This is a genomic window from Niveibacterium sp. (assembly GCF_041909475.1).
Classification (GTDB): Bacteria; Pseudomonadota; Gammaproteobacteria; order Burkholderiales; family Rhodocyclaceae; genus Niveibacterium.
Genome location: NZ_JAYRDJ010000001.1, coordinates 397,926 through 452,880 on the forward strand (window position 1 = coordinate 397,926; position 54,955 = coordinate 452,880).

At 63.0% G+C, this 54,955-nt stretch carries 57 protein-coding genes (1 of these 57 running past the window's edge); 16 read left to right on the forward strand and 41 right to left on the reverse strand.

Features of this window, described 5'->3' with window-relative positions:
* Positions 1-4: 4 nt before the first annotated feature.
* From nuoN to ACE3P0_RS01835, 3 genes are read left to right on the forward strand one after another with little or no spacing between them, the layout of a single operon-like run.
* Complete coding sequence (gene nuoN / locus ACE3P0_RS01825) at positions 5-1,492, forward strand: NADH-quinone oxidoreductase subunit NuoN (RefSeq protein WP_374399215.1); 1,488 nt, start codon at positions 5-7, stop codon at positions 1,490-1,492.
* Positions 1,493-1,517: 25 nt separating this feature from the next.
* Entirely contained in the window at positions 1,518-1,808 is a 291-nt protein-coding gene (locus ACE3P0_RS01830) for a DUF2818 family protein (RefSeq protein WP_374399217.1), read from the forward strand.
* 20 nt (positions 1,809-1,828) lie between these two features.
* The gene (locus ACE3P0_RS01835) at positions 1,829-2,380 is read left to right on the forward strand and encodes an NUDIX domain-containing protein (protein WP_374399219.1); all 552 of its coding nucleotides are present in this window, start codon (positions 1,829-1,831) and stop codon (positions 2,378-2,380) included.
* Positions 2,381-2,508: 128 nt separating this feature from the next.
* On the opposite strand, the gene ACE3P0_RS01840 is transcribed toward ACE3P0_RS01835, so the two are convergent.
* From ACE3P0_RS01840 to ACE3P0_RS01850, 3 genes are all read right to left on the reverse strand, one after another.
* A complete protein-coding gene (locus ACE3P0_RS01840) occupies positions 2,509-5,376 on the reverse strand; it encodes an adenosylcobalamin-dependent ribonucleoside-diphosphate reductase (RefSeq protein ID WP_374399221.1) in 2,868 nt (955 codons plus the stop codon).
* Between the two features lie 445 nt (positions 5,377-5,821).
* Positions 5,822-6,655 carry an HDOD domain-containing protein gene (locus ACE3P0_RS01845; protein WP_374399223.1) on the reverse strand — a complete coding sequence of 278 codons (834 nt, stop codon included), beginning with the start codon at positions 6,653-6,655 and terminating at the stop codon, positions 5,822-5,824.
* Positions 6,656-6,666: 11 nt separating this feature from the next.
* Positions 6,667-7,536: a cation diffusion facilitator family transporter gene (locus ACE3P0_RS01850; RefSeq protein ID WP_374399372.1), complete on the reverse strand. Its 870-nt coding sequence runs from the start codon at positions 7,534-7,536 to the stop codon at positions 6,667-6,669.
* A 24-nt stretch (positions 7,537-7,560) separates the two neighbouring features.
* Here ACE3P0_RS01850 and ACE3P0_RS01855 point away from each other — a divergent pair, with 24 nt between their 5' ends.
* On the forward strand, positions 7,561-7,719 hold the full coding sequence (locus tag ACE3P0_RS01855; RefSeq protein ID WP_374399378.1) for a hypothetical protein: 159 nt from the start codon (positions 7,561-7,563) through the stop codon (positions 7,717-7,719).
* A gap of 111 nt (positions 7,720-7,830) precedes the next feature.
* On the opposite strand, the gene ACE3P0_RS01860 is transcribed toward ACE3P0_RS01855, so the two are convergent.
* Positions 7,831-9,441: a hypothetical protein gene (locus tag ACE3P0_RS01860; RefSeq protein WP_374399224.1), complete on the reverse strand. Its 1,611-nt coding sequence runs from the start codon at positions 9,439-9,441 to the stop codon at positions 7,831-7,833.
* A 52-nt stretch (positions 9,442-9,493) separates the two neighbouring features.
* Between ACE3P0_RS01860 and ACE3P0_RS01865 the strand changes: the two genes are divergently transcribed.
* Positions 9,494-10,333 (forward strand): endonuclease/exonuclease/phosphatase family protein, encoded by an 840-nt coding sequence (locus ACE3P0_RS01865; RefSeq protein WP_374399226.1) that lies wholly within the window; start codon positions 9,494-9,496, stop codon positions 10,331-10,333.
* On the opposite strand, the gene ACE3P0_RS01870 is transcribed toward ACE3P0_RS01865, so the two are convergent.
* Both ACE3P0_RS01870 and ACE3P0_RS01875 read right to left on the reverse strand, forming a co-directional pair.
* Positions 10,306-11,136: a DUF2189 domain-containing protein gene (locus ACE3P0_RS01870; RefSeq protein ID WP_374399228.1), complete on the reverse strand. Its 831-nt coding sequence runs from the start codon at positions 11,134-11,136 to the stop codon at positions 10,306-10,308. The two genes, ACE3P0_RS01865 and ACE3P0_RS01870, sit on opposite strands and share 28 nt — an antisense overlap.
* Positions 11,137-11,328: 192 nt before the next feature.
* Positions 11,329-11,541, reverse strand: coding sequence for a YdcH family protein (locus ACE3P0_RS01875; RefSeq protein WP_374399229.1), 213 nt, complete (start codon positions 11,539-11,541; stop codon positions 11,329-11,331).
* A 282-nt stretch (positions 11,542-11,823) separates the two neighbouring features.
* Here ACE3P0_RS01875 and ACE3P0_RS01880 point away from each other — a divergent pair, with 282 nt between their 5' ends.
* Both ACE3P0_RS01880 and greB read left to right on the forward strand, forming a co-directional pair.
* On the forward strand, positions 11,824-12,060 hold the full coding sequence (locus ACE3P0_RS01880; protein ID WP_374399231.1) for a DUF3567 family protein: 237 nt from the start codon (positions 11,824-11,826) through the stop codon (positions 12,058-12,060).
* Between the two features lie 54 nt (positions 12,061-12,114).
* On the forward strand, positions 12,115-12,666 hold the full coding sequence (gene greB, locus ACE3P0_RS01885; RefSeq protein ID WP_374399233.1) for a transcription elongation factor GreB: 552 nt from the start codon (positions 12,115-12,117) through the stop codon (positions 12,664-12,666).
* Here greB and ACE3P0_RS01890 read toward each other — a convergent pair.
* Positions 12,657-14,483, reverse strand: coding sequence for an ATP-binding protein (locus tag ACE3P0_RS01890; protein WP_374399235.1), 1,827 nt, complete (start codon positions 14,481-14,483; stop codon positions 12,657-12,659). The two genes, greB and ACE3P0_RS01890, sit on opposite strands and share 10 nt — an antisense overlap.
* A gap of 35 nt (positions 14,484-14,518) precedes the next feature.
* Here ACE3P0_RS01890 and htpG point away from each other — a divergent pair, with 35 nt between their 5' ends.
* A complete protein-coding gene (gene htpG / locus ACE3P0_RS01895) occupies positions 14,519-16,438 on the forward strand; it encodes a molecular chaperone HtpG (RefSeq protein ID WP_374399237.1) in 1,920 nt (639 codons plus the stop codon).
* A 71-nt stretch (positions 16,439-16,509) separates the two neighbouring features.
* On the opposite strand, the gene ACE3P0_RS01900 is transcribed toward htpG, so the two are convergent.
* The 5 genes from ACE3P0_RS01900 to ACE3P0_RS01920 form a co-directional block, all read right to left on the reverse strand.
* Positions 16,510-17,418: an amino acid ABC transporter substrate-binding protein gene (locus ACE3P0_RS01900; RefSeq protein ID WP_374399239.1), complete on the reverse strand. Its 909-nt coding sequence runs from the start codon at positions 17,416-17,418 to the stop codon at positions 16,510-16,512.
* 164 nt (positions 17,419-17,582) lie between these two features.
* Positions 17,583-19,205, reverse strand: coding sequence for a mechanosensitive ion channel family protein (locus tag ACE3P0_RS01905; protein WP_374399241.1), 1,623 nt, complete (start codon positions 19,203-19,205; stop codon positions 17,583-17,585).
* Between the two features lie 57 nt (positions 19,206-19,262).
* Positions 19,263-19,523 carry a SemiSWEET transporter gene (locus tag ACE3P0_RS01910; protein WP_374399243.1) on the reverse strand — a complete coding sequence of 87 codons (261 nt, stop codon included), beginning with the start codon at positions 19,521-19,523 and terminating at the stop codon, positions 19,263-19,265.
* 8 nt (positions 19,524-19,531) lie between these two features.
* Positions 19,532-20,710, reverse strand: a complete 1,179-nt coding sequence (locus tag ACE3P0_RS01915; RefSeq protein ID WP_374399244.1) for a VWA domain-containing protein — start codon at positions 20,708-20,710, stop codon at positions 19,532-19,534.
* A gap of 21 nt (positions 20,711-20,731) precedes the next feature.
* Positions 20,732-21,583 (reverse strand): AAA family ATPase, encoded by an 852-nt coding sequence (locus tag ACE3P0_RS01920; protein WP_374399374.1) that lies wholly within the window; start codon positions 21,581-21,583, stop codon positions 20,732-20,734.
* 179 nt (positions 21,584-21,762) lie between these two features.
* Here ACE3P0_RS01920 and ACE3P0_RS01925 point away from each other — a divergent pair, with 179 nt between their 5' ends.
* Together ACE3P0_RS01925 and ACE3P0_RS01930 are read left to right on the forward strand one after the other, a co-directional pair.
* Positions 21,763-22,083, forward strand: a complete 321-nt coding sequence (locus tag ACE3P0_RS01925; RefSeq protein WP_374399246.1) for a cytochrome c — start codon at positions 21,763-21,765, stop codon at positions 22,081-22,083.
* 11 nt (positions 22,084-22,094) lie between these two features.
* Complete coding sequence (locus ACE3P0_RS01930) at positions 22,095-22,412, forward strand: cytochrome c (protein WP_374399248.1); 318 nt, start codon at positions 22,095-22,097, stop codon at positions 22,410-22,412.
* Between the two features lie 69 nt (positions 22,413-22,481).
* Here ACE3P0_RS01930 and ACE3P0_RS01935 read toward each other — a convergent pair whose 3' ends face one another.
* The 9 genes from ACE3P0_RS01935 to ACE3P0_RS01975 form a co-directional block, all read right to left on the reverse strand.
* The gene (locus ACE3P0_RS01935; protein WP_374399250.1) at positions 22,482-22,913 is read right to left on the reverse strand and encodes a DUF1841 family protein; all 432 of its coding nucleotides are present in this window, start codon (positions 22,911-22,913) and stop codon (positions 22,482-22,484) included.
* 45 nt (positions 22,914-22,958) lie between these two features.
* Positions 22,959-23,591 carry an endonuclease III gene (nth, locus tag ACE3P0_RS01940; RefSeq protein ID WP_374399252.1) on the reverse strand — a complete coding sequence of 211 codons (633 nt, stop codon included), beginning with the start codon at positions 23,589-23,591 and terminating at the stop codon, positions 22,959-22,961.
* 15 nt (positions 23,592-23,606) lie between these two features.
* On the reverse strand, positions 23,607-24,290 hold the full coding sequence (locus tag ACE3P0_RS01945) for an electron transport complex subunit E (protein WP_374399254.1): 684 nt from the start codon (positions 24,288-24,290) through the stop codon (positions 23,607-23,609).
* 10 nt (positions 24,291-24,300) lie between these two features.
* Positions 24,301-24,936 carry an RnfABCDGE type electron transport complex subunit G gene (locus ACE3P0_RS01950; RefSeq protein WP_374399256.1) on the reverse strand — a complete coding sequence of 212 codons (636 nt, stop codon included), beginning with the start codon at positions 24,934-24,936 and terminating at the stop codon, positions 24,301-24,303.
* 9 nt (positions 24,937-24,945) lie between these two features.
* Positions 24,946-25,950: an RnfABCDGE type electron transport complex subunit D gene (locus ACE3P0_RS01955; protein ID WP_374399258.1), complete on the reverse strand. Its 1,005-nt coding sequence runs from the start codon at positions 25,948-25,950 to the stop codon at positions 24,946-24,948.
* Between the two features lie 15 nt (positions 25,951-25,965).
* On the reverse strand, positions 25,966-27,660 hold the full coding sequence (rsxC, locus tag ACE3P0_RS01960) for an electron transport complex subunit RsxC (RefSeq protein WP_374399376.1): 1,695 nt from the start codon (positions 27,658-27,660) through the stop codon (positions 25,966-25,968).
* Entirely contained in the window at positions 27,660-28,211 is a 552-nt protein-coding gene (gene rsxB / locus ACE3P0_RS01965; RefSeq protein ID WP_374399259.1) for an electron transport complex subunit RsxB, read from the reverse strand. The genes rsxC and rsxB overlap by 1 nt, the downstream gene beginning before the upstream one ends.
* A 13-nt stretch (positions 28,212-28,224) precedes the next feature.
* The gene (gene rsxA / locus ACE3P0_RS01970; RefSeq protein WP_374399261.1) at positions 28,225-28,809 is read right to left on the reverse strand and encodes an electron transport complex subunit RsxA; all 585 of its coding nucleotides are present in this window, start codon (positions 28,807-28,809) and stop codon (positions 28,225-28,227) included.
* Positions 28,810-28,933: 124 nt separating this feature from the next.
* Complete coding sequence (locus ACE3P0_RS01975; RefSeq protein ID WP_374399263.1) at positions 28,934-29,947, reverse strand: quinone-dependent dihydroorotate dehydrogenase; 1,014 nt, start codon at positions 29,945-29,947, stop codon at positions 28,934-28,936.
* 173 nt (positions 29,948-30,120) lie between these two features.
* Between ACE3P0_RS01975 and ACE3P0_RS01980 the strand changes: the two genes are divergently transcribed.
* On the forward strand, positions 30,121-31,566 hold the full coding sequence (locus ACE3P0_RS01980) for a hypothetical protein (protein WP_374399265.1): 1,446 nt from the start codon (positions 30,121-30,123) through the stop codon (positions 31,564-31,566).
* Between the two features lie 41 nt (positions 31,567-31,607).
* Here the strand turns inward: ACE3P0_RS01980 and ACE3P0_RS01985 are convergent, their stop codons facing one another.
* From ACE3P0_RS01985 to ACE3P0_RS02025, 9 genes are all read right to left on the reverse strand, one after another.
* Positions 31,608-32,507, reverse strand: coding sequence for a cation diffusion facilitator family transporter (locus tag ACE3P0_RS01985; protein ID WP_374399267.1), 900 nt, complete (start codon positions 32,505-32,507; stop codon positions 31,608-31,610).
* A 6-nt stretch (positions 32,508-32,513) separates the two neighbouring features.
* Positions 32,514-33,284: a flagellar brake protein gene (locus ACE3P0_RS01990; RefSeq protein ID WP_374399269.1), complete on the reverse strand. Its 771-nt coding sequence runs from the start codon at positions 33,282-33,284 to the stop codon at positions 32,514-32,516.
* 66 nt (positions 33,285-33,350) lie between these two features.
* Positions 33,351-33,647, reverse strand: a complete 297-nt coding sequence (locus ACE3P0_RS01995; protein ID WP_374399271.1) for an EscU/YscU/HrcU family type III secretion system export apparatus switch protein — start codon at positions 33,645-33,647, stop codon at positions 33,351-33,353.
* Positions 33,631-34,767, reverse strand: a complete 1,137-nt coding sequence (locus ACE3P0_RS02000) for a flagellar hook-length control protein FliK (protein WP_374399273.1) — start codon at positions 34,765-34,767, stop codon at positions 33,631-33,633. The genes ACE3P0_RS01995 and ACE3P0_RS02000 overlap by 17 nt, the downstream gene beginning before the upstream one ends.
* A gap of 31 nt (positions 34,768-34,798) precedes the next feature.
* Complete coding sequence (locus ACE3P0_RS02005; RefSeq protein ID WP_374399274.1) at positions 34,799-35,134, reverse strand: flagellar protein FliT; 336 nt, start codon at positions 35,132-35,134, stop codon at positions 34,799-34,801.
* A gap of 11 nt (positions 35,135-35,145) precedes the next feature.
* On the reverse strand, positions 35,146-35,538 hold the full coding sequence (gene fliS / locus ACE3P0_RS02010; protein ID WP_374399275.1) for a flagellar export chaperone FliS: 393 nt from the start codon (positions 35,536-35,538) through the stop codon (positions 35,146-35,148).
* Positions 35,539-35,582: 44 nt separating this feature from the next.
* A complete protein-coding gene (gene fliD / locus ACE3P0_RS02015) occupies positions 35,583-37,016 on the reverse strand; it encodes a flagellar filament capping protein FliD (RefSeq protein WP_374399277.1) in 1,434 nt (477 codons plus the stop codon).
* A gap of 43 nt (positions 37,017-37,059) precedes the next feature.
* Positions 37,060-37,497 (reverse strand): flagellar protein FlaG, encoded by a 438-nt coding sequence (locus ACE3P0_RS02020; protein ID WP_374399279.1) that lies wholly within the window; start codon positions 37,495-37,497, stop codon positions 37,060-37,062.
* 75 nt (positions 37,498-37,572) lie between these two features.
* Positions 37,573-38,430 (reverse strand): flagellin, encoded by an 858-nt coding sequence (locus tag ACE3P0_RS02025; protein WP_374399281.1) that lies wholly within the window; start codon positions 38,428-38,430, stop codon positions 37,573-37,575.
* Positions 38,431-38,771: 341 nt separating this feature from the next.
* Between ACE3P0_RS02025 and ACE3P0_RS02030 the strand changes: the two genes are divergently transcribed.
* From ACE3P0_RS02030 to pseG, 5 genes are read left to right on the forward strand one after another with little or no spacing between them, the layout of a single operon-like run.
* Complete coding sequence (locus ACE3P0_RS02030; RefSeq protein WP_374399283.1) at positions 38,772-40,871, forward strand: motility associated factor glycosyltransferase family protein; 2,100 nt, start codon at positions 38,772-38,774, stop codon at positions 40,869-40,871.
* Position 40,872: 1 nt separating this feature from the next.
* Positions 40,873-41,868, forward strand: a complete 996-nt coding sequence (pseB, locus tag ACE3P0_RS02035) for a UDP-N-acetylglucosamine 4,6-dehydratase (inverting) (protein ID WP_374399285.1) — start codon at positions 40,873-40,875, stop codon at positions 41,866-41,868.
* Positions 41,865-43,013, forward strand: a complete 1,149-nt coding sequence (gene pseC / locus ACE3P0_RS02040; RefSeq protein ID WP_374399287.1) for a UDP-4-amino-4,6-dideoxy-N-acetyl-beta-L-altrosamine transaminase — start codon at positions 41,865-41,867, stop codon at positions 43,011-43,013. The genes pseB and pseC overlap by 4 nt, the downstream gene beginning before the upstream one ends.
* Positions 43,010-43,705 carry a pseudaminic acid cytidylyltransferase gene (gene pseF, locus ACE3P0_RS02045; protein ID WP_374399289.1) on the forward strand — a complete coding sequence of 232 codons (696 nt, stop codon included), beginning with the start codon at positions 43,010-43,012 and terminating at the stop codon, positions 43,703-43,705. The genes pseC and pseF overlap by 4 nt, the downstream gene beginning before the upstream one ends.
* The gene (gene pseG / locus ACE3P0_RS02050) at positions 43,702-44,745 is read left to right on the forward strand and encodes a UDP-2,4-diacetamido-2,4,6-trideoxy-beta-L-altropyranose hydrolase (protein WP_374399291.1); all 1,044 of its coding nucleotides are present in this window, start codon (positions 43,702-43,704) and stop codon (positions 44,743-44,745) included. The genes pseF and pseG overlap by 4 nt, the downstream gene beginning before the upstream one ends.
* On the opposite strand, the gene ACE3P0_RS02055 is transcribed toward pseG, so the two are convergent.
* The 11 genes in view from ACE3P0_RS02055 to ACE3P0_RS02105 are tightly spaced (at most 10 nt apart) and all read right to left on the reverse strand, a layout consistent with a single transcriptional unit that may run on beyond the window.
* Complete coding sequence (locus ACE3P0_RS02055) at positions 44,724-45,233, reverse strand: GNAT family N-acetyltransferase (RefSeq protein WP_374399293.1); 510 nt, start codon at positions 45,231-45,233, stop codon at positions 44,724-44,726. The two genes, pseG and ACE3P0_RS02055, sit on opposite strands and share 22 nt — an antisense overlap.
* Complete coding sequence (locus ACE3P0_RS02060) at positions 45,230-46,441, reverse strand: acyl-CoA reductase (RefSeq protein ID WP_374399295.1); 1,212 nt, start codon at positions 46,439-46,441, stop codon at positions 45,230-45,232. Before ACE3P0_RS02060 ends, ACE3P0_RS02055 begins: the two co-directional genes overlap by 4 nt.
* 7 nt (positions 46,442-46,448) lie before the next feature.
* Positions 46,449-47,522, reverse strand: a complete 1,074-nt coding sequence (locus ACE3P0_RS02065) for an acyl-protein synthetase (RefSeq protein ID WP_374399297.1) — start codon at positions 47,520-47,522, stop codon at positions 46,449-46,451.
* Complete coding sequence (locus tag ACE3P0_RS02070) at positions 47,515-48,906, reverse strand: AMP-binding protein (RefSeq protein ID WP_374399299.1); 1,392 nt, start codon at positions 48,904-48,906, stop codon at positions 47,515-47,517. Before ACE3P0_RS02070 ends, ACE3P0_RS02065 begins: the two co-directional genes overlap by 8 nt.
* Complete coding sequence (locus ACE3P0_RS02075; protein WP_374399301.1) at positions 48,903-49,664, reverse strand: SDR family NAD(P)-dependent oxidoreductase; 762 nt, start codon at positions 49,662-49,664, stop codon at positions 48,903-48,905. The genes ACE3P0_RS02070 and ACE3P0_RS02075 overlap by 4 nt, the downstream gene beginning before the upstream one ends.
* The gene (locus ACE3P0_RS02080) at positions 49,633-50,211 is read right to left on the reverse strand and encodes a D-glycero-alpha-D-manno-heptose-1,7-bisphosphate 7-phosphatase (RefSeq protein WP_374399302.1); all 579 of its coding nucleotides are present in this window, start codon (positions 50,209-50,211) and stop codon (positions 49,633-49,635) included. The genes ACE3P0_RS02075 and ACE3P0_RS02080 overlap by 32 nt, the downstream gene beginning before the upstream one ends.
* Complete coding sequence (locus ACE3P0_RS02085) at positions 50,208-50,939, reverse strand: nucleotidyltransferase family protein (RefSeq protein WP_374399303.1); 732 nt, start codon at positions 50,937-50,939, stop codon at positions 50,208-50,210. Before ACE3P0_RS02085 ends, ACE3P0_RS02080 begins: the two co-directional genes overlap by 4 nt.
* Positions 50,923-51,927, reverse strand: a complete 1,005-nt coding sequence (locus tag ACE3P0_RS02090) for a kinase (protein WP_374399305.1) — start codon at positions 51,925-51,927, stop codon at positions 50,923-50,925. The genes ACE3P0_RS02085 and ACE3P0_RS02090 overlap by 17 nt, the downstream gene beginning before the upstream one ends.
* A gap of 10 nt (positions 51,928-51,937) precedes the next feature.
* On the reverse strand, positions 51,938-52,876 hold the full coding sequence (locus ACE3P0_RS02095) for a transketolase family protein (protein ID WP_374399307.1): 939 nt from the start codon (positions 52,874-52,876) through the stop codon (positions 51,938-51,940).
* On the reverse strand, positions 52,873-53,727 hold the full coding sequence (locus tag ACE3P0_RS02100; protein WP_374399309.1) for a transketolase: 855 nt from the start codon (positions 53,725-53,727) through the stop codon (positions 52,873-52,875). Before ACE3P0_RS02100 ends, ACE3P0_RS02095 begins: the two co-directional genes overlap by 4 nt.
* Before the next feature lie 10 nt (positions 53,728-53,737).
* Positions 53,738-54,955, reverse strand: the 3' portion of a protein-coding gene (locus tag ACE3P0_RS02105; protein WP_374399311.1) for a radical SAM protein. Its footprint extends 276 nt past the window's final position; 1,218 of the gene's 1,494 nt are visible here — the last part of the coding sequence; its start codon lies beyond the right edge, outside the window — the gene reads right to left on this strand; it ends in the stop codon at positions 53,738-53,740.

A 54,955-nucleotide genomic window follows, 5' to 3' on the forward strand; every position in this document is an offset into this window, starting at 1 on the left:
GATGATGGATTTCGTGATGCCGGATTTCCGGCTTGCAGCGCCGGAACTCTTTGTCGCCGGAATGTCTTTGGTCATTCTGATGGTGACCTCCTTTGCGACGAAACACGCGCGTTCTGCCGCGTTCTGGCTGTGCGAGTTTGCGCTGCTTGGGGCACTGCTGCTGACCCTTTTCTCTGGTGATGTGCAGCGTTCGCTGACGTTCAGCGGCATGTACATGTCAGACCTGTTCGGTAGCTTCCTGAAGATCTTGGTCTGCTTGTCTGTTGCGATCGTTCTTCAATACGGACGTGCTTACATGGCAGACCGCAAGATCGACAGCCCTGAGTACTACCTGATGGTGCTCTTCGCCACCTTGGGCATGATGGTGCTGATTTCGGCCAGCCATTTCGTCAGTATGTACATGGGTCTTGAGCTCATGTCGCTGTCGCTTTACGGCTTGGTTGCAGTCGACCGCGACAACCCACGATCGACCGAAGCTGGCATGAAGTACTTCGTGCTCGGTGCTTTGGCGAGTGGTTTGCTGCTGTATGGCATGTCCATGCTGTATGGCGCAACCGGAACGCTTGAGATCCACGAAATCGCGCAACGTATTTATGAGCGCTCGGCGAATGATCTCGTGGTTGTATTCGGTCTGGTATTCGTGCTCGTCGGCATTGCGTTCAAGCTGGGTGTTGTCCCGTTTCACATGTGGGTGCCGGACGTCTATCACGGCGCGCCTACCGCTGTGACGCTACTTGTCTCGTCGGCGCCCAAGCTCGCTGCGTTCGCAATGGCGTTCCGCGTGCTTGTGCTTGGTTTATTCGATCTTGCCGAACACTGGCAGAGCATGCTGATGCTGCTCGCCATGGCGTCGATCATCCTCGGTAACCTTGCAGCTGTTGCGCAACCGAACATCAAGCGGATGCTCGCCTATTCGGGTATTTCCCACATGGGTTTCATGCTTCTTGGTCTGCTTTCAGGGGTCGTAAAAGGCGAGGGTGGCACTTACGCCGTGAACGCCTACAGCTCGGCGATGTTCTATGCCGTTGCGTACGTGATGATGACGCTGGCGTCGTTCGGCATGGTGATTCTGCTGTCGCGCGCCGGGTTTGAGGCGGAGAACGTCGATGACTTTAAAGGCTTGAATCAACGTAGCCCTTGGTTCGCTGGCATGATGTTGATCGTCATGTTCTCTATGGCGGGTATTCCATTCTTTGTCGGGTTCTTTGCGAAGCTGTCGGTCCTGCAGGCTGTGATTGCGGCGGGTAACATTTCCAATCAACCGCACTACTACTGGTTGGCCGTTATTGCAGTCATGATGTCGGTGGTCGGCGCGTTCTACTATCTACGCGTTGTTAAGGTCATGTATTTTGACGACGCTACCGATCAGTCGCCCATCGTGGCGACGTTGGGGATGCGGACACTTCTGTCCGCTAATGCGCTGTCAATTGCGGTTGTCGGCCTGCTGCCTAACTGGCTGATGCAGATCTGCGCATTTACGCTGCTGCATTGATGTTCGATTGACGGAGATGACGGGCATGCTCGGTACGCTTGTGCTCGTTTGTGCGAGCGTCCTGTGTGCAAACCTGCCCTTCATCTCCGAACGTGTATTTGCCCTCTTTCCCTCTCGCCGTAAGTCGCTGCTACTCCGTCTCGCCGAAGTTCTGGGTGGCTATCTACTTGTCGGCTCGCTTGCGTTTGCGTTAGAGCGACAAGCTCACGGCGCGGCCTATTCCCAGAGCTGGGAGTTCTATGTCGTGACCGCGGCGTTGTTTGTCGTGTTCGCGTTCCCCGGTTTTGTGTACCGCTACCTGTGGCGAAAACATTGATTCGGTGGAGTGTTGCGAACATGAGCGATCCGGATCCCTTCGTTGAACACACCATTTCGTCGGAGCAGGTTTTCGACGGTAAGCTGCTTAAAGTCTGGCGGGATCGAGTTGGCCGCGAATCAGAACCCGGTGAGTGGAACAGGGAATATGTTCGTCATCCGGGGGCGACGGTCATCATCGCTGTGACCGAATCGGGCAAATTGCTGATGGAACGCCAGTTCCGCTATCCGCTCGGACGTACTTGCTGGGAGATGCCGGCAGGGAAGATCGACCCGAATGAGTCGATTGAGGTTTGTGCGCGCCGCGAGCTTCGCGAAGAGACGGGTTTTGAGGCGAGTGACTGGAGCCATCTGGGCACCGTGCATCCGTGCGTTGGCTACTCCGATGAGCGGATCGAGATTTTCCTTGCTCGTGGGCTCACTCAGCGAGGCGCAGCACTGGATCATGGTGAATACGTCGAGGTATTCGAGATCACTCTGGATGAAGCTGAGGCCGCGGTGCTCGACGGACGTATCACGGACGCAAAGACAATCGTCTGTCTGTTCTGGGCGGCTAAAACGCTCCGGCGTTGAGCTGGTTTGACGGACGTCGCTCGCTAAAGCTTTCCTTTAAAACATACATGACCAACGCCTGACTGGTCACCGAAAGAAAAAGGCCAGCTGATTCCAGGTGGCCTTTTTGTTGGTGGCTTGGGCCCTTCTTAGCCGCAGGTACCGACCGCACCACACGCGGTACAGAAGTCGCAGCCGTCCTTGCGGATAACGGACATGTTGCCGCACTCGGAACACAGCGAACCGTGCATGAGCTCCGGGTCGCGCTCGTTGCGCGGCGCTTCCAGAATGCCCATCTCCCGGGTCGGGTAGCCGTTCTCGTCGAGTACGCCCAGCATCGCGTAACGGTGAATGACCAGGCGTGCCACGTAGGCCACAGTGGACGGCCAGTTCTGCTGACGACGCGTGCCGGGCACGAAAGCCATGAAGTCGCCGAGCGGTTCCGGGTAGTTCAGCAGCTTGCGCAACTTCATGCCGATCCAGGCCGGATCCATGACGCGCATGTCGAGCGACAGGATCTGCGTCAGGCCATCCAGCGCGCGCGGGTAGTTACCCGAAAGCCACATCGAATACGGACGCGTAACGCCGTCGGGCAGCATTATTTCCTTCAGGCCCAGCACGAACTCTTCACCGGTGGCCGGATTGGAGATGTCGACGGTCCAGGAAAGCGTGCCGTCGGTGCCGGTCTTCGGTTCCTGCAGGCTGAAGACAGCATCCAGAACTGGCGTCGGGGCTTCGACTTCAAAGGCGCCAAGCTTCTCGCAACGATAGCGGACGATCTGCGCAAATGCCGCAACTACGCCCGGGACAATCTTCTTCTCGCCGTGGGGCGGGAAGGGGAGTTCAAAGGCGCGCTCGCCGACGGAGCGGGCGAGTGTGTCGAGTTTGAGCTTCAACCAGGCGCGATCGTTGGCGCGCATGTCCATAGATAGTGTCTTCGCGACGGCACCCAGACCGCGCGGTTGGTCCGCCCCGTTGACCCACACTTCGAAGGGGAACGCGCCACGCGGAACGGCATCACCGTTGGGCTCCATGTGTCCTACGAAGATGCCAAATTCGCCCTGCGGGGTTTCCAGCATGTAGGTCCAGGAGCTGTTGCCATCCGGCATCGAGGGGCGGCCCGGCCAACGCAGGCTGGCGAGCACCGGGGCCGGCAATGACTTGATCGACAGCCGGCGGTTCGGGTCAACGATCACCACATCCTGCGGTTGCTTCTTCTCGGTGTTGCTGGGCTCTACCGACAGCACCGAGCCAAGGACGCTGTTGGGGCGATAGGTGGCGAGGCCTTTGAGACCCGCTTTCCATGCGTCCATGTACAGGTCTTCAAAGTCGGTGTACGGGTAGTCAGCGGGGACGTTGACCGTCTTCGAAATTGAGGTGTCCACGTAAGGCGCAACCGCGGCAACCATGTCCTTGTGTGCCTGAGCCGAGATCTCCAGTGCCGTAACGAAATACTCGGGGAGCTTCTCCACATTGCCGCCAAGGTGGCGATAGGCGCGCCAAGCGTAGTCCTCGACGGCGTACTCCTTGAACGTGCCGTCGGCCATCCGCTTCTTGCGGGTGTAGGTGTAGGAGAACGGCGGCTCGATGCCGTTCGACGCGTTGTCGGCGAACGCCAGCGAAATCGTGCCTGTGGGGGCGATCGACAGCAGGTGCGAGTTACGTATGCCGTGCTTGCGGATCTTTTCCTTCACGTCGTTCGGCAGACGCGAGGCAAAATTGCCGCCCGACAGGTACATATCCGCGTTGAACAGCGGGAACGCACCGCGTTCCTTCGCGAGGTTCACCGACGCGATGTAGGCGCGGTCACGCATGAACTCCGAGATCTTGGTTGCCATCGCACGCGCGGCATCGGTGTCGTAACGCAGCTTGAGCATGATCAGCGCGTCGCCAAGACCGGTGAAGCCCAGGCCAACACGGCGCTTGTTCATGGCTTCCTGATGCTGGTTCTCGAGCGGCCAGTTGGTGACGTCGAGCACGTTATCCAGCATGCGGATTGAGGTTTCCACAACCTCGCCAAAGGCTTCGTAGTCAAACGAGTCCTTTTTTCCGAATGCATCGCGCACGAACTTGACCAGATTGATCGAGCCGAGGCAGCAGCAGCCATACGGGGGCAGTGGCTGCTCGGCACACGGATTGGTGGCCTCGATCGTTTCGCAGTAGTACAGGTTGTTGTCGCGGTTCATCCGGTCGAGGAACAGGATGCCCGGTTCGGCGTGGTCGTAAGTCGAGCGCATGATCTGATCCCACAGCTCGCGAGCGCGCACCTTGCGGTATACCCACGAGCCATCATCGCGCTGGTACGCACCGGCATCCTTGAGTTCCTGGCAGGGCTCGGACTTGTGTGCAAGTTCGACTTCGCCATCCGTTTCGACCGCCTTCATGAACACATCGGTGACGCCCACCGAAATGTTGAAGTTGGAGAGATCGCCTTCGTCTTTGGCGTGGATGAAGGCCTCGATGTCGGGGTGATCGCAGCGCAGCACGCCCATCTGGGCACCGCGACGAGCGCCGGCCGATTCAACGGTCTCGCAAGAGCGGTCGAAGACACGCATGTAGCTCACCGGGCCGCTGGCACGGCTCTGCGTGCCACGCACCAGCGCACCAGCGGGGCGGATCGACGAGAAGTCATAACCGACGCCACCACCGCGACGCATCGTCTCGGCGGCCTCGGCGAGGGCAGTGTAGATACCGGGGCGACCATCAACGATTTCGGTCACCGAATCGCCGACCGGTTGCACGAAGCAGTTGATCAGCGTTGCAGCAAGGCTGGTGCCGGCCGCGGAGTTGATGCGCCCTGCGGGGACGAACCCGGCTTCGAGCGCCGACTCGAACTTGGCCTCCCAATGCGCGCGGCGATCCTCGGCTTCATTGGCCGCCAGAGCACGCGCGACGCGCCGACGTACGTCCTCGACGGATTGCTCGGCCCCTTTGGCGTACTTCTCAAGCAGCACCTCGCCCGAGATTTCCTGGGGTAGCAATGTATCGAGGGATACGGTGGCTTCGCGTTGACTCATGACGAACTCCGGAGGTGGAAGTGGCGGGGGTGCCAAAAAACGGGAAGGCGTGATTAAACCACAATATATTGTGGGTCGGAACAGCTATGGATCAAGCGATGGTATGCGGAGACGGCGGTGCGCAGGCGTGAATTTGGCCGCAAACGGCGTCATCTGGCGCTTGGGCGGCGAATGCAGTCGTTGAAATCGAGGGCGTTTTGCCAGTCCTGGCCACGCGAACAAGGTGTGGGCTGACAACCGGAGCCCGAGGCACTTGAGAGGGGCTGCAACGGTTCAACGGTGCTCGGCGATGCCGGCATCCGAACCGTCCCGGCCCAGAATGGTTTCGGCCGGTTCAATGCGCTCACCGGCCGAAGAGCGGGCGGCAGGGCTTGTTCGGAGCGGAGCTCCGCGGCCGGTGATTCTGCGAGCGCCCACGCGGTCGAGCGAGAGGCGCTCGACCGAATCAGGCTGCGAGCACCGCCAGCATCATTTCCATCTGAGCTTCTACGCTTGGCAGCGTCGCTTCGACATCTTCGCGGCTGACGCCTGCAAGTGCCTCACTGCGATGATGGAGCGGATACTCGTATTCGCTCGCACCGCCTGCCTGTGCCGCAACGGCACTGATTAGGTTGAGCAACCCGGCCGATGGCGCACTGTCCCCTGCGGACTCAGGTTGCAACTGGGAGCCGATCAGCACGCCGAAGGTGACTGGCAGTTGCCATTTCGCAGTAAGTGCGGCGCCCACTTCGGCGAAGTCGCAGCCGATGATGCGGCGCTCGACGTCCGGCAGCGTGTCGCCGTCGCTCGGTGGGGTGTCGAGCACCAGCGCCATCAGGTCGGGAACGGCGACATACATGACGAGGTGACCGGCGTCGGCAAGCAAGCCCGAGACGAACAGGCGCTCCGGGCTCAGGCCGCGCACGGATCGGGCGACTTCGCGCGCCAGCATTCCGCGGCGGACGCTATCACGCCAGAAACGTGCCATATCCATGCGCTGCGGGCGGATGCCGGCAAACATGGCGGTCACCGAGGTGGCCAGCACCAAATCGTGCACCTGTTCCAAGCCGATCAAGCTGACCGCCCGAGTGATTGATTCGATCTTGCGTGCGTAGCCGTAGAAGGCACTGTTCGCGAGTCGCAGCAATGCCGCGGTGAGCGACGGGTCAGTCGCGATCACATCGGCGACCTCTGCGATCGAAACGTCCGGATCGTCGAGCGCAGCACGAACTTTCAGATAGACATCAGGCAGGGTTGCGAGCCGGTCGACGTACGCTACGAGTTCCTGCGCAAGATGCATGGCTGCTCCTCTCAGTCTTGTTTTGGTGTGGGCCGCCGGATCAGGCGATCCAGCGGGAAACGATCTGTGCCCTGCAACTCCGGTTGCAGGGTCAGGTGCTCAATGCCGTACTCGTTGGCGACGCGTTGGCGCACGGCAACCAGAACGCTGGGCCACACAGCGGAGTCTTCCAGCACCAGGTGTGCCGAGAGCGCAACGCGGTTCGGGCCGTAATGCCAGACATGCAGATCATGCACCGAGCGTACGCCATTCACTGCGGCGATGCATTGCCCGATTGCTGTCAGCGAAAGGTTGGTTGGCACGCCGTCGAGCAGCACATGCAGCGTCTCGCGCAGGATGCTGACAGTCGAGCCCAGAATCAAGCCGCAGATCAACATCGAGAGGATCGGGTCGGCCGCAACCCAGCCGGTAAAGTAGACGATCAGCAGGCCCACTATCGCGGCAACCGAACCAAGCAGGTCGCCGATGACGTGAAGCAGTGCTGCGCGCACGTTCAGGGATCGCTCGCCGCGCATCAAGAGCCATGCGGCGAGCAAGTTCACGACCAGGCCGATTACGGCCACCGCGGCGGCCGGCAGGGCCTGAATGGGTTGAGGGTGACGCAACCGTTCAACCGCTTCCCAGCAGATGGCGATCACGATCGCGAGCATCAGTACTGCGTTGCCGAGCGCCGCAAGCGCTTCAATGCGGCCAAGGCCATAGCTGTGCCGAACGCTTGGCGGCCTCAGCGCGATGCGTGCAGCGAGGGCCGCAAGCCCAAGCGAGAGACTGTCAGAGAGCATGTGACCGGCGTCGCCCAACAAGGCTAGCGACCCAGTGAAGAGTCCGCCGGCGGTCTCGATTGCTGCGAAGCCAAGTGTGACTATCAGCGCGAATGTCAGCGTGCGGGCGCTGCTGTTCGCGCCATGATGATGGTGATGCCCGCCCGGGTGTCCATGCGCGTGCGCAGCGTCGTGCTCGTGATCATGGTGGTGATCGTGACCATGATCGTGGCCATGGCATGGGTCGTCATGCAGGTGCCCACCGGCGCCGTGGCCGGAGTGGTCATGCTTGAGTGGCGGTGATGCGATCGGCATAGGCGCAGGCAAATGGGGCTCGCGGGATTGCGAGCCTCTGGTCCCGATTCTAGCGCGCCGCCGCAGTGCAGCGAGGTTTTGCGTGGCGCAACGCCTTGATCAAGCCTCGTTGCTGCTGCCGGTGTAGGGCTTCAGGCCGATCAACTCGCACCCGCTGAGGCGCTCGATTCGCTGCGTGGCTTCGAAGCGGGCAACGCCGTTCCGGTGAGGCAGAGCCACGATCAGGCCCGGCTCGATCTGGTCGTGCGGGGCGAGCAAGGCGGGGGTATCGCCGGCGACCGGCACGCGTGGCAGGAAGATGATGGGTATCGAGTCGCGCTCACGCCCTCGCGCATCTCGGGTTGGCGGCTTGAAGCGCGCAGCGATGCCAGGCCCGCACAAGAGTTGCACGCCGATCTCTGTTTCGTGGCTGTTGCGGTGGAAGGTGCGTCGCACCACGGCCAGATGTACTTCGCCATCTTCGCGCTGCGAGAGCGCGATCAATTCCCCGACTTCGGCGCCGATCGGGTCTTCCGCCTCCTGGTGCAGCTTCAGCCCGGCTTCGCTGCGGTCCATGATGGCCCATTCGGTTGACGGAAAGGACGGCATTGCCTCGGATGCACTCGCCTGGCGCTTGCCCGCGATCCGTTTCATCAACTGGCGAACCTGATCGAAGCCGAATACCAGCGCTGCGCTCGGGTGGGCGCGGCGTCGCACATGCCGGCGCTGCGGTGGGGTGCCCCAATGGGTTCTGAGGCGGCGCAGCAGATCGACGTATTCCGGGTCCCGCGCATTCAGCGGCAGGCCAAGGCGCGTGGGCGATGTGCCTGCGGCGAGGCCTTCGCATTGCGAGTCGAGTTTGGCAAGCAGGGGGTGGGCGTCGAGCAAAAGATCTGCTTCGCCACGCACGAGCTCGTCGCGACGCACCGGCCGGCGGATATCGCCGTGGGCGGGCCAAGCCGGGAACCAGCCTTCGGCATCGCCCGTCCAGTCGTCGCGGGTGCGAATCCGGGCCAGGTGACCGTAGCGCTCGATATAAAAGCGCACATGCTCAAGGTTGCGGCGTGACAGGTGATGCGGGTCGGCCATCACCAGCAGCAGGGTGCGAGCGAAAAAGCGCGCGATCGTGTCGCCGGTGTCGTTGTCCAGTGGTGCGTTCTCGAAACCTCGGGTGGCAGCCGCCATGTAAAGTTCGGCGAGCACGCGCCAGTGCCCGCCGTTGAGTTCGCCGTACCCGCGGCAGGCTAGCAGCACACGGCGATGGGCGAGTTGGCAGGCGCGCAATGCCGCACGGCGACAGAATCTGGGTACTTGGAAACGGCGATCTGGCCGCGCGCGTGCTTCGTTGATGGCGATCTCGGCGAAGGTCATCGCCAGTCGCTCCAGCGCGCGGTCCGCGATGGCGGCGGTCTCGCGCACGCCACTTGAGTTGCCGGCACGGCCATCGGGCACGGTTTCCAGACGCGTCAGCAGGGGCGTAACGTGCTCCAGCACGCGCTCCAGCACCTCATGCCGATCGGATGGTGCGACGACGCTCGATACGACGGTCCGCAACCGAGATACGATCGTCTCGCAGCACACCAGCGGCCGGTCCAGCGGCAGTGCGTCGATCCACGCGTCCACATCCAGGCCGACGCCGGGTGCCGTTGCGGGGCGCACGATGCGAAGGCGGGGCAGGGTGATCGGGGTGGTCAGGCGCTGACGCAGACGTCCAAAACTTGGCGCGGTCACGGTTGGAGCTCCTTGCAAGGCGAATCGGGTGGTTACGCGAAAGGCATAAAAGATGCGCATTGTATCGTGGAACATCCAGTGGGGGCGTGGCGCTGACGGCTGCGTGGATCTCACTCGAACGCTCGGGGTCTTGCGCCGGTTGGGCGCCGATGTGATCTGCCTGCAGGAGGTGGCGGTCAATCTGCCCGGCTTGCCGGGTGGCGTCATCGAAGATGGGTGCCGGATACTTTGCGAAGGCATGCCCGACTACACCCCGGTTTTCGCCCCGGCCGTCGACGTCGCGGTTGCCGGCGGCGGTCGCGGGCAGTTTGGCAATCTGATCCTGAGTCGTTTGCCGGTTGATCAGGTATGGCGGCACTTGTTGCCATGGCCCGCAGACGCGAGGGTGCCGTCGATGCAGCGGGGCTGCGTTGAAGTGGTGATCCGGCAAGGTAGTGAATCATTGCGGGTGCTCACAACCCATCTGGAGTACTACGCGGCAGGTGCTCGCCTGGCTCAGACCGAGCGACTTGCGGAGTTGCAGCAAGAGGTGTGCGCGTTGGAGGCGGCGCCGCCGCTGGACAAAGAGCGCAATGCGGCGTTTGCGACACGCCCGCGACCGTCGCGCGCGGTGCTCTGTGGCGACTTCAATTGCCGCCCCGGCGATGCCGCTTACCGAGCGTTACTTGCAGGCGTTTCGTCAGCGCCGTGGCGTGATGCCTGGTCTGCTTTGCATGGCGAGTTGGCGCATGCGCACACGGTCGGGCTCCACGGCGCGGAGTGGCCGTCTGAACCGTTCTGTTGCGACTACTTTCTGGTCAGTGCAAACCTTCAGTCAGCGCTGCGCGGTATCGAGGTGTGTGCCGATACCGCGGCGTCCGACCATCAGCCCCTGGTGCTGGACTTGTTCTGAACGTCCGGTTCGACGAGCGCTCGGTAGGCATGCCACGTGCCGTGCCCGATCATCGGCATCAGGAAAATGAGGCCGATGTGAAAGGTCAGGAATCCGACGACGGTAAGTGAAACGATCAGGAAGGCCCAGACAAACATTGCGCCTGGGTTGGCCGCGACGACCGCAACACTGGTGAACATCGAGGTGATGGCGTCTGCGCGGCGATCCAGCATCATCGGAATTGCCACCACGCTGATTGCGAACACCAAGGTTGCGAAGACCAAGCCGACGCCGATGTACACCGCAACGAACTCGATGTTCTCGAGTTTGATGACCTGATTCAGAAAGCCCGACAGGTTAGGCATTTCGTTGGTGTAGAAGAGCGCGAACATTACCAATGAGGCGCGCGCCCAGACCAGAAACACCACTGTCAGCACCAGCGCAAACACGCCAATATTGGCGGCGTTGCGCCGCCAGATCGTCAGCGATGAAGCAAAGCGGCAACCTTCGCCCTTTTCGCGACGCCGACTCAGCTCATAGAGTCCCATGGCGAAGAACGGGCCCAGCAGCAGGAAACCTGAGGTGAGGGCCGATGTGTACTGATAGGCATGCTCGAACACGGCGCTGACTGACAGCCCCATCGCTGAAAAACAGAATCCGTAAAAGAGGCTCGCGAGTGGGCAGGCCTGCATGTCCTGCGCGCCGCGGCCGAGCCATACCAGCCCTGCGGCAACGTGCACCCGGCGCAGTTTCGGAATCAGTGTCTGGGTTTCTTCGTAACGGATCTCGTTGTTGTCGTCGGGCGTCTTCTGCTGCTCGGGCATGTCTCCTCCATGGATCTTTTGTCGTTGTGAGGAAGTGCAGTGTTGGGGTGCAGCGATTTTCAGCAAGCGCGAAACGGGTGTTGCGAGAGACAAAAAGGTGGGGTGCCGGGCGGCGAGTGCGAGGCTGGTGAATGGCAGACGGCGGCATCGCGGTGCCGCGGCGGTCAATCAAAGGGCAGCGGGCGAGGCGATTCAAGCGGGAACGTCCGGATCCATCAGACGTTCGATCAGCAGGATGCGGTCCTTGACGAAGAGCTTTCGCTTCTTGAGTCGTCGGACGAGCAGGTCGTCAGGAGGTGGCAGCGCAGCAAGCCGGGCAATCGCCTCGTCGAGGTCTCGATGCTCGGCAAGCAGCACATCCAGCCGCGCGCGCAGGCTGGTGACGCTCTCGAAAGTGTCGTTCATGGCACCGCTGGCAGCACACTGTGTTTTCCCCCGGTCGCGTGCGCGCATCTGTGTGAGCGGCATCCCCCGTGCGACCGGCCTCCATCGACTGTGACGGCACTTCAGGAACAATCTCGGGCGCCGTTAGTCAACCTAAGTGCATCCTAGTGGGCGCCGGTGGAAATGACAACCGGCAGCAGTACGGCGTTGAAATGCGGGGGGCCTTCCCCCAGGTAGTGCCAAGGGTTCGGTATTCGGGCCCTTGTGGGACTTTGATCCCGCGCTTCGCGGAAGGAGGCGGTCATGCACGTCATGTTCAACAATCCGTTTCTGTATGTGGTGGCTTACCCGGCCCAAAACGGCATCGAGGTCATCGACAAACGCAAGGGGCGCGGTGTATTCATGACCGATGCGGCAGCCGAGCGCTTCAAACGTGAGTTGGCCGAGGCGATTGAGGATGACGATGAGGACGGCGAGCACATCGCCGAGTTCATCGAGCACTTCGATGCCCTGATGACACATCCGGCGATTCGCCACTGAGCGATCCCGCTTGCTTGGTAGAATCCGCGGCTTGGCAAGTCGCGTATTTCTCCCATGAGCAAGGCATTTACCAAAGAACCTGATCAGGACGACGACGAGGAACTGCCTGCGTCGCTGTCGCTGCCCGCCGGCACGCGCAATTACATGACGCGGCGCGGCTTCCTTGCGCTCAAAGACGAGCTTGATACCTTGCTCAAGGTGACACGGCCCGAAGTGGTTCAGATCGTGTCGTGGGCGGCGAGCAACGGCGATCGTTCCGAGAACGGCGATTACATCTATGGAAAAAAGCGGCTGCGGGAGATTGACCGCCGCATCCGTTTCCTGATCAAGCGTCTGGAAAGCGCCACCGTTGTTGACCCTGCCGAACAGGAAGGGATGGATCAGGTCTTCTTTGGTGCCACCGTGACGGTGTGCGACGTCGAGGACGGCGAGTCGCAGACCTTCCAGATCGTTGGTGTGGACGAGGCCGACGCAAGCAGTGGCCGGGTATCGTGGATCGCGCCGATCGCACGTGCCCTGCTCAAGGCGCGCGAGGGCGATTGCGTGCGTTTTGCCAGCCCCGCGGGTTGGCGCGAAATAGAAGTGCTGGAAATCCGCTACGACTGAGGATTGCGGCGCTTGCGGACGACGGCTGCTCGGCGCGGCAACGTGAAGTAAATCGTCGTACCCTCACAGGGCTTTGATTCGGCGCGCATCTTCCCACCGTGGCGTTCGATGATACGGCGGGCAGAAGCCAGGCCGATGCCAGTACCCGCATAACCCTGTCCGCCATGCAGCTGCTGGAAGGGTTGGAACAGGCGGCCGGCGTAGACCATGTCGAACCCGATGCCATTGTCCGATACCGCGAAACACTGACCGCCGTCTTCCTCGGTCGCACTGACACGGATGACTGCTTCGTCGCGGTCGCGGGTGAACTTCCAAGCGTTGTCGAGCAGGTTCCCGAGCACATTGCGTAGCAGCGGTTCGTCGGCGGCGACCGACATCCCGGGCTGGATCTCGAAGCGCGCGGTACGAGTCGGGGCGCCGCTGCGAAGATCTGCGGCGATGTCTTCGGCGAGCGCGCTGAGGTCGATCGTGCGGATATCCAGCGGCTGGCGTGCGACGTTTGCAAGTTTGAGCAGCTCGTCGATCAGCTCGCCCATGCGCACGCTGGCACGCGCCACACGCTCAAGATAGTCACGGCCGGTGGCATCCAATTGCGGAGCGTAGTCTTCCAGCAGGGCGTGCGAGAAGCCGTTGATGGCACGCAAGGGGGCGCGTAGGTCGTGCGACACCGAGTAGCTGAAGGCGAGCAACTCGCGATTGGAACTCTCAAGTTCCGCGGTACGTTCCTTGACTCGGGCTTCCAGCGACTGCGCCAACCGATGCAGGGTGCGGCGCGCCCGCTCACGGCGGCGCACGTCTTCAAACACCACCCAGGCGAGCACGGCGAGCACGCCACACAGGAGGGTGCAGCCCCACACGATGCGTTCGGTGTTGGCGTAGAATCTGCGCAGGGCGGTTTGTCGCGGGCGACTCACCTGCACAATCAGCGGGTAGTTGTCGAGGCCGCGGGCGGCGATGATCCGTGGCTGGCTATCGATCCACGAGATGCGCTCGACGATTCGTGTGGCATGGGTTGCGGGGCGCACCATGGCCGGGTTGCGCGAGAAGTCGACGCCGATCTGGGCATCGTTGGCCGGATAGCGGAGCAGCAGGGTGCCGTCGCTGCTCAGTACGCTGATTGCATCGTCCTGCGTCAGCCGGATGTCCTGATAGAAGAACTCGAAGTACGAGGTGGATAGCGCCGCGGTCAGAAAGCCAGCAAGGCTGCCATCGCGCTGGTTGATGCGGCGCGTCAGCGGGATCAGCCAGCGGCCGGAATCCGGCGCGCGCAGTGGGGCGCCGATCTGCATCAATGCGTTGGGCGTATTGGCGAGGCGCTGAACGACGGACGAGGGCAGCGGCTCATGCCGCTCCAGCGGGTACTGATACGTCGCCGAGGTGAGGCTGCCGTCGCGCGAATAGGCGGCGACGATAGCAGCTTGCGGCACTCGAAGCAGCCAGTCGCTGGTGAGCTCATACATTGCGCGTTCGCCGAAACGCTCCGGGCCGCCGTTTTCGCCGATCTGCTTGCCCAGGGCGTCGAGCACCGTATCCATCTGCCCGAAGCTGCGTGCGACATGCTCTTCGAGTGCGCGCGCCAAGCTGCTTAGTTCTGCCTCGGCACGGCGCGTTTCCTGATCTCGATCGCGCGTGATCAGCACGGCGGCGCCGCTGACAATCACCGCCGCGAGCAACAAATAGGTCGCGATGATGGAGTAGGCCACGCGCCGCAGGCTGCGTGGGCGACGGGGCAAGGCGAGCTGGGCTTCCGCCAGGCCATCGTCGCGGGCCTGTTGTGCGCTATCTGAGACGCTTGAAATCCGCTTGGTCGGACGCATATCCGCGCATGTTAATCGAGACCTAGGAGAAATCCATGAGTGAGGCACAGACCGCAGCGGCGCCCAGGGGCGAGACCCTTAACTTCCAGGCAGAAGTGAAACAGCTGCTGCACCTGATGATTCATTCGCTGTATTCCAACCGCGAGATTTTCCTGCGCGAGCTGATTTCCAATGCGTCGGACGCCTGCGACAAGCTGCGCTTCGAGGCCTTGGATCACCCGCACCTGCTTGAGGGTGCCGGCGAGCTGGCGATTGGTGTGGGCTTCGACAAGGCGGCACGGACGCTGACGATTTCCGACAACGGTATCGGCATGAGCCGCGAAGAGGTGATCGCCCACCTCGGCACGATCGCCAAGTCCGGCACCAAGGAGTTCTTCTCGCGCCTGACCGGCGATCAGAAGAAGGATGCGCACCTGATCGGCCAGTTCGGTGTCGGCTTCTACTCGGCCTTCATTGTGGCGGACAAAGTGACGGTGCTGACCCGCCGCGCCGGCCTGCCGGCCAATGAGGCGGTGAAGTGGGAATGCTCGATGACCGGCGATACTGCCGGCGCCTACACCATCGAGCCGATCGATCGCGAAGTTCGCGGCACCGAGATCATCCTGCACCTGCGCGAGGACCAGGACGACCTGCTGTCGGGCTGGCGCCTGCGTTCGATCATCCGCAAGTACTCGGACCACATCGCGCAGCCGATCCGCATGCGCAAGGAAGAGTGGGATCAGGAAAAGGGCGAGCAGGTCCTGCGCGATGAGGAAGAAACGGTGAACCAGGCTTCGGCGCTCTGGGCCCGTTCGAAGTCCGACATCACCGAGGAGCAGTACAAGGAGTTCTTCAAGCACGTTGCGCACGACCACGAAGAACCGCTGGCCTGGTCGCATGCCAAGGTCGAGGGCCGTCACGAATACACGCAGTTGCTGTACGTGCCGAGCCATGCGCCGTTCGACATGTGGGACCGCAACGTCAAGCACGGTTTGAAGCTCTACGTGCGCCGCGTCTTCATCATGGACGACGCTGAGAAGCTGCTGCCGTTTTACCTGCGCTTCGTGCGCGGCGTGGTCGATTCGAACGACCTGCCGCTGAACGTGTCGCGCGAGATCCTGCAGGAAAGCAAAGACATCGACACGATCCGCGCCGGCTGTGCGAAGAAGGTGCTGTCGCTGCTCGAAGATCTGGCCGAGAACGACAAGGAGAAGTACGCCAAGTTCTGGGGCGAGTTCGGCAAGGTGCTGAAGGAAGGCGTGGGCGAGGACTTCGCCAACAAGGAGCGCATTGCCAAGCTGCTGCGCTTTGCCACGACCCAGGCCGATACGCCGGAGCAGACGGTGTCGCTTGCGGACTATGTTGCCCGCATGAAGGAAGGGCAGGACAAGATCTACTACGTCACCGCCGACACCTTCACCGCGGCCAAGAACAGCCCGCACCTGGAGATCTTCCGCAAGAAGGGTGTCGAAGTGCTGCTGCTGGCCGAGCGCGTGGATGAGTGGCTGGTGAGCCACCTGCACGAGTTTGAAGGCAAGCAGGTGGTGTCCGTCGCGCGCGGCGATCTGGACCTCGGCACGCTGGAAGACGAGGAAGAGAAAAAGGCCGCCGAAGCGGAAGCCGGCGACTTCAAGGAAGTGCTGGAAAAGCTTACGACCGCGCTGGGTGAGCGCGTCAAGGAAGTGCGCATCACGCACCGCCTGACCGACAGCCCCGCCTGCGTGGTGGCGGACGAGAACGAGATGGGCACCAACCTGGCTCGCCTGCTCAAGGCGGCGGGCCAGGATGTGCCGAGCTCCAAGCCGATTCTTGAGGTGAACCCGAAGCACCAGGTGCTGCTGAAGCTCAAGGCCGGCACCGACCGCTTCGACGACTGGGCGAGCGTGCTGCTGGATCAGGCACTGCTGGCGGAAGGCGGCGCGCTGGAAGACCCGGCTGGTTTTGTCAAACGCATCAATCAGCTGATGCTGGGTTGAGCGGCGGCTCGGCCGAAATGAAAACGCCCCGGCACAGTGATGTGCCGGGGCGTTTTGCTTTGCGCGTGGGCTTACAGCGAGTAGCCCAGCACACGCGCGATGCCAGGTTCCTTGCTCGGCCGCATGATCGAATCGCGCAGCAGACGCGACATCGGCAGCTTGATCGTATCGGTGTTGAACCAGCGCTCGTAGATGCCGTTGATTTCGCCACTCGCGTAGATCTGCTTGAGCGCCTTGTCGACTTCGGCCTGCAGGCGTTCGTCGCCCTTGCGCATCATGATCGCGTAGGGCTCGACGGACAGATAGTCGCCAACCAGCGTGTAGCGCGATGCATCCGGGCGGGTGCTCAGCAGGCCGCTCAGCAGCACGTCATCCTGCGGGAAGGCGGCGACAGTGCCCGATTCCAGCGCCTTGATCGCGTCCATGTTGTTCGGGAACTGCATCAGCTTCATCGTGCTGATTTCTGAATCACGCAGTTGGGTGAAGAGCTTTTCCGAGGTGGTGCCCTTCGACAGTGCGACCGGCTTGCCAGCCAGCGAGGCGTGGCCCGCGACGCCGGAGTTCGTGCGGGTCAGCAGTTTCATGCCGGCGACGAAGATCGTGTAGCTGAACTCGACCTTTTCCTGACGCGCCTTGGTGTTGGTGGTGGAGCCGCACTCCAGATCGATCGATCCGTCGATGAGCTTCGGAATGCGCTCGGCACCGCTGACGGTGACGTACTGCACCTTCAGGTCGGGCAGCTTGAGATCCTTCTTGATCTGATCGACGGCCTTGAGGCACAGATCGACCGAGTAACCGACCGGCTGTTTCTGTTCATTGAGGAAGGAGAACGGGCGCGCCGCTTCGCGATTGCCGATCGTGATCGTGCGGGTCTGGCGGATTTTTTCGAGGGTGTCGACGTTGGTCGACTGAGCATGCAACGCGGGGGTGAAGGCGCAGAGCGCCACGCCCAATGCCGCGCCCTGAATCAGCTTTTGCATGGGTAGAAGCCTTGGCGAAAGCGGACTTGTGGTCCACAAAAAGGAAATCGCGCGATGGCCTATCCATCGCGCGACATGACCTCAGCATTATACGGAAGCCTGCCAGCGCAGCCTTCCGTAGTTCTACGTAGAGAAGTGGCGAACGGCCGCAGGTAATGGGCTGTTCAGTTGCTGGCTTTTGTCGCCTCGGCAGGTGCCGCCGGCGGCGCGTGCCATTCGGATTTCGGCGAAAGAACCGGCTGTGCCGGTTGTTCAAAGAAGTGCGGCGACATGATCTGCACGCCGTATTCGTTGAAGCAGTCCTGGATCGATGCGTGTAGCGCCGAGAGTACCGGCACGCGCTGCTGTGCCTCGTGGATCTGGCAGAACAGTTCGTATTCGACGTAGAAGTCGTTCAGTGCGCGTTGATAGACCGTCGGATCCGGTGACGTGCGGATCTCGGGAACGCGCCGGGCCGCCTCGATGAGCAGCGCATGGATCTGGCGCCAGGGAGCGTCGTAGCCGATGGTGACCTTGGTCGACAGCATCGTGCCCTGGTCCGCGCGGCGCGAATAGTTGTAGATCGCGCTGCCGAGCAGAACGGCGTTCGGGATCGTGATTTCCTCGTTGCGGATATTGACGATCTTGACCGACAGGGTACTGAGCTCGCGCACCACGCCCTCGATCTCGCCGATCTTTACGTAGTCGCCCAAGCGCAGCGCGCGCGCATAGGTCAGCACCAGACCGCCCATCAACTGACTCATGACGCCCGCTGAGCCCAGCGTGAAGAGGAAGCCGAGCAGTACGCTGACTCCCTTGAATACGTCGGTACTCGATCCAGGGATGTACGGATAGGCGAGGGCGAAGGCGAAGGCCCAGACGCCACCGACGACGATCCGTCGCGTGGCGGATGCAGTTTCCGGGTGAACGCCCGGCAGGGTGAGATGTTCAGACTGGGCTGCATCGAAAACGCTGCGGAGCATGCCAGCGATGGCTTGGGCAATGACAATGATGATCGCAACCGCCACTAGGCCGGGCAAGGCGGCCAGACATGCATCTCCGAAGTGGCCGGCGTAGCGGAACAGGTAGTCGATCAGATGATCACCAAGCGGCTCAGTGATCGGGAACTGTTTGAGGACAAACGTCAGCCAGACGTCGACCAGGAAAAGCGCAAGCAGAATCAACACGATTTGGGCCACACGCAGCACCAACCCATAGGTATAGCGCGCCCAACCAACGCCGGCAGTGACGGCCAGCTTGCGCTCGATGCGCCGTTGCACCCCATCGGTAACGCGACGACCGGCGCGCAGCAAGGTCCATAGCAGCCCCCCTGCGATTGCCGTTGCCAGGAGCGAGAGCAAGACACCACGCGCGATGCCCTTCAGGTCGCCTTGTTCGCGATAGGCGTCGAGTACGCGCTGGGTTTGTTGCGCCGCGTTGCCTGCCTCGACTTCCAGCGGGAGGCTTGCGTCCGCTTCAAGGTCAGCCGGCAGCAGCGCAAACAGGATCTGGTCGCCCGCCCGGATTGCAATGCCTGACTTGCCGTCAAGGCTGTAGCTGACCGTGTTCGTTTTGAGCGGCTTACTCGACTCGCCGGCCAGCGCTATCCGCCGTGCGGCACGCTCAGCACGAGCGCGCGGCGTTGCGCCACCGAACTCGGCACGGAAGGTGGCGATGTGCCGATTGGCAACAATGAGTTCTGCTTCCTCCGGTTGCGAGGGCTTGTCCGCGGCGAGCGCGAGGGCCGGGGCCGACAGCAGGATGAACAGGGTGACAAGGCAGTGCAGCAGGCGAACGAACGAACGCATGGATCACGGCTCCACCGGAAGGTGAGCCGATGATAGCGCCATGTTGAGCCTGAGGGATCAGCCGAAACGAAGCTTCATTGACAGGATGAAGAGCGCGAGCAGCAGCGTGATGATGTTTGCGATCACAACTGGCCAGGCGCTGATCAGCAGGCCATAGATCAACCACATCGCGATGCCGCAGACGAAGACGCTGTACATGCCCAGCGATACGCCGTGTGCGGAGCGGGTTTTCCAGGTCAGCCAAGCCTGCGGAACGAAGGCTACGGTAGTGAGGGTGGCGGCGAGATAGCCCAGCACATCTACGAAAATCGGGTTCATTGTGCGAATCAAGTCTTGCGTGAGAGCTGGCGCATCGCGCGCTCAAGGCCGTCGATGGTCAGCGGGAACATGCGGTCGGTCATGATCTGCCGGATCAGCGTGATCGATTGGCGATAGGGCCAGGTTGGCTCGGGCTGCGGGTTGATCCAGCAGGCGCTCGGGTAGGCATCAAGCAGCCGTCGCAACCATTCTGCACCGGGTTCTTCGTTGAAGTGTTCGACCGAGCCGCCGGGCACCATGATCTCGTATGGGCTCATCGTTGCGTCGCCGACGAAGACGAGTTTGTAGTCCGGGCCGTAGGTGTGCAGCACGTCCTGCAGCGGGCGCTTGGTCGCGAAGCGCCGCTGATTGTCGCGCCACACCGACTCGTACACACAGTTATGGAAATAGAAGTACTCGAGGTGCTTGAACTCGCCGCGTACTGCGGAGAAAAGCTCTTCGCAGACCTTGATATGGTCGTCCATGGAGCCACCGACGTCGAAGAACATCAGCACCTTCACGGCGTTGTGACGCTCCGGCCGCATTTTCAGATCGAGCCAGCCTGCATTGCGTGCGGTGGCCGCGATCGTGCCGTCGAGATCGAGTTCTTCCTGTGCGCCTTCCCGCGCAAAGCGACGCAGGCGACGCAGCGCAACCTTGATGTTGCGCGTGCCGAGCTCAACCGAATCGTCGAGGTTGCGATACTGGCGTTGGTCCCAAACCTTCACTGCCGTCCGGTTGCCTGCGGATTCCGGGCCGACGCGAATCCCCTCCGGGTGGTAGCCGTGCGCGCCGAAGGGCGAGCTGCCGCCGGTGCCGATCCACTTGTTGCCGCCAGCGTGGTGCTCCTTTTGCTCCTGCAGGCGCTGCTTGAATTCCTCCATCAGCTTGTCCCAGCCGAGCTTCTCCAGTCGCGCCTTCTCCTCGGGGCTCAGCATGCGTTGCACTGCGCGCCGCAGCCAGTCTTCGGGGATATCGGCTTCAAGCCCCGGGATCTCGGTGATCCCCTTGAAGAAGCTGCCGAAGGCGCGGTCGAACTTGTCGTAGTGACTCTCGTCCTTGACCAGCGTAGCGCGCGCGAGGATGTAGAAGTCGTCAATGCTCGGCCCGATCACGCCCGCCTGCAGCGCTTCGAGCAGGGTCAGGAACTCCTTGGTGGAGACCGGGATCTGGCTTGCCTTCAGGTGGAGGAAGAAGTCCGTCAGCATGGGTGCAGCGTGGTGTCCGCCTCAGCGATTGTGTTTGGCCATCGCGACAAGGCGTTCGAACAGCGCGATGTCTTGCTCGTTCTTCAGCAGCGCGCCGGCCAGCGGTGGCACCACCGGTTTGTTGCCGGCGGCGCGCAGGCTCTCAGCCGGGATCTCCTCGGCGGCCAGGAGGCGCAGCCAGTCGAGCAACTCGGACGTGGTCGGCTTCTTCTTCAACCCCGGTACCTCGCGCAACTCGAAGAACACTTCGAGGGCAGCGCGCAGCAGTTTTTCGTGGATATCGGGGAAGTGCACACCGATGATCTTTTCCATCGTTTCCTTGTCCGGAAACTTGATGTAGTGGAAGAAGCAGCGGCGCAAGAACGCGTCCGGCAGTTCCTTTTCGTTATTGGAGGTAATGAACAGGATTGGCCGGTGGCGCGCGCGTATCGTCTGCTGGGTCTCGTAAACATGGAACTCCATGCGGTCGAGTTCGCGCAGCAGATCGTTCGGGAATTCGATGTCGGCCTTGTCGATCTCGTCGATCAGCACCACCGACGGCGCGTCATGCGTAAAGGCTTTCCACAGCACGCCCTGGACGATGTAGTTGCCAATGTCCTTGACGCGGTCGTCGCCGAGTTGCGAGTCGCGCAGGCGCGAGACTGCGTCGTACTCATACAGCCCCTGCTGGGCCTTGGTTGTGGACTTGATATGCCATTGGTAGAGCGGCAGGCCCAGCGCGCCGGCGACTTCTTCCGCGAGCATCGTCTTGCCGGTGCCCGGCTCACCTTTGATCAGCAGCGGGCGCTGGAGCTGAATCGCCGCGTTGACTGCCAGCATCAGGTCTGCGGTGGCGACGTACTGATCGGATCCCTGGAATCGAAGGCTCATGATTTGGCTAAGGCGTAAGACAGAGTCGGCATCATGCGGTGCAACGTCTGCCTGCGCAACAAACATGCGCATTGACCCTGCTCAAGGCAGGGTCTCCAAAAGGTGCTTTGACGCCCGAAAACACCGCGACATAGAATCAGTTCGCTTCAACGCCTCCCAATCCACACCATCAGAGGGGACTCATGAAAAGAATGAAGGGGCTGTTGGTCATTGCGTTGCTGTTCGCCAGCGGCGCAGCCCTCGCGGTACAGGGCAATCCCGAAGCCGGTCGCAAGAAGGTTGCGATGTGCCTCGGTTGTCACGGTATTCCCGACTACAAAACCACTTTTCCGAGCGTCTATCACGTCCCCAAGCTGGGTGGGCAGCATCCGGAATACATCCTTCGCGCGCTGCAGGAGTACAAGAACGGCGAGCGCAGCCACCCGACCATGATTGGGCAGGTCGCACCGCTGTCGGAGCAGGACATGGCGGACATAGCAGCTCATTTCGGAGCGCAGAAATGACGAGGCCCTGCATGAAATACCTGGTGCCGAGCTTGTTTGCGCTGTTGCTGACGCCGCTGGCCCACGCGGGCGACGCGGTGAAAGGCAAGGAGAAGTCCACCGTCTGCGCGGCCTGCCACGGCGCGGACGGCAATTCCGCGTCGCCGGATTTTCCCAAACTCGCCGGGCAGCATGAGGACTACATCGTGCGCGCGCTGACCGACTACAAGGCCGGCAAACGCAAGAACCCGATCATGATGGGGATGGCGGCGCCGCTCTCGAAAGAGGATGTCGCCGATCTGGCGGCCTACTTCTCTGCCCAGAAGGGGCTGGTCATCGTCAAGCGCTGATCGCGTTTACGCAAAAAAAGCCCGGTCGGCGAACGCCTTCCGGGCTTTTCCATTGGGCGTACGCCACCGTCAGGCGAGGCGTGAACGCCGCCAGACCGCCTCGACATAGGCCACCGCATCGGGCGCCGCGCCGCTGCGCTGGGCTTGCCAGATGGTTTCGCCGAGGCACTCCAGTACGTCGTGCAGTGCGGCGTGTCGATCACCGCGTACTGCCAGGCAGGCGTCGTAGGCGGCACGCAGGCCGGGTGGCTGGTCGATCGAAAGTTGTTCGTGAATCGCGAGGTGGAGGGACAGATGCAGGAAAGGATTGATCTGCCCGTCTTCGGGCGAGAAGTCCTTCTCCGCGCTTTCCGGATCGTCCAGCAGGCCGTGGTACTCGGGGTGCTGCTCGATCAGTTCGGCGGCCACCTGTTCCAGCGGTACCAGGGGCGTGTGCTGGCGGAACTTCTGCCATGCGTCGATGAAGAAACGACGGGCCTGATCGCGTGATGGATTGAACACGGTGCTTGTTCTCTGAAATGTTTGGGGCGACGAGCCTGCGTGGGCTCAGTCCATCTTGTCGCGATATTCACACAGCTCGCGAACGATGCACTGGCCGCACAAGGGCTTGCGCGCGGTGCATACGTAGCGCCCGTGCAGGATCAGCCAATGGTGGGCGTCCAGCAGGAATTCCTTTGGCACGCGCCGAAGCAGCGCTTTCTCGACTTCTACGACATCCTTACCGGGGGCGAGACCCATACGGTTGGCAACGCGGAAGATGTGCGTGTCGACCGCCATGGTTGGCTGGCGGAACAAGGTATTGAGTACGACGTTGGCGGTTTTCCGGCCGACGCCGGGTAGCGCCTCAAGCGCTTCCCGCTTGTCAGGCACCTCGCCAGCGTGACGTTCCAGCAGCATGCGCGACAGCATCGCGACGTTCTTCGCTTTGTTGCGATAGAGGCCGATCGTCTTGATGTATTCCGCGATACCGGCTTCGCCGAGCGTGGCCATCGCGGCTGCGTCCGGCGCTACAGGAAACAGACGGCGTGTGGCGAGGTTGACGCCCTTGTCGGTGGATTGCGCCGACAGCACGACCGCCACCAGCAACTGGAAACCGTTTCCGTACTCCAGCTCGGTCGTCGGCGTCGGGTTGGCGGCTCGCCATCGCTGGAAAGCCTTCGCCACCGCGGAACGCGGCATCAGCTTCGCCATCGATCAGGCCGAGGCTGGCTGCTCAGCTGCCGGGCGCGCTTGCGCCGCACGCTTGGCGGCTCGCGCGTCCAGCCAGCTTTTGCCTGCAATCAGGCAGGCAAGCGAGATGAATGCGCCGGGCGGCAGGATTGCCACGAGGAATCCAGGGTAAGCCTCGGGCAGCACCCGTAGCGGCTGGGCCGACGGGATGATCATGTCGATGCCGTTCAAAAGGTGCCCGGTGCCGATCAGTTCGCGCATGCCGCCCAGCAGTGCCAGCAGCCATACCAGGCCGGCACCCATCGCGAAGCCGTCGACCGCCGACGACAGCGGGCCGTTCTTGGCCGCAAAGGCCTCGACGCGCGCAAGCACGATGCAGTTCGTCACGATCAGCGGCACGAAGATACCGAGCACGAGGTAGAGGCTGTGCAGATAGGCGTTGAAAGCCAGGTCGAGCACCGTGACCAGCGCCGCGATGATCAGGATGAATACGGGGATGCGGATCTCGTAAGGGATCAGCGTCCGCAGCGCCGCCACAACCGCGCCGGAGATCGCCATTACCACCGCGGTTGCCAGGCCAAGGCTGATGCCGTTGATGAGGTTGGTCGACACCGCGAGGATCGGGCATAGACCGAGCAGTTGGACGAGGCCGGTGTTGCTCTTCCAGATGCCGGCGTGGGCAATTTCGCGCAGATGCTTGAGATTCATGAGCGTGGCCTCACTGGAACAGTGCGTCGCGATGAGCGGCAGCGTAGGCTGCAACGCGCCAGACCGCCCGTGTCACGGCGCGGGCGCTGATGGTGGCGCCGGTGTTGTAGTCAAAGGCGCCGCCATCTTTCTTCACGGTCCAGGCGCCGGGCGGAAGATCGCTTGCCGGTTTCTCGAACTGACTGATCCACGGGCGCGCTTTGTTCTTGTCCTTGCGCGGGTCGACATAGTCGCCCAGGCCCGGTGTTTCGCGGTGTTGCGTCACTCTTGCGCCGAGGACCTGGCCATCTGCAGCAACTGCGACGATTAGCTCGATACGACCGGCGTAGCCATCCGGCGCGGCCGCCTCCATGACCAGCGCCGCCGGTTGCCCCGCGCGTCGCGCACGCCAGACCTGCCCACCCTGATCGAGCCCGAGTTCGGGGGTCGCCGGCAGCTTCGCTACGTCGTCGAGCAATGCATTGTCGTAGCTGCCGCGCGGCAGAATCTGGTCGATCAGTAACAGCTTTTCCGCCTTCGCACTCTGCTGGATCGGGTCGCGCGTGAGCAGGTAGCCACCGGCCATGAATGCGGTGAAAACCACAGTGAAAACGAGCATCGCGAGCGCGGTGCGAATGGATAGGCCGCCGGCCGTTGGTTCAGTCATGGCGTCGGTTCAGTTTCTCGTCTTGTGGCCGAACACAGGCGGCTGGGTCTTCATGTCGATCAGCGGAACGCACAGATTCATCAGCAGCGTCGCGAAGGCCACACCGTCGGGGAAGGCGCCGAAATGCCGGATGATCCAGGTGATCAGCGCCGCACCGGCTGCGTAGATCAGCTTGCCGCGCGGCGTCGTGGCGCCCGAGACCGGATCGGTCAGGATGAAGAAGGCGCCCAGCATCGCCGCGCCTGAGAACAGCGAGAACACCGCGCCTGGGTAGCTCTGAGGTGCGGCGACCGAAGCGATTGTCGCAAGGATCGCAAGGGTGCCGAGATAGGCGGCCGGGATATGCCAGGTAATGATTCGTCGTGCCAAGAGATAGAGCCCGCCGATCAGAAACGCGAGCGCGGTCCACTCCCAGCCGTGGCCGGCGAAATGCCCGAATCCTTCGCCTTGAAGCAGCGCCTGCACGCTGCTGCCTTCGGCGCGCAGGCCGGTACGCAGCGCATCGAGCGGGGTGGCGGCCGTAATCGCGTCCACGCTGCGGGCACCACCGAAAATCAGCTCGAGCTGGGCGGCGCTGTCGAGGCGACCGGCCCCTGGCCACTGCGACATCAGTGCGGGGAATGCGACGATCATCACCGCGTAGGCCACCATGGCCGGGTTGAACGGGTTCTGGCCCAGGCCGCCGTAAAGGTGCTTGGCTACGACGATCGCAAACGCCGTGGCGGCAACCACCAGCCACCATGGCCCGATCGACGGGAAAGCCAGCGCAATCAGCCATGCCGTGACCACGGCCGACAGATCTGTCAGCGAACGACCAATCGGGCGACCACGCAGCTTGAGGAACCCCGCCTCAAAAGCGATGGCTGCTGCTGTGGCGAGCGTGATCTGAACCAGAATGCCGACGCCGAAGAACCACGCATAGACCGCGATGGCAGGGACGAGCGCGAGCAGCACTTCGGCCATCACGCGTGTGACGCTGGTGGGCTTGCGCAGGTAGGGGGAATTGAGTGACATCGTTGTGGTCGGCCTTCAGCGAACGCTTTGTTCAGTGGGGGCGGCGTCACCCTCCGCGGGCGAGACTGCGGCACGGCGCACATCGGCTTCGGCCACCTGCGCCTGTTGATCAGGTGTCAACGCATCGGTGTTCTGTGGTGCGACCGCTTCGCGCTGTGCCTTGGCGCGCGCCATCGCCGCAGCGATCAGCGCCTTCTTGGCATCTTCAGCGCCCTCGGACGCTGGCGTCGGTGTGCTGGCAGTCGCGGTATCCGTAGCCGTAGTGCTCAGCGCCGCGCGGCCAGCGGCCGTCTTGGCGGCGAGTTTTTCCGCTTTCTCGCGCTTTTCGCGCTCGATCCGCTCATTACGGAACTCGAACCGGTCGCGCGCTACGTCCGCAGCGTTCTTCTGCCGTTCGCGCGCCCAGATTTCGCTCTTGGAGAAGCGGTAGTAGTCGACCAGCGGGATATGCGAGGGGCAGACGTAGGCACAGCAACCGCATTCGATGCAGTCGAACAGGTGGTACTCCTGCGCCTTGCCGAAGTTCTTCGCACGCGAATGCCAGTAAAGCTCGAACGGTTGCAGGTCGGCGGGGCAGGCGCGCGCGCATTCGCCGCAGCGGATACAGGCCATCTCGGGGGCCGGCGCCGGGAACAACTCGGGGCTGCCGACGAGAATGCAGTTGGTTGCCTTGACGACCGGCACGTCGTAGGCCGGCATGCGAAAGCCCATCATCGGGCCGCCCATGATGAAACGGTCGGTGCCAGGCTTGAGGCCCACGAGTGCGGCGACGTGGTCCATTGGCGTGCCGAACAGCACCTCATAGTTACCGGGCCGTTCGACGTTGCCGGCAACGGTCACGATACGCGACACCAGCGGGCGCCCGCGGTCGACCACATCGGCGATCGCGTAGGCGGTGCCGGTGTTGAAACACTGCACGCCGTAATCGGTTGAGCGATGGCCGTGCGGTACTTCGATGCCGGTCAGGACGCGGATCAACTGTTTCGCGCCGCCGGCAGGGTAGCGGGTTGGAATCGCGACGACTTCCATCGTGTCGGCGCCGAGCGCGGACACGGCCTGCTGCATGGCGGAAACAGCTTCAGGTTTGTTGTCCTCAATGCCGATCAGCACCCGGCGCGCCTGCAGGAGTTGCTGCATGATTTCGGCGCCGCGCACGATCTGATCGGCGCGCTCGCGCATCAGCAGGTCATCGCACGTGATGAAGGGTTCGCACTCTGCGCCGTTGATCACCAGCGTGTCGGTACCGCCTTTGGCCGGCTTGAGCTTCAGGTGGCTCGGGAACACGGCGCCACCAAGGCCGACGACGCCCGCGTCGCGCAAGGTGTCGCGAATCTCGTCAGCGCCCATCGCGCGTAGCGGGACCGGTTCGCAATCGATCCAGCGCTCTTCACCGTCCGGTTCGATCACTACGCTGAGGGTGCTGAGGCCCGAGGTGTGCGCCATGACCCGTGGCTCAACGGCCACGACGTGGCCGGAGGTGGGGGCGTGCACCGCACTGGATACGTTGCCGTCTGCCGCACCGATGCGCTGGCCCTTCAGTACCTTGTCGCCGGCAGCGACGAGCGGATGCGGCGTGCCGCCGACATGCTGATGCAGCGGAACAACCAATTGCGCTGGCAGCGGCACGGATTTGATCGGGTCGCGGGTCGAATCGGCCTTGTGGGTGGCAGGCTTCACGCCGCCATTGAATTTGAAGAGTTTGCGCAACATCACGCGGCCGTCCTGATCGGAATCACGGGGTAGTGCCACTTCCAAGTGTCGACCGTTTCACCGACCGGCTCCATCGTGATGCAATCGACCGGGCAGGGCGCAAGGCAGAGCTCGCAGCCGGTGCAGAGCGGGTCGATCACCGTATGCATTTGCTTTGCGGCACCGGCGATCGCATCGACCGGGCAGGCCTGGATGCAGAGCGTGCAGCCGATGCAGGTGTTCTCGTCGATCACCGCAACGGACTTCGGTTTCTCGACACCGTTCTCGGCGTTGAGTGGCTTGAACTCGCGTCCCAGCAGGTCGGCAAGCTTGCGGATGCCCTCTTCGCCGCCGGGCGGGCACTGGTTAATGTCGGCCTCACCGCCGGCAATCGCTGTGGCGTAGGGCTTGCAGCCGGGAAAGCCACATTGACCGCATTGCGTTTGCGGCAGGATCGCGTCGATCTTGTCGACCAGCGGATCGCCCTCGACGCGGAATTTCACCGCGGCAAAACCCAGCGCCGCGCCGATGACGATGGCCAGGCCGGCCATCACGAGAATTGCACTCAGCATCGTGGTGTTGGTTTCACTTGAAGCGGTCGAGGCTCGCGAAGCCCATGAAGGCAAGGCTCATCAGCCCCGCCGTGATCAGCGCGATCGGCGTGCCGCGGAAGTGCAGGGGCACATCGGCGCCGTCGATCCGTTCGCGGATCGCGGCGAACAGGATCAGCGCGAGCGAGAAGCCGGCGGCGCTGCCAAACCCGAACAGCAGCGCTTCCATGAAGTTGTGCTTGAGCGCTACCGACAGCAGCGGGATGCCGAGCACCGCGCAGTTGGTCGTGATCAGTGGCAGGTAGATGCCAAGAACCTGATGCAGCACTGGGCTGGTTTTCTGAATCACCAGTTCCGTGAGCTGCACGATGGCCGCGATGACGACGATGAATGCGAGCGTGCGCAGATAGCCCAGATCGAAGGGCGTGAGCAGCCAGTGATCGATCAGATAGCTCGATCCGCAGCCCAGCGTGAGCACAAAGGTCGTCGCCATGCCCATGCCTAATGCGGTGTCGAGTTTTTTCGAGACCCCCATGAATGGGCACAGGCCGAGGATCCGGACAAATACGACGTTGTTGACCAGAACCGCGCCAAGCAGCAGGAAGATGTAGTGCGCCATGGGCTAGATGGGGTGGGGTGTAACCGCGGAATTATCGCTGCAACGCAATGCGATCCTCAAGCTGCGGGTGGAAACTGACGCGCGTTGACCGCGCGTCAGACGGGCCGCAGTACCCGTGCCGGTGTTAGCGGGCGAATTCGCCGGTCGCGCGAATGGCCTCGGCAACCATGCCGGGGCCTTTGTATATGAGGCCGGTGTAGATCTGAACCAGCTCGGCCCCGGCCTGGAGTTTTTCGAGCGCATCGGCACCGGAGAAAACGCCGCCGACTGCGATGATCGGCAGCTCGCCGGCGAGCTGCCGCGCCAGCTGGGCGACCACCTCGGTCGAACGTTGGTGCAGCGGTGCGCCGGAGAGGCCGCCGGTTTCCTGAGCGTATGGCAAACCGGCCACGGCATCGCGCGACAGCGTGGTGTTGGTGGCGATGACTGCGTCGATGCGGTGGCGGCGCAGCGCATCGGCCATTTCACCGAGCTGCTCGCTTTCAACGTCCGGCGCAATCTTCAGCGCCAGCGGTACATAGCGGCCGTGTTCGTCGGCAAGTCGAGCCTGGCGCGCCTTCAGCGCCGCGAGCAGGGCATCCAGCTCCGAGGCGCCCTGCAGCTGGCGCAGGTTCTTCGTGTTGGGCGACGAGATGTTGACCGTCACGTAGCTGGCGTTCGGATACACCTTGTCGAGGCAGGCCAGGTAGTCATCGGCGGCTTTCTCGATCGGCGTATCGAAGTTCTTGCCGATGTTGATGCCGATGATGCCCTTGAACTTGGCGGCACGTACGTTGGCCACCAGGTTGTCGACGCCGGCGTTGTTGAAGCCCATGCGGTTGATGATCGCTTCGGCGCGCGGCAGCCGGAACAGGCGAGGTTTGGGGTTGCCCGGTTGCGGGCGCGGCGTGACGGTGCCGATCTCCACATGGCCGAAGCCGAAGTTGGCAAACGCATCGATTGCTTCGCCGTTCTTGTCGAGACCTGCCGCAAGACCAATCCGGTTAGGGAAGCTGAGACCCATGACTTCAACCGGATTTCCGCGCGCACTGCAGACTGACGGGATGAATCCGCCGAAGTGGTGCAGGCTCCAGATCGTCAGATCATGGGCGGTTTCGGGGTCGAGCAGAAAAAAGAAGGGGCGGGCAAGTGAGTACATGCCGTGAATTTTACCGCGAGAGTGTGTGGATGTCCGGTAGCGAAATTGCGGTGCATCGGGCAGCGCGGGCGGGACTTCTGATCTTGGTCTGCAAAACTGCGACGGGAAGCCGTTAGACTTTGCTGCAGGGTCGCGCTTCACACGCGCACCGCTCATCAAGCAAAGGAGATGACATGTCGATTCGGGTGATACGGGTGCTGCTGGCGGGCTGTTGCCTTGTTTGCGGCCTGCTGGCGCAAGGCGCTGCGTGGGCTGCATTGCCTTCCGGCGAGCGCTGGCTGGCGCATGTGAAGCAGGATCTGCTGCCGTTCTGGTCCGGTGCTGCCGCGATGGGCAAGCCAGTCGGCAATTTTCCGACCTTTCGTTGTAACGACGGCAGTGCATTTGATGCCGAGGCACCATGCCCTGAACTGAAGGATGCGCCGGCGTGGATTCGCCCTGAGCTCGGGCGTACTTACGTGCGTATGCAGGCCCGCCAGACCTATGCCTACGGCGTCGCATATCACCTGACCGGCGACACGCGCTGGCTGGACCTGGCGAGAGCCGGTGCGCGTCGCACCGTCGCGCTGCTCGAGCCGGAGTCGGGATCGCCGACGTGGTTCGAGGCGGGCCGTGGCGGCCCCGAGCCTGCAGCACGTACTGCACAGGATCAGTCCTATGCGGTCGTGGGGGTCGCGATGCTGTACTACCTGACGCGCGACCCGGCGCTGGAAAAAGCGCTGATCGCACACCAGCGCTATATCTTCAGCCACTACTGGGATGCCGATTGGGGCATGTTGCGCTGGGTGCCGAAGGAGGGGCCGACCGACGAAGCCGCGAAGCAGGAACTGGTCGCGCAACTCGATCAGCTCAACGCCTACATGCTGCTCGTCGTGCCCTATCTACCGGCCGACGCGCGGGCGGCGTGGCATGAGGATATCCGCCGTGTCGCCGCAACGCTGATCGGCAAATTCCATGATCCGGCGCGCGGCATTTTCTACGGCACGCTCGAACGCGGTGCCGATAGCCGACGTGACGGTGCCCGGCACAACGACTTCGGCCACACCATCAAGGCTTACTGGATGCTGATGCTGGCGGGGCGCGAACTGGGTGACACAGAGCTGGAGCGCTTCGGCCGTGATGGTGGAGCGAAGATCATCGAACGCGCCTGGGATGCCGAGAGTGGTGCATGGGGTTCGGCGTGGCACGGTCAGGAGATCGACACCTCGAAAAGTTGGTGGATCTATGCGGAACTGGATCAGATGACGAGCTTCCTTGCGCTGGAGCGGCCTGGGCTGGCGTCGCGCCTGGAGTCGAGCTGGGGCTTCTGGCTGACCAAGATGACCGCGCCGAACGGCGGAGAGATCTACGGCTGGGTCGATCCGAGCGGTGCTGCGCCCGCCAAGAGCTTGCGCATCCACCAGTGGAAGAACGGCTACCACTCCTTCGAACACGCGCTGGTGAGTTACCTGACGGCGCAGGCGCTGGCAGGCAAGCGCGCGACACTACATTTTGCGCTGGGCGGTGATACGACGAACCTGCGCCCCTACCTGATGCCGGGCAAGCCGGTGTTAGTGAAGTCGCGTGGGGGGCTGCAAACGGTGGAGTTCGAGATTCCGGTACAGAAGCCGGCGCACTGAGGCGAGGCTGTAAGGCAGGGGGGCGTCTTCGGGCGCTTCCCTCATTGCACGAACGGGGCACGCATGGGTTCTACATGCGTCGTCACCTTGGCGCCGGGGATCGTGGCACCAATGGCGTCTTCCACGTTGTCGGCGAGCTGGTGTGCGCGCTCGACAGTCCAATCCGGTGGCACCAGCAGGTCCAGGTGCAGGAAGCGGTCGCGCCCGGCACGCCGTGTCCGCAGGTTCTGCCAGTGCACGCCGAGTTCGAGAAAGCGGTTGAGCACGCTTACAACGGCCTCCTGCTCCTGTGGCTCCATGGCCTCGTCCATCAGACCGCCGACGGCGCCGCGCATCAGATGCGCGCCTTCCTTGAGGATGTGCGCGGCGACCAGCAGGGCGATTACCGGATCGAGCCAAAGCCAGCCCGTCAGCGGTACCAGCACGATGCCGATCAGCACGCCGACGGTGGTCCAGACGTCGGTCATCAGGTGCTTGGCATCGGCTTCCAGTGCGATCGAATGCAGGCGCTTGCCGGCGGCAAAGAGAGTCTGCGCGGTGGCGAAGTTGATCAGCGTGCTCAGCACCGACAGTGCGAGCCCGATGTCCAGGCTGCCGAGCGGTTCCGGGTGCAGCAGGCGCGGCGTCGCGGTAACGGCAATCGCGATGGCGGCGACGAAGATCAGGGTGCCCTCGAAGCCGCTCGAAAAGTACTCTGCCTTGCTGTGCCCCCAGGGGTGTTTGTCGTCCGGCGGGCTGTTGGCGATCAGCAGCATCCACAGCGCAAAGACGGCGCCAGCCAGGTTGACCACCGATTCGAGTGCATCGGAGAGCAGGCCGACCGAACCCGTTACCCACCAGGCGCCTGCCTTCAGGCCGATCGTGGCGAGTGCTGCCGCGATCGACAGATAGGCGTAATGGTGCGCACTGCGTTCAGCAGTGTCGCTGGGTGTGTTGGTCATCGAGCCTTACTGCGCGACGCGCGAGGCGCGATCGCGCTCCACCTTGAGGATGTAGCGATGAATGATGTTTGCGGTCGCTGTTTGTAGGCCGACGAACTGGCAGCCTGCGCGCAGCACTTCGGTACCGTTGCGTTGCGTGACGCGGAAGATGTTGCGGACTTTCAGCGTGATGAGGATCGGCGGACTGTCCGGAATCTCCAGCCGGCAGTTTGGAATTTCCATGTCCGGGTGCAGCTGCGCGCCACTGGGTGGCGCAACGATGGCCAAGCCGCCGCCGGAGATATCGAGCACGCGCGCTTCGTAGTTTCGATCACCCGTGGCCGTGGGCAGCGGGATGAAACAGTTGATCGCGTGCGCGACCGGCGCAACAAGGCGGAAGTACTCACGTCGCTGCAGCCTGAGCAGTTTGTCCGGATATTTTGCCGAAAACGCCGGTGCGTTGTTGTGCTGAACGCGGACCAGACCATCGAGCCGGAACTGGACCTTCACGCGATCAAGCTGCGTGATGCAGATGACACTGTCTGCGTTCTCGAACGCTTCATTCAACGCTGCGTCTGCCGCAACGTCGAGCACGAAGCTCTGCTCATTGCCACCGGCCTCGAGGACCGTGGTCAGGCCGAAGTTGGGTGAATCGTCGGGGTAGGCCGAGATCAAGGCCCGTTTGGCGGCAAGCTGCTTGATGACGAAGCGCACCTCGCGCGGATCACGCACGAGGTACTGGCTGTATTGACTGTCGGATTCAAGCAGCTCGAAACGCACGTTCGACGAGTTCGGCACGGGAGGTTTTCTGGGTGACGTTGTCGGTGGAGGCCGAGGGAAAATATACCACGCAGCAGATGCCGCTCAGGGCTTGCCGAGCGGCGGGCCACCTTGCTCCACGCGGTATAGCCAGGCGAGGAGCTCGGCAACGGCCACGTAAAGTCGTGGCGGGATCTGCGCGTCGAGGTCCACATCCATCAGCAGCGATACCAGCTCGGGTGACTCATGCACGAAAACCCCGGCCTCTTTCGCCCGCTCGATGATTTCGTGGGCGACCAAGCCCCGCCCTTTGGCGACGACCTTTGGTGCCGTGTTGCCGGTTTCGTACGCGAGTGCGACGGCTTGCGCTCGCGGTGGTGCGGTGTCAGCGGACTGTTTCATGGGCGACCGCCGCACCAGTCAGGGGGACGCCAACCGCGTCAAGTGCGTTACCAAGCTCACCCAATGCGGCATTCAGCCGTTCGACCGATGCTTCAGAATCGGCGGCGAAGTGGATCGCGATACCGGCGGATGTCAGGAACAAACGCGCCTCCACACCGCCTAGGGACGGCAGCGTGACGCGCAGTGAGCTGCGCCATTCAGCCTGTTCCTGATCCGCGCCGCGGCCGTGAGCATCGTCTGGCGGTTGGTCGATGCGCCACTCCATCGTCTGGCCGGGCCAGATCTGCCCCTGCCACGTGAGCTGTTGAGTGGCGAGGGCGTCGAGCTGGTTCAGCACGATCGGGGCAAGCTCACGCGGCACCATCTGGGATACGAGGCCTTTGTCGCCGCTCGGCGCGCTGGCTCGAGTCGCGTTATCGGCGAGTTCTGCTTGCCCCGCTTGCGCCGCAGCGTGTTGAGCCGCTACGGCTCGCTGCGCGGGCAGGGGCGACGCGTCGCCTGCCGCATGGTTGCGCGCAGTCTGCGCGTTGGCGGCTTGATCGGCAGGCGGCTGGCTGATCTGCGCCAGGCGACCCTGTGGTTCGGCCAGCAGTTGGGCTGTACTTAGCTTGCCTTCCACCCATTGCGCCTGGTGCGCCTCGTAGAACATGCCACTTTCCGTGACGGCGCGCTGTAGTAGGGGCGCGAGTTGTGCGCCGTTCTGCGGTGGTCTCGGCAGGATCGGATTGCCTTCGTTCAGCGCCGTGGGCGATTCCGCACTCTCCTTGCCGGTCAGCAGTTGGCTGATGAGCCGCGCAGCGGGAGAAAGGTTTGCCTTGGATTGTTCTTGGGACGCGGGTTCGAGCAGGCGTGCGAAGACGGCCTGCGGGGTGCTGTGCGTGACGACGAGTTCGAGCACATCACCGTTCTTGACCGACTGAGGCAGGGAAAGCGTTAGCGAACGGCCCGCAACGAGGGCCTTGAAGGTGCCGTCGGGAAGCGGCTGGGAGATCTGTGCGGTGAAGCGCTGGCCCGGCGAAAGCTCGGGCGAGACGTTGCGTGTTGGCGTGACGCTCCCGACCTGCGGGAGCGGAAGGTCAAGCAGTGCCTTGAGGCGGGAGGCCAGGTCGGTGGGGATCATGCATCAATGGGCCTGGCACTCCGCCGCAGGGTCAGTCCGCGACGGCGCTGTAGGCTGCGCGCATGGCGCGGCCACGCGAGGCACCGCCCAGCAGGGTGCGAACGCCGTCGAGCCAAGGCTCGGTGTGGCGCCGCACTTCGCGGTCATCGGCGAGGATCTTCTTGATCAGCTCGGCTTTGCGCCGACGCTCTGCATCCGACAACGGAGCCGCGGGGCGTTCCAGCGGGTCGAGCGTCAGCAGGTCGTTGCGCAGGCGCGTGATCTTGCCTTCAAGTTCGGTGACGCGATCCCAGTCATTCTCGCGGGCGGCGATGGCCATGTCGGCCGACAGGGTGCTCATGGTTTCGTACAAAGTTAGCGTAGTCATGAGCGCCTCCGTCAGGCTGCGTTGGCCTGGTCGCGAATCGCTTCCCAGGCGCCCTTGATTTCGAGCAGCAGTCCGGCGACTTCCTTCAGCGCAGGTTCGCTGCTGTGGAGGTTGGCGTAGAGCAATCGCGAAACCATGTAGTCGTAGAGTGCAGCGAGGCGCTGTGCGAGTTCGCCGCCGGCATTCATGTCGAGACTGGCCTTCAGGCCGCTGTTGATGATCTCGATCGCCTTCGAGATCGCCTGGCCTTTGCCTGCCACATCGCCATGCGCGATCGAGACGGCCGCGCTGTTGACGTTGAGAATGGCTCCGTCAAACAACATGACGATCAGCAGGTGCGGGTTGGAGGCAGCGACATTCGATTCGAGACCGACACGGCTGTACGCGCTGGCGGGTGAGTGCATGGTGGGATACATCCTCGGTTCGTTCCGTTATGTGGCCAGCTCGATCAAGGCAAGCGGGCGAGTTGTTGTTGCAGATAGGCGCTGGTGATGTTCATCTGGCCTATCGATGTGTCCAGTGCGGTGAATTGGCGGCGATAGCGCTCTTCCACCATCGTCACGCGGGTTTCCATCTGGTCGATACGTGTGTCGATCGCGGAAATACCCTTCGTGAGTCCGTCCGTACGTGTGGTCACGACACCGTTGGTCGCGAGCAGCGCCGACGCGGCGGTGGAGACGCGCTCTGCAATGCCGGTGGTGCCCGTAATACCAGTGAAGAGCTTCGAGATGTCCTTGGCCGGATCGCTGATCGCGGCACTCAGCTTGCTCGAATCAACTTTCAGGCTGCCGTCCTTTTCGAAGCTGATCCCGACATCGGCCAACCGACCGTAACCGCCGGGGGCGCCCGCGACGGCCGCCGTGGTTGCGTTGCGCATGCGGTCCTGCACTGCGCGAACAGAAAAGTCGCCATTCAGCACGCCGGCCGTCTTGGTGTCGGCGTTGTAGGACGAGGTGTCGCGGAGGATCTTGTTCAGGTCGTTGTAGGCCTTAACAAAGGCGTTGATCTTCGTTGCGACGGCATCCGGATCTTTGCTGATCGAAAGTGTGGCGGCCGTACCGCTGGTTTCCTTTGCAAGATTCAGCGTGATGCCGTCGATTGCATCCGACACCGCGTTCGACGAGCGCGACATCGCAATGCCGTCAATGCTGAACAGGGCGTTTTGCGCAGCCACAGCCTGGCTGACATTGGCGTCTTTCGAGCCAGGGGCTGGCAGGGTTGCCCCCGGGTTGTCGGGGTCTGGAATCGTGCCGTTGTAGCTCGCGTAGTTCAGGCCGGATACGCCGGTCGCGCGAATCTGGTTATCGGCGCCACCTTGTTGCGAAGTCAGCACGAGCCGATAGGGCGTTGCGCCGCTGCCTTCGTTGATCAGGGTTGCAGTAATGCCGATGCCGGCAGCGTTGATGGCATCACGCGCGCCCGCGAGCGACTTGCCTTCCAGATCGATGTTTACCGACTTGGCGGCGGCGAACCCATCGGCCTCGGTTGCATCGGCTTTGCCCAACTCCAGCTTCAGGGTGCCATGGAAAGTCGTACCGGAAGCAAAGGACGCCATCACCTTCTGCGCTTTTGCGAGTTGGGTGACTTCGACCTGGTAGCTGCCGCCGACAGCGCCGGTGGCAGCCGTTGCCGTTACAGCGTCCGAGTTGGAACTTGTTGCCTTGAACGCGGCAAAGTTTGCCGTCGTCTTTAGTGCATCCGATGCCGTCTGCAGCGCCGAAAGGGCGCTCTTGACCTGACCAAGCGCCGAGAGTTGGGACTTGAGACCCGTTTGCTGCTTCTGGAGGAGGGTGATCGGCTGCCGCTCAACCTTCATCAACCCGTCAAGCAGGGTGTTGAGGTCGAGGTTCGAGCCAATGCCAAGACTGCTGAAGGTTGCCATGTTGCCCGCCTTCTACTGCCAATCAGGCCTTTGCGTTGTGGGCTCAGGCCTTCTGTTTCAGAAATACGCCACTGGTGGTGTCGCCATTCGCGCGATCCAGCGCTTTGGCTATTGCCAGTACCTCTTCACTCGGAATCTGGCGGATCACTTCCTTCGTCGCGGTATCCACGATGCGAACGATGGTTCGGCCAGTGTCTTCGTCGATCGAAAACTGCAAGTTGCGTGCCATGGGGTCGACTGCCTTCTTCACTTCTTGCAGTGCCCTTTCAACCTCTTCGCGATCAGGTTGCTTTTGTGCAGCTTGAGCCGGCGATGCAGTCTGCGCTGCGCTGTTGCCGCTGACCGCGCCGGATGGCGCAACACCGCCTGCGGCGTTTGCCTGGGCGGTGGGCCTTGTTTCTGCGCTATTCCGAACTGGCGAACCCGACGACGGCGGGAGCGCCCCTGGAGGCGAAGACCCTATCGATGGAATTGTCGTCATGATGCCTTCTCCTACCCTGGCCTGATGGGGCGGCCTTTTCAGGGCCACCCCGTTCCGGCTAGATCAAGTTCAGGGTTAGCGGAGCAGGCTCAGTGCCTGCTGCGGGATCGCGTTCGCCTGCGCAAGGATCGCGGTACCGGCTTGTTGCAGGATCTGCAGGCGGGTCATGTTCGCGGTTTCCGATGCAAAGTCGGCATCAACGATGCGGCCACGTGCGGCCGACTGGTTCTCGACCGCGATCTGCAGATTGCTGATGACGGCTTGCGTACGGTTGATCGCAGCACCGAAACCGGCGCGGGTGGTCGTAACCGTGTTGATCGCAGTGTCGATCGCGGCGATTGCGGCAAGCGCCTGAGCGGCACCGAGCGACGCGGCGACGTTGCCACCGACGTTGATCGAGGACGAACTGACTGACAAACCCGTGCTGGCGGTTAGGTCCGCACTATTAACCGTGATCTGGTTGTCCGCCGAGGTGGCTGCGCCGACTTGGAAGCTGAACGAGGCTGCGGCGCTCGAATCGGTCAGCGCGATGTTGTTGAACTTGGTGTTCTGCGCGATACGGGTGATTTCCGCTTGCAGCGCCTGGAACTCCACTTGGATGTTTGCGCGGTCACCGGAGTTGTAGGTGCCGTTGGCCGCCTGCACGGCCAGTTCGCGCATCCGCTGGAGGTTGTCGCTGACTTTTGCTGCCGTACCGTCTGCCACCTGAACCATCGAGATGGCGTCGTTGGCGTTACGCATTGCAACGGTTTGACCGCGCACCGTGGAGCCGATGCGCTCCGAAATTGCCAGACCGGCGGCGTCATCTGCCGAGCTGTTGATCCGCAGGCCGGACGAGAGGCGCTGCAGCGGGGTTGCGATTTGCGTCTGGGTGGTGGCCAGGTTGCGTTGTGCGTTCAGCGAGAACACATTGGTGTTAATGGTGAGTGCCATTTTGCTACTCCTTGTCGTTCCGTTTCCGTATGTACTAGCGATCGTCTTTGCGATCGATTCAAGCGTCGTTGCGCTTGAGTGTGATTACGACGTTGCACCGGAAAACTTTAGGAAAATCTGCAAGTTGCCAAGTGTTGTGCGCCGCAGTAAGTCCATTTACGACCCCATGCGCTTGTCCTTTAGGGTTAGATTTCCCGCTCGGCGCGTGGCGCAATGGATGACCCGAAATAGGTAGGCTTGGCGCTGCTTTTCAGCGGATCGCGGCGGCGGTTGATGGCGCACAATCGCGGAAAGTCCGGCGCCGTGTCGCCCCTTGGTTCAAGGCAGACGAGATAAAGAACATGACTCAGGATCAATCCGCCGCAGTCGGCGAGAACTGGACGCCGCTTCAGGAGGCGTATATCCAGAAGCTATACGCGACCTACCAGGCGAATCTGTATTTCCTGCACACCAATTTTCCGGCGGTGTTCGATCGTTTGATGGCGACGCAGTTGCCGGCGCCTTTTGAAGTCGATGCGGATGCCAACGTGCGGATCTACAGCGGGCGTTTCGTTGGAACGCTGCGCGAGTTCACCGATCTCGGCCGCACCCTGTTCGAGGTCTTTGAATCAGAGCAGGGGCGATCGCGGGTGTGGGTGGAGGCGTCGTACCTCGATGATGTGGGGCAGATCACACAGCACGGTTTGAACCCCGACTTCTTCCGGCCGATCGAACCGAGCTTCCGTGCCGAGTTGGTGGAGGAATTCCAGCGCGTCTGTCCGGGCAGCGGTGAGCGCTTCGAACGCCCCTACTTCGGTCATCGCGTGCAGCCGCTGGTGGTGGTGTTCGGCAGCGGTTTTGGTTGGCACCTGGATCGGCTTGTCGATACCTACGAGATCCAGAACCTCGTGATCGTCGATACCGAAGTCGAGCGCCTCAACCTGTCGCTGTACTTCGTCGACTACGTGGCCTTGTATCAGCGCTTTGCCAGCCGCGGGCGCAGTTTTTCGATCGCTTTACATCCACACATCAGCATCCTGTCGGCGAGTGTGCTGGCAGCGATTCAACGTCATGCGCCGCCCTATGTCGTGCAGGGCGCCGCGCTGTTCTTTCACGACTATGACTCGGAGCCTGTGCGCGAGCTGTGGGAGCGCATCCGGACTGACCTCGGCAACCTGTTTCGCGGCTGGGGCTTCTTTGACGACGAGTTGCTGGGTCTCAAGCACGCGGTTGAGAACTCGCTCGCACGGCGCCCGGTGTTCGTCGGCGGTGGCGTGGTGCCGGACGATGCGGTCGCGATCGTTGTTGGCGCGGGCCCGTCGCTCGACGGCCTGCTGCCGGTACTGCGCGAATGCCGCGATCGCGTTGTCATCTTCTCGTGCGGCACGGCCTTGTCAGCGCTCGCCAACGCGGGTATCAAGCCCGATTTTCACATCGAGATCGAACGTACCGCGGCGACCTTCAGGGTGCTGGATACGCCCACGACACGTGCTGTGCTCGCCGATACGCCGCTGATTGCATCCGCGATCATGTGTCCGGCGGTGTTTGATCTGACGCCTCAGCCGGGCATCTTCCTGAAGGAGATCGACTTCGGTTCGAACATGCTCGACTTCGATTCGCGCCTGCCGCGGATACGGACCAATCCAACCTGCACCAACGGTGGGCTCCACTTCGTGTTGAAGATGGGCTTTCGCGAGGTGTATTTGTTCGGCGTGGATTTGGGTTTCCACCCGGAGGGCGTACATCACTCGCGCCACTCGATCTACTACCAGGACAACGGTGCCGCAAAAGAGGGATACCTCGCCGGCATGGTCGCCGGGACCCATTGGCTTCACCGCAGCGGCACGCCGATTCCGGCCAACTTCGACGGTGTCGTACTTTCGACCGAACAGCTCACTTACTCGCGTGACGTGATGCAGCGCTCGATTGCTGACTTTCCCGATGCGCGTGTATTCAACCCGAACGACGGTGCGCAGATCGCGGGCGCGCACACGGTTCGCCCAGACGCGCTGCAGATTGGATCATCGCCGGCCGCACGTGAGGCAGCGCGACAGGCGATCTCGCAGTCATTCATGCGCGGCGTGCTTGATGACATGGGTAGCAACCTGCAGTCGCTGCTTGTTCAGCTCGATGCCGTCGTCGCCGATCTCACCGCGCTGTTCGAACCTCCGGTTACCCGCCGCGCCGAATTGTTCGAGCGGCTGGCCGACATGCACGCTTACTTCTTCCATCCACAGCATCAAGAGAGCCAGATCTTCCCGTTGATGCGCGGTTCGATGCAGCATATGGGCCGCTTCGCATGGGACTGCTTTGCCCTGACGCGTAACGACGCCCAGGCGATCGCCTTCAGCCGGGTCGTGTTTGATCTCTTCCTGCGCTTCCTGCGCGCCGGGCGTGAGAACATTGAATCCCTGCATGCACTCGCCACCACCGGCACCCTGCCGGAACCGCGTAAGGACTGACATGTTCAACGACAAGAGCATTCTGGTAACAGGCGGTACTGGCTCATTCGGGCGGCGCTTCATCGCCACCGTGCTGGAACGCTACAAGCCACGGCGCCTGATCGTGTTCTCACGCGACGAACTCAAGCAGTACGAGATGGCGCAGCACTTCACCGACCCGTGCATGCGCTTCTTCCTGGGCGATGTGCGCGACGGCCAGCGCTTGATCCAGGCCATGCGCGACGTCGACTATGTGGTGCACGCCGCGGCGCTCAAGCAGGTGCCCGCGGCTGAGTACAACCCGATGGAGTGCATCAAGACCAATATCCACGGTGCGCAGAACGTGATCGAGGCGGCGCTCGCGAACGAGGTTGAGAAGGTCATCGCGCTGTCGACCGACAAGGCGGCGAACCCGATCAACCTGTATGGCGCAACGAAACTCGCCTCTGACAAACTGTTCGTTGCCGGCAACAACCTCGCAGGTCGGCAGCGCACGCGATTCTCGGTGGTGCGCTACGGCAACGTGGTCGGTTCGCGCGGCTCGGTCGTGCCGCTCTTCCAGAAGCTGGTTGCCGATGGTGTGACCGAGCTGCCGATCACGGATCTGCGCATGACGCGCTTCTGGATCACGCTGCAGGAGGGTGTCGATCTGGTGTTGGAGAGCTTTGCGCGCATGCACGGCGGCGAGGTGTTCGTGCCGAAGATTCCATCCGCGCGGATTGGCGATCTGGCCGACGCGATCGCGCCCGGGCTCGCCCGCAAGATCATAGGCATCCGACCCGGTGAGAAACTCCACGAGGTGATGGTGCCGGTCGACGACGCTTTCCATACGCTGGAGTTTCCGAACCACTATGTGATCAAGCCGAGCATCCAGTTCGTCACCGAGCCGGAATACGAGATCGACGCGACGGGTGATCGTGGCATGCCGGTTGAGGACAGCTTTGAATACAGCTCCGGCACCAACCCGGAGTTCCTGACGGTCGACGCGATCCGCAGCCTGCTGGCTCGCGCAACATGATTCCGTACGGCCGCCAGAGCATCTCGCACGAGGATCTCGCCGCCGTCGAAGCGGTGCTGCGCTCTGATTGGCTGACGCAAGGGCCGGCGGTGCCGCGCTTCGAGGCGGCAGTCGCTGGCTATGTCGGTGCGCAGCATGCGGTGGCAGTCAATAGCGCCACATCGGCGCTGCATGTTGCCTGCGCGGCCTTGGGTGTCGGGCCGGGGTCGCGGGTCTGGACGGTGCCGAACACCTTTGTCGCGTCTGCCAACTGTGCACGCTACTGCGGCGCAGATGTGGGTTTCGTGGACATCGACCGGCAAAGCTATTGCATCGATGTGCATGACCTCGAACGGCGCCTGCGCGCGGCACGCGCTTCAAGTGCATTGCCGGATGTGGTGGTGAGCGTCGATTTCGCCGGGCAAGCCTGCGATTACGAATCGATTGCGAAGTTGAAAGCCGAGTTCGGCTTCCGGCTTATCGAAGATGCCTCACATGCGATCGGCGCTACCTTCCGCGATCAGCGTATCGGCGCACTGGCGGTGGCCGATATCACGGTATTCAGCTTCCACCCGGTCAAGATCGTCACGTCGGCCGAGGGGGGCATGCTGCTGACGGCCGACGCGGATCTCGCTGAATCCGCACGCCGGCTGCGCAGTCACGGGATCGAGCGCGATCCGCAGCGGCTGCTGCAGAAGGATGAAGGCGGCTGGTACTACGAGCAACAGGCGCTTGGCTGGAACTACCGCATCACTGATCTGCAGGCTGCGTTGGGGGCCAGTCAGGTTGCAAGGATCGACGGATTCCTCGAACGGCGCCGGGCGCTCGCGCGGCGGTATGACGAGGCTCTGGCGGCATTGCCGCTTCAGCGGCCGTGGCAACGCCCCGACGCGTTGTCGGCCTACCATCTCTACCCGGTGCTGTTGCGCGACGCGGCGCAGCGCCGGCTGGTGTATGAACACCTTCGCGATGCCGGCATCGGTGTGCAGGTGCATTACCTGCCGGTTCATCTGCAGCCCTACTACCGGGCGCTTGGTTTCGCGCCGGGCGACTTCCCGGTCGCCGAGTGGTATGCCGAGCGTACCTTGTCCTTGCCGCTTTATGCGGACCTCACCGAGGCTGCGCAGGACAGCGTGGTTGCGGCACTGAGCGAGGCGCTCAAATGAAACTGTGCGTGATTCCCGCCCGTGGCGGCAGCAAGCGTATTCCGCGCAAGAACATCCGCTCGTTTGCGGGCCGGCCGATGATCGCGTGGTCGATTACGGCGGCGCTCGAGAGCAAGCTTTTCGACCGTGTCGTCGTGTCGACCGACGATGCCGGTATCGCCGCCGTAGCGCAGGAGTGGGGCGCGCAGGTGCCCTTCATCCGCCCGCCGTCGCTGTCAGACGACCATGTTGGTACTGCGCCGGTGGTGGTGCATGCGATCGACTGGTACGCGGCGGCCGGCGAAACGCCGACGACGGTGTGCTGCCTCTATGCCACGGCGCCCTTCGTGCGGGCGCAGGACCTGGTCGCAGCCGAGGCTGCACTGCAGCAAAGCGGCGCCTGTTTCGTGTTCACCGCAACGACCTTCGACTTTCCGATCCTGCGTGCCATCACGCTGGATGCGCAGGGCCAACTCGGGCCGATGTTCCCCGAGCACATCGGCAAGCGCTCGCAGGATCTTCCCGAAGCTTTTCACGATGCCGGCCAGTTCTACGTTGGCGACGCACAGCACTGGCGCGACAACGTTCCGATGTTCGGGCCGCGGGCGCAGATGTTCCTGTTGCCGCGCCATCGGGTGCAGGACATCGACACCGAAGAGGATTGGCGCAGGGCGGAGTGGTTGTTCCGCGCGATGCGTGAAGCGGGCGAATGAAGGTCGTCTTCCGCGCTGATGCGTCGCCGGACATTGGCCACGGCCATGTGATGCGTTGCCTCGCGCTTGCCGATGCGTTACGTGTTCGCGGCGCGCAGTGCATGTTCGTGTGCAGGCGAGGGGGCAACGCAGCGGCTGCCGCGATCTCCGCGGCAGGGTTCGCCCTTCGCGTAATCGACGTCGGCGATAGCGCCCCCTGTGCGGACGCAGCGGCCACATCAGTGGCGCTGGCGAGCGGGTCGGTTACGGATTGGCTTGTCGTTGATCACTACCGGCTCGACGCAGCATGGGAGTCAGCCCTGTCCGCGCAGGTCGGTGCGGTGATGGCGATCGATGACCTGGCCGATCGGCCGCATGCTTGCCGGCTGCTGCTCGATCAGAACTGGCACGACGATCCGGGTGCGCGCTATGCCGGCTTGCTGCCACCCGGTTGCGAAACGCTGTTTGGCCCGGCATGGGCGCTGCTCAGAGCGGAGTTCGCCGCCGCGCGTGCGTCTCGCTCGCCAAGGCACGATCCGCCGCATCGCGTGCTCGTGTGTTTCGGCGGCGGCGATGCGCCGAACGCGACCGGGCAAGTGCTGCAGGCCCTGAAGCCGCTCGCGTCGCGGTTCGAACTGGACGTCGTTGTCGGTGCCGGGAATCCGCACCAGCAGGCACTGCGCGATCTTTGCGGCTGCCTGCCGAGCGCGAACCTCACGATCGGCGCGGGTGACGTTGCGAGTCGCATGGCCGCTGCGGATCTATTCATCGGCGCGGGCGGCACGATGACGTGGGAGCGGGCCTGCCTTGGGCTGCCCGGCATCACCATCGCGATTGCGGATAACCAGTTAACCCTGAGCCGTCGGCTGGCCGCAGTCGGCGAAGGCATCGATCTCGGCATGTTGTCGCCGGACGTGCTTGCGCGATTGCCGGCGGCTGTCAAAACCATGCTTGCCGATGCGGAAGGTCTGCAGACGATGGGCGAGGCGCTGGCGCGCCACTGCGATGGCTTGGGCGCTGCGCGGGTCGCGGAACGCCTCTACGGCTTGCGCGCGAGCTGAACCACGTCGAATATTGCTTCGCCGCGCCGACGCTGATAACGCCCGGTCTCGCGAAAACGGTGGCGCAGATGCATCTGCAGCACCGCGGTGTTGAAGGCGAACACCTCGCAACGTACCTCGTTTGCGGCAAGTTGCGCCTGAGCCCAGGCGAGCGACGCGACCTCCATGCCGTTCCAGGCCCGCAGCCGTTCGAGGCCATCGGCGAAGCCTTCAGGGTCCAAGTAGAAACCCCATAGCCAGGCGGTGCTATCGTCGGCACAGCGCGAGAAAGTCACCACGCCGCAGGGCGCCGCGTTGTGCTCGATTACCAGTAGCTGGTAATCGTCGCGGGTCTTGATGCTGGCCCACCAGCGTGCGTGTTCGGCGGCGCTGATTTCGTGCTCGGTGAACATCACACGGCGCACTTCCGGGTGGTTGCGCCAGCGGAGGATCGCGGCGGAGTCCGCGTCGACCGCCCTGCGCAAGGTGGTGTGCTGCGGCGCGCTCACGCGATCACCACATGACGCGAAAAAGCCGTCAGCAGATCGTGCCCGTCCCAATAATCGCCGAAGCGCAGTGCTTCGCCGATGGGCACGACGCGGTCCACCGCGCGATCTGCCAGGGCCTGCACCCACTTGGTGAGGGCTGCGCGCTCAAAGCCGAAGTAGGCCACTGTTTGATCGGCGGCGCCGAACAGATCGAGCGTGTCGCCGAGCTTTGCGCGGGTGATTTCGTAGAACAAGCCGTAGCCACAGTGCCCGCCGCGCAGATCGGGGGGAAACGCATCTGCATCAAGCCGCAGCGGCCAATCGCTGAGGTTGCCGTGCGCGGTGACGTGCGCCACGGCGGCCGCGCGGTGGGCCGCGACGAGCCGGTTTGCCAGTTCGCTCGCATCCGGTGTTTCACCGCGACGTGCGAGTTCTTCGCTCACTGCTCGCCAGAAGCGGGCCTTTGCCTGCGCAACCTGGGTTGTGTCGCCAATCCACACCACTGCGCGTGGCGACGAGCAGGCCTGCTGCGCAAACCAGAACGCGTCGTTATGGAAGGCGCTCGCAAGGCGGCGGACTGCGTCGTTGCTGGCCGTGAGGAGCGAGCCTGCATCCAGCAGCGCCCAGGATTGGCGATCCGGAAAGACGAGTTCGGTCGCGAGCGGCGGTAGGGGGATGCGGCGAAAGTGCGCCACCGTGTCGTTGCCGCCCCATACGACGCGTAAGCCGCAGCCCGCCGATAGCTCGGCGCTGATGGCATCATCACGTTCGTAGGCGAGTACCGCGTTGCACGCGGCGATATGCGGATGTGCGGCGAGCGTATCGGCCAGCAACTGCAGCAAAGTCGCGCGATGCGCGTTGTCGCGGCGCGAGATCCGCACGATGTTCCGGTTTCCACATAGCAGCGAGAGGAACCAGCTGTACACGAAGACCGCGTCGACATTGGCCGGTGCGACATGGAACACGACGCCGCGCGGTCGTAGCACGCCACTGGAGGCCAGCGTTGCGTGCCTGTGCCGCAGCACTTCTACCGCCGCGGGGCGGAACCAGTAACCCAGCGCGACCAGTTCGGGGGCGGTTCGCAACGCATGGTCTTGCAGCAGCCTTGCGGAGAAGTCGCTCAGGAATGCGAGCGTGCGTGGGTCGAAAGCCTGCAGGGTGCGCTCGCCAAGGCCGTCGAGTTGTGCGCGCGCGCTGTCGTCGGCACGACGGGGAAGTATCAGTTCCATGGTGTCCTCAGGCCGCGCGGGTGTCACTGCAGCCGCGCAGTTCCGCGCGCGGCAGGCGGCCGTCGACCCGCAGCGTGCGACCCATTCGCCCGCAGGGGCAATCGTCCTCGCCGAGAGTGGCGCCGATGTCTTCGGTCAGCAGGTTGTGGCCGGGGTAGCTGCCGGGCAGATCGCTGAGCAGTTGAATCACGCCGGTGCTGCCAAGTGGCAGCGGGGCGAGGCTGATAGGATCGCGCACGATCGCTTCCGCATAGTCCGGCGTGTGCAGCCGCCCGGCGCCGCACTCCATGAAGATCGAGCCGACTTGTTCGGCCATGCCGTAGTAGTTATGCACCTGCTCAATGCCGAGCGTCTCCGCCACGCCTTGCTTGAACTGCGCATTGCCGACTTGCTGGTCGGTCAGTCGCTTCCAGCCACCGCCGTGCAACAGGATGCTCCCTGGGGGAAAGGCGAGGCGCTCGCCGCGTGAGCGGAGCGCCTGCACGAGATCGCGCCAGACGACGAACGTGAAGCCGAACACCAGCACCGCCTCGTCGGCGAAGCGGGTGAGAAAGTCGCGGACGGCATCTAGATCGAGTGCCAGGTCGGGCTGCAGCGCGTAGCTGTGCTGGCGGCCGAAGTTGCCGAAGCCGAGCACCGCAGCGCCACGCGCCGATAGCGCCTCGCCGGAGCGCAGCAGGTCATTGCGGTCTACCACCAGCATCGGCCGGCGGGCACGGCCCAGTACATCGCCAACGATGCGCGCGAGTGCGCGCGTCTGGTTTGCCGCCGTCTCGCGATCGAGAAACACGCGCGATGGCAGGCTGCCGCTGGTGCCGGAAGAGCGCAGCTCGCGGATGATCTGTTCGTCTGGAACGCTGGCGAGGCGCAAGTGCTTGAAAACGCCAACGGGAAGCCAGGGCAGGGCTTCGAGCGTGTCGGCAGCGCGCCAATTGGCATGCAGTGCGTCGAGCATCCGCGCGTAGGGCGCGCAGTGTACGTAGTGCTGCGCGCTGAGTGTGTAAAGGCGTTCGAACAGCCGCGCACGCTTTTCGGCCTGCGGCATCGAGAAGGGGCCGACCGTCTGGTTACCGTCAGCCATTGCTTTGGGCCTTCAGTCGCAGGCGTAGCACCGGGTAATCCAGTTTGCCGGAGCTTGTCAGCGGGAACTCGCTGAGGCTGCACACGCGCAAGCCGCTCGGATGCACGCCCAGCGTGCTGCGCAGCACCTCAAGAGCAGCCGCTTCTTGGCGCGAGTCGGCCAGCACCACGCGGAGTGCGTCGTCTTCATCGAGCACAGCGACCGCACAGCCGAGTTGATTGCCGAGCAGCGTCTCGACTTCGTCGAGATTCACGCGGTTGCCGAACACCTTGGCGATGCGCTTGATGCGGCCGGTGAGCCAGAAGATGCCGTCTTCATCGCAGTGCGCGAGGTCGCCGGTGTGCAACACGCCGCTCAGCGTGTCGCCCGTCGCGAGGTCGTCGCGGGATTCTGCGTAGCCCAGCATGACGTTGGCGCCGCGATAGACGAGTTCGCCCTCGTCGCCCAGCGACAGGGCGCCACCGGGAATCGCCTTGCCGATGGCGCCCAGCTTGGAGGCCAACAGTTCAGGCGGCAGATAGGCGATACGCGCGGTCGCCTCGGTCTGCCCGTACATCACGAAGAAGCGCCAGCCCTGTGCCTCGGCCACTTGCCGGAAGTGTTCAGTCAACTCGGATGACAGCCGGCCGCCGGCCTGCGTCAGCGTTCTCAGGGTCGGCAAAGCCATTCGCTCGATGCGCAGGCGCGCCAGCATCTGCCAGGTGAAGGGCACGCCAGCCAGCGACGTCGCGCCACCTTCGCGGAAAAGATCCCAGAACGGCCGCGTGGTCACCGCCTCATCGGTCAGCAGCAGCGCAGCGCCAACATGCAGATGGCTGTTGATGACCGACAGCCCGTAGGAGTAGTGCATCGGCAGCGTCGTGATAGGCCGCTCGCTGCTGTTCAGCTCAAGATACTCGGCGATCGACACCGCGTTCGCAGCCAGGTTCGCATAGCTCAGGCGCACCATGCGCGGGCTGCCGGTGGTGCCGGAGGTGGATAGCAGCAGCGCCAGCTCCGGGTGGATCGGGCGCTCATCGCGTGGCAGAAAAATCAAACGCTTGTCGTGCCAGTCGAGACCTTCGCGGTCTTGCATACGCGCAGTGGGCCCGAGCAGCCAGTCTGGCTGGTAGCGTTTGAGCAGCCCATCAAGCGCAGCGTCGGGGAGGTTTTCCGGCAGCAGCGCCGCGCAGTCGTCCGCGCGCAAGCTCGCAAGATAGGCGGTCAGGCTTGGCACATCGTTACGGCAGAGCAGGAAACCGAGGCGCTTGCGCTCGCGCCTGCCCAGCATCGCGTTGAATGCGTCGCAGGCCGCGCCGAGCGCGCCGTAGGTGATCGTCTGCAGCGGGTTGCCGACGAGCAATGCGGGCGCATCAGCGCCGCCGGCGAGCAAACAGAAGCTCATACCTGCATGCCGCCGTCCACACCCAGCACCTGGCCTGTGACATAGACGGAAAGATCCGACGCAAGGAATAGCGCGGCGTTCGCAACTTCGTCCGTGCTACCGGGGCGACCCATGCCAATGTTGGCAATGACGCGTGCGCGAACCGCATCGTTGTAGTGCGCGGTCATCGCTGTGTCGATGAAGCCCGGTGCGATGGCGTTCACGCGGATGTGTTTCGGCGCGAGTTCGCGCGCGGCGGATTTCGTTGCGCCGATGACGGCAGCCTTGCTGGCCGCATACAGGGTCTGATTCGCGCCGCCGACCACGCCGATGATGCTTGTCAGGTTGATGATGCTACCGCTGCCATGCCGCGCCATCAGCCGCGCTGCGTACTGCATGTGGTGAATCGTGGCAGCGACGTTGACCTGCAGGGTGCGGTCGATCGCGTCGGCGCTGATCATTCCGAGCGGCGCGTCTTGCATGATGCCGCCGGCGTTGACCAGGATATCCATGCGCTTGTAGGTGTTGGCAAAACCCTTCAGGGCGGCTGCGATCGCCGCTGGATCATCAAGGTCGTAGGCCAGTGTGGTCAGCGGGGCGAACCCCTCAGTCCGCAGTGCCTCTACCTGCGCGGCGAGTCGCTCGGCGCTGCGCGACGCGAGCGCGACGCGGGCACCTTGCATCATCAGCTTGCGCGCGATGGCGCCGCCGATGCCGCCGGTGGCGCCGGTTACGAGTGCTACGCGGTCACTCAGGTTGAAGCTGGTGTCGGGATGCATGGGGCTGCAGATATTCGATGGCATCGGTGAGCTGGGCGATCCGTGCGCTGGCGTGCGGATCATCCGGCGCATCGTGCTGCGGATCGTACAACAGCCGGTGACCGACGCCGGCTCTGGCGCCAGCCTCGGTGTCACTCAGTTTGTCACCGATCAGGATCGACGTGGCAAGCGTGATACCGAGATCGTCGCGCGCGCGGAACAGCATGCCGGGTGCTGGCTTGCGATCTGGCGATTCGCAGCGGTACTCACCGATTCCGTGCTCGGGATGACTGGGGCAGTGATACACCGCCGACAGCGGCGCGCCTGCTTCGGCGAATTGCGCCCGCATCCACTGCATCAGTGCATTGAACTGCGCTTCGCTGAAGTAGCCGCGACCGATCCCGGCCTGGTTGGTCACGACGACAATTTGGTAGGCCTTGGCGTGCGCGGCCCGCGCCAATTCGAAGATGCCGGGGATGAAGCGCACGTCGTCGGCGCGATGCACGTAGCCCGGATCTTCGTTGATCACGCCATCGCGATCGAGGAACAGGGCGTTGCGATGGTTCATGCGACGCGCGCGAAGAAATCGGCTCCCGCGGCGTAGGTCTCCGGCGTGCCGATATCGATGAAAGGGCGGGATTCGCAGCGTGCGGCGATCCGGCCGTCGGTGTAGTGAGGAAACACTTCGCGTTCGAGCGAGACCGCACAACGTTCGGGAATCGCGGCGAGTACGTCGCGCTCGATCAGGTAGATGCCGGCGTTGATCCAGCCACAGCCGCCGCTTGCCTGCTTCTCGCGGAAGGCGCTGACATGGCGACCGTCGCGATCGAACTCCAGCGCACCGTAGCGTGATACGTCGGTGACCTGCACCGCGCTGAGCGTGATGGCTGCGCGCGCGGCGCGATGGGTGGCGAGCAGCGCGGCCAGATCGGCGTCGACGAAGGAATCACCGTTCAAGACCAGGACCGTGCTGCTGTGAAGCTGCGGCAGCGCGTGGCGCAAGGCGCCGCCGGTGCCGAGCGGCGTCGGTTCAATCGACGTAAGGATCTCGGGGCCACGCTCGCAGCGCCACTGATCAAGTATCGGGGCGGCCGAATCGGCAAGATGGCCCAGCGCAAACACGATCCGCCGCACGCCGGCGCCGCGCAACTGGCGGAAGATGCGCGCGGCGAACGGTTCGTTCGCAATGCTTGCAAAGGCCTTCTGGCGGTCAGCAACGACGCTGCGCAAGCGGGTGCCGAGGCCGCCGGCCAGCACAAGCGCATCGATACCGGCAAGCTCAAGCGAGTTCATCATCGAAGGGCGCGTAGTAGACGATCTGGCTGCCTTGCGTATCGAAGCGGAACGGCACACACAGCAGATGCTTGAGCGCCTCGCGGATCGCTGCATGGCGCTCGGGCTCGGCAATGAACAGCATGAAGCCGCCACCGCCCGCACCCAAGAGTTTGCCGCCCGCCGCGCCGGCCTTGATGCCGGTTTCGTAGATCTGGTCGATGGTATTCGTGCTGATCAGGTGCGACAGCTGTTTCTTTACTTGCCACTGTTCATCCAGCAAGCGACCTAGCTCAGTAATCGGTTGATCCACGTTGACGAGAATTCGCACCGATTCATCGACGATCTCGCCCATGCGCGACAACTCGCTCGCCTTCTTCGGCGTCGCCTTGACCTGCTCGGCAGCGATTTCGCTGGCCTGGCGCTGAAGGCCAGTGAAGAACAGCAGCATGTGCTTCTGCAGATCGGCGAGGCGGGACGCGGACAGGATCACGGGTTCGACCATCACCTCCTGCTGACCGCCGAAGTGGATCAGGTTGAGCCCGCCGAAGGCGGCAGCTGTCTGGTCCTGCGAGCCAACCTGTTCACCGAGCACGTTCTGCTCGATATGGATCGCCTTCACCGCCAGTTCGCGCTTGGTCGGCATGCTGTGCGTGAGCGCATGCAGGCTGTGCAGCATGCCGACGGTGAAGCTGGAGCTGGAGCCTAGCCCGGACATCGCGGGCAGATCGCCGTGGTGCACGATGTCGATGCCACGCTCGACGCCCATGTAGCGCAGGCATTCGCGGATCGCCGGGTGCTTGATGTCGTCGAGACAATTCACCTCTTCGCGCTTGTAGTAGCGGATGCGGTACTTGTAGTCGAAGAAGGGCGGCAGGTAGCGCAGCGTGATGAAGCTGTACTTGTTGATCGAGGTGCTGAGCACCTTGCCGCCGTGCTCGCGGTACCACACCGGGTAGTCGGTGCCGCCGCCGAAGAAGGAGATGCGCAAGGGGGTTCGGCAGATGATCATGGCAGTCCCCTCATGCGAGCGCTGCGTGATGTCGCAGGATGCGATCGAGCACCTGCGCGCGGCCGATACCGGCGGCGTCGTGAATCTGGTCGCGCGAGCCGATCTCGAAGATGTAGCGATCACCGACGCCCATTGCTTCGAGCTTGCCGCCGGCCATGCGACGCAGCGAGTTCTCGATGCTGCGGTCAAGCACCGCCTCCTGCAGCAGCAGCGTACGCGGCGCATGAGCGAGTTCGGCTTCGAGCGCCGCGGTGTCGACACAGTTGTAGGCGACCAGGTCGATCAACAGCGGGTCGATGCCCTCGTCGCGCAGTTCGGGCAGCAGGCTCCAGGCTACATGGCTCATGTAGCCGGTGCTGACGATGGCGAGGTCGCGCCCGCTGTTGAGCACGCGGAAGCCACGTTCGATCAGCCCGTCGTTGCCGGCATCGCACACCGGCTCGTGCGGCTTGGCGTCAAAGCGCAGGTATTTGATGCCCGGCGTGGTGAGACAGTGCTTTGCGAATAGCGGCGCCTGCGTGTGGTCGCTGAGCGAATACACCGATAGATTCGGCAAGGCCGACATCACCGCAAGATCTTCGATGCAGTGGTGCGTAGGCCCCGAGACGTCGTAGCTGAAACCGGCGCCGACGCCGACCAGCGTCACATTCATCGGTCGCAGTTGCGACAGGATCGCGAGGCTCACGCGGATCTGCTCGAAGCAGCGCATCGTGATGAAGGGCGCGATCGCGTAACCGATCACGCGGAAGCCTTCGAGTGCGAAGCCGGTCGCGAGGTTGATCAGGTTCTGTTCGGCAATCCCGACGTTGACGAAGCGGTCCGGGAATTCGGCGCGGATTGCGTCGATGGCGGGTGCACCGAAGTCGGCCGATAGGAGCACGACATCAGGCGAAGCCCGCATTTCTTCGAGCACCGTCGCAAGGAAAGTGTCGCGCATCGTGGTCTTCATGGCGCACCTCCGTCGCCGAGGATCGCGTCGATCTCCGCCCGACCGACGCCCATCACATGAGCCAGTGCTGCGCCTTCGAGCGATGCGACACCCTTGCCCTTGAGCGTATTGGCGATCAGCACTTTCGGCTTGGGCGAATCGGAGGCGAGCAGCGCTTCGAAACCGGCGAGCAGCTGCGCGACGTCGTGACCATCCTCCACGGAGTGCGTCTGCCAGCCGAAGGCGGCGAACTTGGCGTCGAGCGGGCTGAGGTTTACGACGTTCTCGGTGTAGCCGAGCATCTGGCGGCCGTTGCAGTCGACCATCGCGATCAGGTTCTTCAACTGATGGTGGGCAGCAAACATCACCGCTTCCCACACTGCGCCTTCGTTGAGTTCGCCGTCGCCCAGCAGCACGAATGTTCGCTGCGGCTTGCCCTTGGTGCGAAGCGCCAGCGCGGTGCCGCTGCCGACGCCGAGACCATGCCCCAACGAGCCGTTGATCGTCTCGTAACCGGGGATGATCGGGTCCGGAATGCCGCCGAGGAAGCTGCCCGGTTTGCACACGGTTTCCAGCGCCGCGAGCGGGAAGTAACCGCGGTCAGCAAGAATCGGGTACAGGCAGATCGAACCGTGCCCCTTGCTGATGATGATGCGGTCGCGTTCGTCGTGGAGCGGCTCGTCGGGCGTGATCCGGGCGATGCCGCTGTAGTACAGCACTGTCAGCAACTCGACGGCCGACAGCGAGGATGCGACGCGGGTTTCCGGTGCGCGGCGGTGGATCGCCAGGGTTTGCTCACGCACCCAGCGTGCCTTGTCGGCGAGCAGTTTCGCCCGCGTGGCGGGATCGTGGAATTCGGCTCGAGCGTTCATGTGCATCTCCTCAGGCCGTCACCGGCGCTTCTTCGAGCAGATTGCGACGCAGCTTGATCGAAAGCACTTCGTCGAGGTGGTCGAGCACCGGCTGGCCGAACTTCTCCAGCACCATGTCGCGGTAGCGCGACGAGCTGAAATAAGTATTGAAGGCCTGGTCACGGAAGGCGAGGATCTCCGCCGCGCTCAGTGCCTTGTTGGCGAGCGGCATGGTGTCCCTGGCGTGCTGCGAGTAGGCGCCCCAGTGCGGCGGCAGGGCAATGCCTTCACGCTGCGCCAGCGTGTAGAGCTGCGAGCCCGGGTAGGCCATCGCCGAATAGAAGTTGGCGAACTCGCAGTTCAGTTCCAGTGCGAGGTCCAGTGTGGCCTGCATCGATTCGTGCGTGTCGTCGGGCAGCCCGAAGATGTAGTTGCCCATCACGCGGATGCCGTGCGCCTGGATCTTGCGCACGATGTCGATGATCTCGTCGGAGCCGAACGACTTCTCGGCGCCGTCGCGCACATGCTCGCTGCCGCTCTCGATGCCCAGGCACAGCCAGTTAAAGCCGGCGGCGCGCAGCTTGCCGAGCATGTCGTCTTTCACGGTGTCGACGCGCGCGTAGGCCCAGATGTTGAGGTCGTAGCCACGCTCGATCAGCAGGTCGCAGATGCCTTCGACGTGACGGCGGTTGAGCACGAACATCTCATCGACGAACTTGATGTTCTTCACCCCGTAGGTCTTCACCAGATGGTCGATTTCTGCGACCACGGTCTCGGGGCTCCACATGCGGTAGGCGTTCTTGCCGAAGGGCGCGTTGATACAACAGAAGTTGCACTTGAACGGGCAGCCGAGGCTGGTATGGATCGACGCGTAGGGCGTGCGCTGGTCGATGTGGTCGAAGCAGTGCCAGTTGTGTGCCCGGTAGCGGGACATGTCGAGCAGATCCCAGGCGATGCCGGGCATCTCGGTATCGAGGTCAGCCACCAGTGCCTCGGCCGATTGCGGTGCCATCACCAGCTTGCCGCGCTTCCACCACAAGGACGGAATTTCCGAGAAGTCGCTTGTGCCTGCCTCAAGCGCTTCAACGGTTTTTAGAATCGTGACCGGGCCTTCGAGGCTGCAGACGAAGTCGACCTGCTCTTCGCGCATCGTCAGGTCTGGCAGCGCGGCGGGATGCGTGCCGGTCATCATCACCGGCACATCGGACTGCGCCTTGATCAGCCGCGCGATCTTGCCGGCGGAGGGCAT

Bases quoted from the DNA above. Each gene is read 5' to 3' on its own strand.
- ACE3P0_RS02100 (WP_374399309.1), bottom strand. From the start codon at position 53,727: ATGAACGCTCGAGCCGAATTCCACGATCCCGCCACGCGGGCGAAACTG.
- ACE3P0_RS01835 (WP_374399219.1), top strand. From the start codon at position 1,829: ATGAGCGATCCGGATCCCTTCGTTGAACACACCATTTCGTCGGAGCAG.
- ACE3P0_RS01865 (WP_374399226.1), top strand. From the start codon at position 9,494: ATGCGCATTGTATCGTGGAACATCCAGTGGGGGCGTGGCGCTGACGGC.
- fliS (WP_374399275.1), bottom strand. From the start codon at position 35,538: ATGCACTCACCCGCCAGCGCGTACAGCCGTGTCGGTCTCGAATCGAAT.
- ACE3P0_RS01900 (WP_374399239.1), bottom strand. From the start codon at position 17,418: ATGCAAAAGCTGATTCAGGGCGCGGCATTGGGCGTGGCGCTCTGCGCC.
- pseF (WP_374399289.1), top strand. From the start codon at position 43,010: ATGAAACTGTGCGTGATTCCCGCCCGTGGCGGCAGCAAGCGTATTCCG.
- ACE3P0_RS01980 (WP_374399265.1), top strand. From the start codon at position 30,121: ATGTCGATTCGGGTGATACGGGTGCTGCTGGCGGGCTGTTGCCTTGTT.
- ACE3P0_RS01855 (WP_374399378.1), top strand. From the start codon at position 7,561: ATGATGATGGTGATGCCCGCCCGGGTGTCCATGCGCGTGCGCAGCGTC.
- ACE3P0_RS02085 (WP_374399303.1), bottom strand. From the start codon at position 50,939: ATGATGAACTCGCTTGAGCTTGCCGGTATCGATGCGCTTGTGCTGGCC.
- ACE3P0_RS02080 (WP_374399302.1), bottom strand. From the start codon at position 50,211: ATGAACCATCGCAACGCCCTGTTCCTCGATCGCGATGGCGTGATCAAC.
- ACE3P0_RS01905 (WP_374399241.1), bottom strand. From the start codon at position 19,205: ATGCGTTCGTTCGTTCGCCTGCTGCACTGCCTTGTCACCCTGTTCATC.
- ACE3P0_RS01880 (WP_374399231.1), top strand. From the start codon at position 11,824: ATGCACGTCATGTTCAACAATCCGTTTCTGTATGTGGTGGCTTACCCG.
- ACE3P0_RS01830 (WP_374399217.1), top strand. From the start codon at position 1,518: ATGCTCGGTACGCTTGTGCTCGTTTGTGCGAGCGTCCTGTGTGCAAAC.
- ACE3P0_RS02095 (WP_374399307.1), bottom strand. From the start codon at position 52,876: ATGAAGACCACGATGCGCGACACTTTCCTTGCGACGGTGCTCGAAGAA.
- ACE3P0_RS02030 (WP_374399283.1), top strand. From the start codon at position 38,772: ATGACTCAGGATCAATCCGCCGCAGTCGGCGAGAACTGGACGCCGCTT.
- ACE3P0_RS02025 (WP_374399281.1), bottom strand. From the start codon at position 38,430: ATGGCACTCACCATTAACACCAATGTGTTCTCGCTGAACGCACAACGC.
- ACE3P0_RS02060 (WP_374399295.1), bottom strand. From the start codon at position 46,441: ATGGAACTGATACTTCCCCGTCGTGCCGACGACAGCGCGCGCGCACAA.
- ACE3P0_RS01845 (WP_374399223.1), bottom strand. From the start codon at position 6,655: ATGCATCTTGCGCAGGAACTCGTAGCGTACGTCGACCGGCTCGCAACC.
- ACE3P0_RS01950 (WP_374399256.1), bottom strand. From the start codon at position 24,936: ATGACTGAACCAACGGCCGGCGGCCTATCCATTCGCACCGCGCTCGCG.
- ACE3P0_RS01930 (WP_374399248.1), top strand. From the start codon at position 22,095: ATGAAATACCTGGTGCCGAGCTTGTTTGCGCTGTTGCTGACGCCGCTG.
- ACE3P0_RS01875 (WP_374399229.1), bottom strand. From the start codon at position 11,541: ATGAACGACACTTTCGAGAGCGTCACCAGCCTGCGCGCGCGGCTGGAT.
- fliD (WP_374399277.1), bottom strand. From the start codon at position 37,016: ATGGCAACCTTCAGCAGTCTTGGCATTGGCTCGAACCTCGACCTCAAC.
- rsxA (WP_374399261.1), bottom strand. From the start codon at position 28,809: ATGGCGCACTACATCTTCCTGCTGCTTGGCGCGGTTCTGGTCAACAAC.
- ACE3P0_RS02070 (WP_374399299.1), bottom strand. From the start codon at position 48,906: ATGAGCTTCTGTTTGCTCGCCGGCGGCGCTGATGCGCCCGCATTGCTC.
- ACE3P0_RS02020 (WP_374399279.1), bottom strand. From the start codon at position 37,497: ATGACGACAATTCCATCGATAGGGTCTTCGCCTCCAGGGGCGCTCCCG.
- ACE3P0_RS01995 (WP_374399271.1), bottom strand. From the start codon at position 33,647: ATGAAACAGTCCGCTGACACCGCACCACCGCGAGCGCAAGCCGTCGCA.
- pseC (WP_374399287.1), top strand. From the start codon at position 41,865: ATGATTCCGTACGGCCGCCAGAGCATCTCGCACGAGGATCTCGCCGCC.
- nuoN (WP_374399215.1), top strand. From the start codon at position 5: ATGGATTTCGTGATGCCGGATTTCCGGCTTGCAGCGCCGGAACTCTTT.
- htpG (WP_374399237.1), top strand. From the start codon at position 14,519: ATGAGTGAGGCACAGACCGCAGCGGCGCCCAGGGGCGAGACCCTTAAC.
- ACE3P0_RS01925 (WP_374399246.1), top strand. From the start codon at position 21,763: ATGAAAAGAATGAAGGGGCTGTTGGTCATTGCGTTGCTGTTCGCCAGC.
- pseB (WP_374399285.1), top strand. From the start codon at position 40,873: ATGTTCAACGACAAGAGCATTCTGGTAACAGGCGGTACTGGCTCATTC.
- ACE3P0_RS01840 (WP_374399221.1), bottom strand. From the start codon at position 5,376: ATGAGTCAACGCGAAGCCACCGTATCCCTCGATACATTGCTACCCCAG.
- ACE3P0_RS01870 (WP_374399228.1), bottom strand. From the start codon at position 11,136: ATGCCCGAGCAGCAGAAGACGCCCGACGACAACAACGAGATCCGTTAC.
- ACE3P0_RS01975 (WP_374399263.1), bottom strand. From the start codon at position 29,947: ATGTACTCACTTGCCCGCCCCTTCTTTTTTCTGCTCGACCCCGAAACC.
- pseG (WP_374399291.1), top strand. From the start codon at position 43,702: ATGAAGGTCGTCTTCCGCGCTGATGCGTCGCCGGACATTGGCCACGGC.
- ACE3P0_RS01985 (WP_374399267.1), bottom strand. From the start codon at position 32,507: ATGACCAACACACCCAGCGACACTGCTGAACGCAGTGCGCACCATTAC.
- rsxB (WP_374399259.1), bottom strand. From the start codon at position 28,211: ATGCTGAGTGCAATTCTCGTGATGGCCGGCCTGGCCATCGTCATCGGC.
- ACE3P0_RS01945 (WP_374399254.1), bottom strand. From the start codon at position 24,290: ATGAATCTCAAGCATCTGCGCGAAATTGCCCACGCCGGCATCTGGAAG.
- ACE3P0_RS02005 (WP_374399274.1), bottom strand. From the start codon at position 35,134: ATGACTACGCTAACTTTGTACGAAACCATGAGCACCCTGTCGGCCGAC.
- rsxC (WP_374399376.1), bottom strand. From the start codon at position 27,660: ATGTTGCGCAAACTCTTCAAATTCAATGGCGGCGTGAAGCCTGCCACC.
- ACE3P0_RS02065 (WP_374399297.1), bottom strand. From the start codon at position 47,522: ATGGCTGACGGTAACCAGACGGTCGGCCCCTTCTCGATGCCGCAGGCC.
- ACE3P0_RS01890 (WP_374399235.1), bottom strand. From the start codon at position 14,483: ATGCGTCCGACCAAGCGGATTTCAAGCGTCTCAGATAGCGCACAACAG.
- ACE3P0_RS02090 (WP_374399305.1), bottom strand. From the start codon at position 51,927: ATGATCATCTGCCGAACCCCCTTGCGCATCTCCTTCTTCGGCGGCGGC.
- ACE3P0_RS01955 (WP_374399258.1), bottom strand. From the start codon at position 25,950: ATGTCACTCAATTCCCCCTACCTGCGCAAGCCCACCAGCGTCACACGC.
- ACE3P0_RS02000 (WP_374399273.1), bottom strand. From the start codon at position 34,767: ATGATCCCCACCGACCTGGCCTCCCGCCTCAAGGCACTGCTTGACCTT.
- nth (WP_374399252.1), bottom strand. From the start codon at position 23,591: ATGCCGCGTTCCGCGGTGGCGAAGGCTTTCCAGCGATGGCGAGCCGCC.
- ACE3P0_RS01915 (WP_374399244.1), bottom strand. From the start codon at position 20,710: ATGCTGACGGACTTCTTCCTCCACCTGAAGGCAAGCCAGATCCCGGTC.
- ACE3P0_RS01910 (WP_374399243.1), bottom strand. From the start codon at position 19,523: ATGAACCCGATTTTCGTAGATGTGCTGGGCTATCTCGCCGCCACCCTC.
- ACE3P0_RS02075 (WP_374399301.1), bottom strand. From the start codon at position 49,664: ATGCATCCCGACACCAGCTTCAACCTGAGTGACCGCGTAGCACTCGTA.
- greB (WP_374399233.1), top strand. From the start codon at position 12,115: ATGAGCAAGGCATTTACCAAAGAACCTGATCAGGACGACGACGAGGAA.